This is a genomic window from Macrococcoides caseolyticum, assembly GCF_002902665.1.
In the GTDB taxonomy this organism is placed as follows: Bacteria; Bacillota; Bacilli; order Staphylococcales; family Staphylococcaceae; genus Macrococcoides; species Macrococcoides caseolyticum.
In genome coordinates this window covers 1-55892 of the sequence record NZ_PPRM01000054.1, presented here as the reverse complement: position 1 = coordinate 55892, position 55892 = coordinate 1, and the positions used below count along the sequence as shown (strand labels likewise).

Here is a 55892-nt window from a genome sequence, read left to right as displayed (position 1 = left end):
GCGAAAGGCTATAAAATTGAATCAGCAGGTAACATCCATATCGAACCGATGGCTATCTACTCAAAGAAATATAAATCATTAAAAGATTTACCAGAAAACGCTGAAGTATTTGTATCAAATAACCCAGCTGAAGAAGGGCGTTTCTTATCATTCTTTACTGAAGCTGGATTAATCACATTGAACGATGGCGTAGATCCAGTAAAAGCTACGTTTAAAGATATTAAAGAAAATAAGAAGAACATTAAATTCAACAACAAGCAAAGTGCTGAATTCTTACCAAAATCTTACAACAACGGTGAAGGTGATGCGGTGATCATTAACTCTAACTTTGCACTTGAAAATAAACTGAATCCATTAAAAGATTCAATTGCGATTGAAAAGAGTGATTCACCTTACGCAAACTTGATCGCGGTACAAGAAGGACACAAAGGTGATGCTAAGATTAAAGCTTTAGTGAAAGCATTACAATCTAAAGAAACACAAGATTTTATCAATAAAAAATATAATGGTGCTGTAATCCCGGCGCAGTAATCTTAGAAAAGGTGGATGAATGTTCTATAGGAGCATTCATCTTTTTTTACTATTTAATCTCATTTAATTCATATTCGTTCTCAATTACGTTATAATTAAAACTGTGATTTATGTCATAGGCCTTTGACCTTAGATTAAAATTATTATAAACTAGATAAGATGAAAATTTTATATAAATGGAGGACATCAAAATGGTATCAGTATTAGAAATTAAAGATTTACACGTTGAGATAGAAGGTAAGGAAATTTTAAAAGGTGTGAACCTGACAATTAAGCAAAATGAAGTACATGCAATCATGGGTCCTAACGGTACAGGTAAATCAACTTTATCTGCTGCAATCATGGGTCATCCGAAATATACAGTGACTCAAGGTGAAGTATTACTTGATGGTGAGAATGTATTAGAGATGGAAGTTGACGAACGTGCACAAGCAGGTCTTTTCTTAGCGATGCAGTATCCATCAGAAATTTCAGGTGTGACAAACGCAGACTTCTTACGTTCAGCAATTAATGCGAAACGTGAGGAAGGCAAGGAAATCAACTTAATGCAATTTATCAAGAAATTAGATAAAAACATGGAGTTCTTAGAAATGGATCTTGATATGGCACAACGTTATTTAAACGAAGGATTCTCTGGTGGAGAAAAGAAACGTAACGAAATTCTTCAGTTAATGATGTTAGAACCTAAATTCGCAATTTTAGATGAAATTGACTCAGGTCTAGATATCGATGCACTTAAAGTTGTATCAAAAGGTATCAACGAGATGCGCGGAGAAAACTTCGGCTGCTTAATTATTACGCATTACCAACGTCTATTAAACTATATTACTCCAGACCACGTTCACGTAATGATGCAAGGTCGCGTTGTAAAATCAGGTGGAGAAGAACTTGCACAACGTCTTGAAAAAGAAGGATACGACTGGATTAAACAAGAGTTAAATATTCAAGATGAAACTGTAGACGCATAAACCTGATTAATCATAATAGGAGGATATATTCATGAGCAATACGATAGATTTTACACAAGAAATATTAACGGATCTTTCAGCAGCACGTAAAGAACCATCATGGATGGTGTCATTGCGTCAAGATGCACTGAATAAATTAAATACAATCGAAATGCCAAAGCCAGATAAAACGAAGCTGGATAAATGGAATTTTGATGTTCATCATAAAGTAGTAGAAAGTGAAACTTTTACGTCTAAAGAAGCGTTACCTGAATCTGTTAAAGCATTAATCGATTTAGAGAACACGCATAACTTAATTGTTCAACACAACAATACACCTGCGTTCATTGAAATTGAGGAGAAACTTCAATCTCAAGGTGTTATCATTACCGATATTCAAACAGCGCTTACAGAACACAGTGAACTTGTAGAGCAATATTATATGACAGATGCTGTTAAAGTTGATGAGCATCGCTTAACGGCTCTTCATGCTGCTATGATGAATGGTGGATTATTTATCTATGTGCCACGTAACGTCGTTATTGAACATCCTGTTCAATACATCGTGTTACACGATAATGAAGATGCGAATCTTTTTAATCACGTTATAATCGTAGCTGAAGAAAGTTCAGAAGTAACTTACGTTGAAAACTACTTATCTGGCGTTACTGCAGCTAAAGGTCAACTTAATATCATTTCAGAAGTTATCGCTAAAGATAACGCGAAAGTAAACTACGGTGCAGTAGACTTCTTAAATAAAGATTTAGTTGGACATGTCATTCGTCGCGGTATCGCAAATCGTGACGCAGTTATTGACTGGGCATTAGGTTTAATGAACGACGGCGATACAATTCATGACAATACAACATATTTAATGGGCGATGACTCTAAGAGTAACCTTAAGATTGTAGTTGTTGGTCGTGGTTCACAAAAACTAAACTTTACATCACAAATTATTCAGTACGGCAAACGTTCTGAGGGTCATATTTTAAAGCATGGTGTAATGAAAGACAGTGCGTCATCTATCTTTAATGGTATCGGATACATCAAGCATGGGGGGACAAAAGCAGATGCACAGCAAGAATCACGTGTATTAATGCTCTCTGAGAAAGCCCGTGGAGATGCAAACCCAATTCTATTAATTGATGAAGATGACGTAACAGCAGGACATGCTGCATCTGTAGGTCGTGTAGATCCGATGCAACTCTTCTACTTGATGAGTCGTGGTATTTCTAAACAAGAAGCAGAGCGTCTCGTAATTCATGGATTCTTAGCGCCTGTTGTTAATGCATTGCCGATTGAAGCAGTTAAGAAACAATTAACAGAAGTAATTGAGTCTAAAGTTACTGGTAAATAAATACGTTTGAAAGGTCTTGATAGTGTGACCAATTTAAATATACAAGCAATACGTAAAGATTTCCCGATTCTTTCAGAAGTAGTCAATGATAGACCACTCGTTTATCTTGATTCTTCTGCAACGAGTCAGAAACCAAAGAGCGTCATCGATAAAACAGTAGAATATTATACGCATATGAACGCAAACGTTCACCGTGGTGTACATACACTTGGTACACGTGCAACAGATGGTTACGAAGGGGCACGTGAGACTGTTCGTAACTTCATCAATGCAAAGTACTTCGAAGAAATTATTTTTACACGTGGGACAACAACGGCACTCAATCTTGTTGCTCATAGCTTTGGGGACTTAGTTGTCGAGAGCGCAGACGAAATTCTTATTACTGAGATGGAGCATCATGCAAACTTAGTACCGTGGCAACAACTTGCAAAGCGTAAAGGTGCAGTACTGAAATATATTCCACTAGACGAAGACGGTACGATTTCTCTAGATTCCGTTAAAGACGCATTGACAGATAAAACGAAGATTGTATCGATAGCTCATGTTTCTAATGTATTAGGAACAATTAATGATATACAGGCCATTACAAAACTTGTACATGCACAGGGTGCCTATATGGTCGTTGATGGTGCACAGTCTGTTCCCCATATGAAAGTTGATGTCCAGGCGCTTGGATGTGATTTCTTCGCTTTTAGTGGACACAAGATGTGCGGCCCGACCGGAATCGGTGTGTTATATGGTAAGAAAGCATTACTTGATAAGATGGAACCGATTGAATTTGGTGGAGACATGATTGATTTTGTAGGATTACAAGACTCAACATGGACAGAACTGCCGACGAAGTTCGAAGCAGGGACACCCCTTATTGCAGAAGCAGTTGGTTTAGCAGAAGCCATTAAATATTTAGAATCTATCGGATTAGATAACATTCTACAATATGAACATGAGTTAACAGCTTATGCTTACGAACAGATGTCAGCAATTGAAGGCCTTGAAATCTATGGTCCGACCGCTGATAAACGTGCTGGTCTTATTACTTTTAATCTTGAAGGCGTGCATCCACATGACTTAGCAACCGCTTTAGATAGTCATGGTATCGCAATTCGTGCGGGACATCATTGTGCTCAACCCCTTATGAAATGGTTAGGCCAGTCATCCACTGCACGTGCAAGCTTCTACATCTATAACACAAAAGAAGAAATCGATCAGCTAGTAACAAGCTTAAAAGAAACGAAGGAGTTTTTCAGTTATGAGTTTTAATAATTTGGATCAGCTATATCGTTCAGTCATCATGGATCATTATAAGAACCCTCGTAATAAAGGGATTATTGAAGATGGTACATTAACGATTGATATGAACAACCCGACTTGTGGCGATAGAATTCGTTTAACTTTGGATGTAGTTGATGATAATGTTAAAGATGTAAAGTTTGAAGGTGAAGGATGTTCTATCTCGATGTCAAGTGCATCGATGATGACAGAAGCGATTAAAGGGAAATCAGTAAGTGAAGCACTTGAAATGGGAGAAGAATTCTCTAAGATGATGCTTGGAGAAGACTATACATTTGATGAAAGTGCTGGAGATATCGAAGCGCTTTCTGGTGTGGCGAAGTTCCCTGCACGTATTAAATGTGCGACACTTGCCTGGAAAGCTTTGGAACGTGGCACGAAAGAAAACAATGATACACATGTCAGTGAAGAAATAGATGAATAAAATAAAAGGAGTGACGTCAATTGGCTAAAAAAGCACCTGAAGTTGGAGATTACAAATATGGTTTCCACGATAAAGACGTATCGATTTTCCGTTCAGAAAGAGGATTAACAGAGGATATTGTACGTGAAATTTCAAAGATGAAAGAAGAACCACAGTGGATGTTAGACTTCCGCTTAAAATCATTAAAACAGTTCTATAAGATGCCGATGCCAACATGGGGTGGAGATCTATCTGAACTTAATTTTGATGAAATTACGTATTACGTAAAACCATCTGAGCATACAGAGCGTTCATGGGATGAAGTACCGGAAGAAATTAAACAGACGTTTGATAAATTAGGTATTCCAGAAGCTGAACAGAAATATCTTGCAGGGGTATCAGCACAATATGAATCAGAAGTTGTATACCACAACATGCAGGAAGATTTAGAAGAACAAGGTATTATCTTTAAAGATACGGATTCAGCATTACGTGAAAACGAAGATATCTTCAAAGAACACTTTGCATCAGTAATTCCACCTGCAGATAATAAGTTCGCAGCGTTAAACTCAGCAGTATGGTCTGGTGGATCATTCATTTACGTTCCTAAGAACGTTAAACTTGAAACACCACTTCAAGCATACTTCCGTATTAACTCTGAAAATATGGGACAATTTGAACGTACATTAATCATCGTTGACGAAGGTGCAAGTGTACATTACGTTGAAGGTTGTACAGCACCTGTCTATACGACGAATTCATTGCACTCAGCAGTCGTTGAAATTATCGTTAAAAAAGATGCTTACTGCCGTTATACAACAATTCAGAACTGGGCGAACAACGTATTCAACTTAGTTACGAAACGTACTTTCGTCTATGAGAATGGAACGATGGAATGGATTGATGGGAACATCGGTTCTAAACTTACGATGAAATACCCAGCATGTTACCTACTAGGTGAAGGTGCACGTGGTATGACATTATCTATTGCTTTAGCAGGTAAAGGACAAGTTCAGGATGCTGGTGCGAAGATGATGCATATGGCACCGAATACTTCTTCTACAATTGTTTCGAAATCAATTTCAAAACAAGGTGGTAAAGTAGTATACCGTGGTATCGTTCACTTCGGACGTAAAGCGACTGGTGCACGTTCAAATATCGAATGTGATACATTAATTATGGATAATGAATCAACATCAGATACAATTCCATACAATGAAATGTTAAATGATAACATTTCATTAGAACATGAAGCGAAAGTTTCAAAAGTATCTGAAGAACAACTATTCTATTTAATGAGTCGTGGTATATCTGAAGAAGAAGCGACTGAAATGATCGTAATGGGCTTTATTGAGCCATTTACGAAAGAATTACCGATGGAATACGCAGTTGAGATGAACCGTTTAATTAAATTCGAAATGGAAGGCTCGATTGGATAGGCTTATCCGTTGATATAACTGAATAAATAAAAGAAAGCACAGGGCTTTGATACCGATTTGATACCATTTATTTATCGAATACGGAAATTGCCTTGTGCTTTTTATCTGTATATTGATGTGAGTAAGTATCTAATGTTTCTGTGATGCGTGCATGTCGCATTAGCTGTTGTAGATCAAAAATATCTACACCGTTATTCGCTAGGTATGATGCGTAGCTATGTCTCAATGAATGTATATGGTAGCCTGGAAACACTTCTTTAAATTTCTTATGATAGTGTGCATAATGTTTTGGTGCGATACCACCAAAGACGAAATAATCATCATTAAAGTACTGCCATTTCTTACTTTCTCGCTCGTATCTACCATGTAGAATATCAGATATAAATTGTGGAAACACAACGATTGTTTCAGATGATTCTGTTTTCGCTCTGTCATATATTTGTCGATTAGTAATATCCATTGTCTTTGATACCATCAACTCGTTCTTGCTTAAATTTATATCTTTCCATGTTAATGCAAAACATTCTCCTACACGTAATCCTGAATAGAACATCAACTGACTAGCTTCTACATAAGCATCATCTATAAAATTATCCACCTTATTATCAAATTCATCACGCATGATAAATGTCGGTTTAGGTTTTTTTCTTGGAATAGGTTTAATCGATACTGTTGGATCAATACGCAATCCGAAATGCTTAATCGCATGATTGATTACTACTTTAAAGCCGCTCCACACCGTTCGTGCAGAATTGACTGATGGAAGATTATCAATAAGATACTTTCTGAACTCTTGACACTGATTCTGCTTAATCTCACTTATTTTAATATGTCCAAAGCGTTCCTGGATATGTTTCTTATATTCATTTTCTTTACGTTTTCGTGTCTTTGGTCGCAAGTCTGAATTATCTAAGTAGTGATAAAAAACATATTCAAATGTCTGTTCCGATGAATAGCTATCAACTGATTCAGTTAAGAATTTAGCTTCTGCTGCTTTAGCTTCTCTTTGCTTATCAAATCCACGCTTTAGTTTTCTTTTATTATTACCGTAAATATCTTTATAACGTACAGAAAAGTACCATTTACCGGTAGTTTTATCTTTGTATACAGCCATTAATATGCTCCTTTCTTAAAAATGGGTATAAAAAATAAGGGCATAGTGAATACACCCTTATTATTCAGTTTTATTTTTGTGCTATCTCTCTTAACAGATGAATGATTTCATCGTTCTGTTTAATAACTTCATCGTTTTGTGCGATTAATGCATAATTCTGCGCTTGTAAAATTAAATTACTATTCATTTCAGCTTGCTTGTGAATATCGAATGTGAGTGAACCGACTGTATTCGTAAATTTACTCATTTTAGAATCCAAAGCAATTGGGGCAACTGCATCAACAGTTACTTGTGTAGCGTTATGAATACCTTTGTTAGATAACCATTTTTCAACTTTATTTTGACCTGTTGAAACTATATTTGTATCTCCACCGTTTATATACTGCCAAATCAAATCGTCTTTTTCACTTCTTGAAAGTGATTTAAAGTTTTGTAATTCGTCATTACTTAATTTTTTCTTGAAGTCTTTTTCGGTTGCGGAAATCTTTAATTGTTCTTTGAAACTATATTTTGCCATACTAAAAATCCCCCTTTTTTTATATTTGTTTGCATCTATAATAAAGATTGTGAGGGAATATCCCTCGACAATCAAGTATTTTAATAAAATTTCTGTACCGAAATAACTCTACCGATACATTTAACTGTATCATCGTTTGTGTAAATCTGTGGTAAGTGTTCATCATTGTGTGATTCAGGTAACAGGATAATTTTATCATCTTTATATTTGATGCGTTTCACTGTAGCGTTATAACCGTTTACCATGACTACACCGATCTGACCATTCTCGATAGGGCAATCTTTTTCGACAAGCACTAGGTCGCCTTCTTTAAACTCCTTATCCATCGAATCTCCTGAAACACGTAAGTAGAACACTTCTTTGTTGCGTTCTGAAAGGTAAGCTGGTATGTATGCGTATTCTAATATGTTCTGTTCTGAGTAGATAGGGACGCCTGCACTGATTTGAGATACCACAGGTACTTTTTTAGCTTCGATTGTTTCGATAGGTTTAATTCCCTTACTCAAATCTTTTTCCATCAAATCATCAATGCTGACGTTAAAAATTTTTGATAATTGATTTAATATTTTTAACTTAGGTGTATACTTCCCTTTTTCCCACTCACTTATTGTAGAAGCACTTTTTCTACCAATCATTTCAGCAAGTTCTAATTGTTCGATCCCATTCTTTTCTCTCAGATATTTTAAATTTTTAGCAAACATATTAACCATCCCCTTCAATGAGTTATTTATTTCTTTCCTATATAGTATCACATATTCCGAAACATAGAAATAGTTTTCTAGAAAATATTTTCGGAAAAAATGATATAAATGTATTGACTTCGGAATATCCGACATGTTAAGATGAAATCAACTTAAATAACGACAATTACATAGAACATTCAAGAGCGAAAATGTGCGATGATATGAGCCATTCCATAATACATGCAAGGACATTGCCATGACTGAATGTTGTATGTAGTTGTTGTAACTACAGAAAGGTAGGTGTAAAAATGGATGAAAACATCATTCTCACATTAGAGCAATGGCGCAAACTCAAAGGATACACACAAGAGGGATTAGCTAAAGCATGTGGAGTGACTGCTAGAACTATTGGCAACTATGAAAAAGATGTAGCGTATTTAGAAAATGCACAGTATTCTACTTTAAAGAAAATCGCTGACGTCTTAGAAATTAAAGTTGCTAATATTTTTTTAGACAGCACTTCGGAAAAACCGAAAATTACAATAGGATAGGAGGATAACATGAACGAATTAATCAAACAGTTCCTAGAATTTAGAAAACAGTTTACAAAAAAGCAATGGCATGGAATCAATCAATTAGTTGATTCACGATTCAATAAAAAAGCCGCCGAGCTGCAACTCGACGACGAAGATATTCAAATCATATCCAATATGATTGAACATTCAAAAATTATGAAGTAACGATCTGAATGAACATTGGGTGAATACGATAATCTCTTCCTTTGTAATTTACATAAACATAATCTTGTTGATACATTGTGTGACTTTCTTCTTTTGTTATCGGAGACCACAATTCAGCATTTTCTTCCCACCAAATAGAAGGATGTGCAAGATTAGGACCTATTTTACTATTAGGATCATCATGGAGATTTACCCATTCACCTAATAAACAAACGTGGACTTGTTCCATATTACCACCACCTTTCATTATAAGATGAATTAATTATATCAGTAAAAGGAGAATGACATGAATAAACTTAAAACAAACAATCAGTTAGTCCCAGTTCAAGAAAATGAAAATGGAGAAGTAGTAGTAAGTGGAAGGATGTTGCATAAAGCATTAGAAGTTAAGACACAATATAAAGATTGGTTCCCTAGAATGACTGAATATGGATTTGTCGAAGGCGAAGATTTTAACCCGCTCAAAATTGAGCAAGTTCGATTGGAAGGTAGTCGTCGTGTATCAAGACAAGTTACTGACCACATAATCAAACTCGACATGGCCAAAGAAATTTCAATGATTCAAAGAAGTGAACCAGGTAAAAAAGCGAGACAGTATTTTATCCAAGTAGAAAAAGCCTGGAACAGTCCAGAGATGATTATGAAGAGAGCATTACAGATTGCAGACAAGAAGATAATTTCGCTTGAAGAGCAGATTAAGCTCGACAAACCAAAGACCATCTTCGCAGATGCAGTTGCAGCAAGTAAGACATCTATTTTAGTTGGTGAGTTAGCCAAGCTTTTGAAGCAGAACGGTGTCGAGATAGGACAGAAACGATTATTCGCGTACTTAAGAGAAAACGGCTTTTTAATCAAGCGTAAAGGCACTGATTATAATATGCCTACGCAGTACTCAATGGAACGTGGACTATTCGAAATTAAAGAAACATCAATAACTCATTCTGATGGCCACGTATCAATCAACAAGACACCTAAAGTCACAGGTAAAGGACAACAGTATTTTATTAATAAGTTTTTAAATAGCGAGGTGAGATAAATGAACAAACTAATTAAAATAACCTCCCTCATCACAATGGCAGTTGTGACATGGAAGGTCGTAAGAATTCAGCAACATTTAAAACCACAAAATAATTTGAAAATTAAAAGTGGTCTTGTTGCTCAAGCCATTCATGATAGCGTCTCAGCAATTGAAGGCTGATTGAGAAAGAAAGTCCCCCAATTTGATTGCCGAGATGAGTACTCTGATCACTGTTATCTGAACGGAGTGATTCAATATTTCTATCTGCTTCATTCATAATATCCTCAACTTCTTTAGTAGTAATAGTTGAGAGAAAATTGTTGAAATCTTTCATTATTTTCACCACCTCTCTTAATCCGAATAAGAAAATTATAACAGTAAGGAGGACCAAATATGAAACACTTTTACAATGCTAAAGACGTTATGAAACTTTTAGATTGTTCGAAGTCTTATGCTCATTCTCAAATCAGACGAATGAATGAAGAAATGGAAAAAGACGGTTTCTATTCAGTCAGAGGTAAAGTCCCGGTTAAGAAATTTGAAGAAAAGTTCCCTTATTTGAAAGGAGCGATGTCATGAAACTATTCATAGCAACATCAACTGTATTACTCGCTATAAGCTACATCATCACATTAGTAAGCGACCACCTCGCACCTTTAGAAACAGCAGGACTATTCATCGTATTATCGTGCTTATCGCTACTACTCGTTATCAACAGTGAATTAGTTGAAAGCGATAAATAAGATTAGTCATATTATCGTTCTGACGTACCGTAGAAACGAAGTAAAGAAGTTCAAGAGGGATTTATCCTTTTATACGAAAGATGACGATATACGAGTGCTACACAGTAAATTCGATGATACAGGTGGTGTGATTAAGTTCTGCTACAAAAAATAAATACAAAAGGAGAATATATATGAATTTTCACAGTACTTCAAGGAGTGTTGAAACCAAAAACATGAGAGAAAGAGAAGCGAGAGAGAAAGTAGATGCTTTATATAAAGATACTAATCCAATTTTTGATGAGGTTAACGAGCAACTAGAAATGTTTTCTAAAGATTTATTAAGACGATTATATAAACGTGATTATACAGCAGGAGAAGTTTCAAACGTATTATCGCTACAAAAGAGATTAGCTTATAGCGAAGGTAATAAAGCAAAACATAAAGTCATTTCAATAGCAGAAGAAATACATGATGCTCATTTAATGTTATTGAAAACTGGAAGTTTATTAGATGAGATTAAATAAAAAAGCACATATCAAAAGATATGCACTCACGTAAACTCGACACTTACAGTGTAGCATATCTCAAGATATAAAAGGAGATAGTTATGGAAAATTTACCGAGAACATTTTTAGTTAAAAGTCCTATTGCGATTGTGAAAGATAAATTCGATTTCAGATGCATGAGTTTTACAGCAATCAAAGAAAAGTATGAAGAGAAAGTAAGTTTTTACATTTTGCATGATGATACATCCGAACTTGTATTCAGAAAAGACATATTTGAAGAGTCATGTTTTTGGGGCATGGATGATGAAGTAGTTACAGCACTTTATGAGTACGTTGAAGAAAACATTACTGAAATGGATAAGTTGTTTACACAGCTTAAACGATTTGGAATTTAGGAGGACGTGCAATGAATTTAAAATTAAAGCAATTGATCATAAAAGACTTTCAGGGTATCAAGGAACATTCATTCAACTTCGATGGCCAGAACGCAACGATATATGGCCAGAATGGTTCAGGTAAGACAACAACAGCAACTGCGTTACAGTGGCTACTATTCGATAAGAACCTGCAAGGAAAACAGATAGACGTTGTTCCACTTGATAAAGAAAACAATGAATTATACGAATTAATTCCACACGTAACTGCAGTATTTGATAAAGATGGCCAGGAATTGAAACTTACGAAAGAATCATTTCCAAAGTACATGAAAAACAAAATGACTGGAGCGAAAGAGTATACAAAGTCACGTACAGGAAAGCAGTACATTGATGATGTACCTTTCACGATTACGAACTTCAAGAAAGAGATTAGCGAAATAATCGATGAAGATATATTCAAGCTAGTGACTAACATTCATACGTTCAACGATCTTCACTGGACAGACAGAAGAAAAATCTTATTTGAAGTATGTGGCCAACTTAAAGATGAAGAAATTATAGAGAGTAACAAAGAACTTGAACCACTTGTCGAAATTTTGAAAAATAAATCAGTAGAAGACCAGAAGAAAGTAATCAAGGACAAGCTTAAAAAGACTAACGATGACATTGAAGATATTCCTGTCCGCATCAATGAAGCGACATTATCGAAGGTAGAAGTCACAAATACAGATATCAATGTCGACGAAGTTAAGCAGCAGATTGCTGACTTCGAGAGTCAGATCCATTCAATAAATAACGGTTCAGAAGAAATTGAATTACGCAATCAGATTTCACAAAAGAAGAATGAATTAAAGTTACTTGAACAGAATCATTCAAGCGATAATCAATCGAATATCAATAACTTAAAGTCAAAGCTATCTCTTGAAGAAAGCAATAAACTCAACTTTGAGTCAAAGGTTCGCATGATTAACCAATCGATTAATGATAATAAAACAAATCGTGAATTGAAGTTAAAAGAATATAAAGAAGTCGATGCAGAAATTAAAGAAGTTGAAGCATCAGAACATGTCGCAACTGTAGATGATACATGTTCGTGTTGTGGCCAGGCACTGCCACTTGAAAAAATCGAGAGTGCAAAGCAAAAAGCGTTAGAGCAGTTCAACAAGAAAAAGTCATCGAAGTTAGAACAACTTAATCAACGTAAGCAGACGTTGTTAGAGCAGGGTAAGCAGTTCAAGCCGACAATTGAAAAATTAGAAAGTGATCTGCAAACTGAGCAAAAGAAAGTAGATGACGTTCAAAAGGTTATCGATTCGCTTAAATCACGAATCGAAAGCTTATCAAATGAGCTAATACCTGTTAATGAAACTACTGAATACAAATCAATACTCGAAGAAATCAATCAGTTAAATCATCAAAGAAGTAACATCGCAGAAATGAATAAAGAGAAGGTCAATGCTATTCGAGAAGAAATCTATAAGTTAGATCAGAAAGTTCTTGAATTCAATAAACATCAAGCGAGTATCGATAACAATAAACGCATTGATGAGCGTATCAAAGAGTTACGCATCCAGGAAGAAGAACTTATCTCGATTAAAGAAGAATTGAATTATCAACTGTACTTAATCGATGAATTTAATCGCACGAAAGTTAAGACGATTGAAGAATCTATAAACAATAAATTCAAGATGGCCAGATTTAAATTATTCGATGAGAAGAAGAACGGAAACATTGAAGAAACATGTATCACTACATTCGAAGGTATCGAATTTGGCAGAGGTTTAAATACTGCAGCGATGATCAACGTAGGTTTAGATATTATCAATACTTTAACTGCACATTATAACGTTTATGCTCCAATATTTATCGATAACGCAGAATCTGTTACGAATGTCTATCAGACTAATTCGCAACAGATTGAGCTAAAGGTTAGTGAAGGTGATAAAGAATTGAGATTGAGCAATGAGTCTTAATCAAGTAATCGCAATGAATATTCGAGCATATCGAAAATATCATAAGTTAACACAAAAAGAACTAGCTGAAAGATCTGGCATTACAAGATGTCATTTGAATGATATAGAACGCTCAAGAAAAAATATATCAATTCAGACATTAGAGAATATTGCAAGAAAGTTAGAAGTAGAACCATACAAATTATTAAAAAATACGGAGGAATAAACAATGACAAACAATCAATTACAAAAAGTAGAAGCTCAATTAATCGCAGAAAAGAACGTGTCAGACAGCGTACTGAATAAAGTACGAGTACTAGAATCTCAAGGAAACTTATCGTTACCACGTGACTATGAACCATCAAATGCATTAAAACAGGCATGGTTGCAAATTTCAGAGAACTCAAAGCTGATGGCATGTACTGATGCATCGAAAGCAACTGCATTCTTGGACATGGTAACTCAAGGATTAAATCCCGCAAAGAATCAATGCTACTTTATTCCTTACGGTAACAAGATGCAGTTACAACGCTCATATCATGGAAATATCATGATGCTTAAACGTGATGCTGGAGCGAAAGACGTAGTGGCACAAGTGATTTATGAAGGTGACACATTCAAACATAAATTAGATGAAACTGGACGTGTTAAATCAATCAGTCATGAACAGGACTTCTTTAATATGAAGAAAGAAAACATCGTTGGAGCTTACTGCACTATCGTCTTTGATGATGATCGTGAGAATTATATTGAAGTAATGACAATGGAACAGATTAAGCAGGCATGGATGCAGTCATCGATGATTAAAGATGAAAAAGCATTAGAGAATTCTAAAACGCATAACAACTTCAAAGAAGAAATGGCCAAGAAAACAGTAATCAATCGAGCAGCTAAACGATACATCAACACATCAACAGATGCTAACTTACAGCACGTTAAAGATATTGAAGAGCGACAACGCAAAGAAGTATTCGATGCAGAGATCGAAGAAAATCAAGCGGTTGAAGTATTAGATATTGATGACATTGAACCTGTAGAAGAAGTTCAAGACGTAACTGAATTTGAAGAAGTTGAAGATGAAAAGCCTGCATCGACTTCAACAGTACCGGAAAACGAAGAAGACCCATTTTAATACAAACTATAGGCAGTGGATCATCAGGTAACTGTTACAGGATATCTGATGGCCATACTGACCTTTTGCTTGAAGCAGGCATATCATTCAAAGAAATGCAAAAGGCAGTGAAGTTTCAAACTTCTAAAATCAAAGGTTGTTTAATCACTCATGAACATAACGATCATGCAGCATATACAGAACAGTATTTAAAACATGGAATAGAATGTTATGCGACAAAAGGAACGTTAGAAGGAATTAATTTAGAGCATCACAGATTGTATGAAGTTGAGTATAAGAAAACTTTTAAAATTGGTACGTGGTCGATAATGGCTTTCAGAGTAAATCATGATGCGAAAGAGCCCTGCGGTTATCTGCTAAAGAGTATACATGGATATAAGCTGCTATTCGTTACTGATACTTACTACTGTCAGTATAAGTTTCCAGGTATCACGCACATGATGCTTGAAGTTAATTATATCTATGAAGAGATGCAGAATAACGTTCAGAACGGTTCACTGCATCCCGGACTTGCTAGACGAATTATGAAATCGCATTTCAGTTTAGAACATGCTGTAGGATTCTTAAGAGCGACAGATACTACTCAATTAAAAGAAGTACATCTGATTCACCTATCGAACTCAAATTCTAATGCAGCAGTTATTAAAGAAAAAATACAGGAAGTAGCAGGTGTACCTGTCTACGTAGGAGGCAACTATAAATGAATGATTGTAAATTCATAGGACGAATAACAAAGGATCCTGAATACAGAGTGACTTCATCAGGAACAGAGCTCATTAATTTCGAGTTAGCAGTACGACGTAGCTATAAAAATCAAAACGATGAATACGAATCAGATTTTATCAGATGCGTTGCATTTAAGAAGACTGCTGAATTTATTAATAACTACGCTAAAAAAGGATATGTCATGTCTGTTAGTGGTGAGATGAGAAATAACAATTATGAGGACCAAAATGGGGTTAAGCATTATGGTATGCAGCTAATCGTAAATAATATTGATTCGACAGTACTTTTCTTGAATAAGAAAAAGGATGAAGCACAAAGTACACAAACAAACACAAATAATTATGGTAGCTATGGAACATCTTCAACAACTACAGGACAGAACGCTAATCCATTTAATAATAGTGGGCCAATCGATATCAGTGATGATGATCTGCCGTTCTAATTCATTCAGCTAAGAAAGAGGTGAGTAAATGGCTGGGTGGATAAGTTTGCATCGCTCAATTGAAAAGCATTGGTTATACGAAGAAGAGAGAAAGTTTTCGAGATTTGAAGCATGGGTTGATTTATTGTTAATGGTAAATCATTCAGACAACAAAACAATGATTGATGGAAAGCTAGTCACAGTTAAACGTGGTCAGAGAATAACCTCTCTTAGAAAACTAGGCGACAGGTGGAACTGGTCATTAACAAAAGTAGATGCATTTTTAAAGTTGTTAGAAGAAGACAAAATGATTGTCTTAAAAAAAGACACTAAAAAAACGCTTGTAACCATTGTCAATTATGACATCTATCAAAATAATGATTTAGAAAAAAGACACAGAAAAGACAGTGAAAAGACAGTCAAAGAACACAGAAAAGACAGTGAAAAGACACAGAAAAAAACAAACAATAATGTTAATAAAGAAAATAATGATAATAAAGTAATAAGTAGTAGTAACAACGACAACTTCAAAACAGTTGTGAATGCATATCAAGATAATATCGAACAAAATCCTGCTCCAGTGACATTCCAAAAAATACAACAAGATTTTACCGATTACGGTAAAGACATCATGATGTACGCGATTGAAAAGTCAGCATTAAGAAATAATCACAACTATTCATTCATTAATTTCTTATTAAATGACTGGAAGAAGAAGCAGCTAACAACTGTTGATGAAATTAAACAGAGTGAACATAACTTCGAGTTTAAAAAACAATCGAATTATTCTAAGCAGAATCAACAAAAAGAAATGACACCGTCCTGGATCAATCAGGAGAATACTCAAAAACAAGACATCGATGAAGAAGAGCTTGAAAGGGAACGTCAGAAGTTACTCGAAGAATTGAATAGCAATTGGGAGAATTCTTAAATGATTAAATTCTTAGAATATCGAAAGTGGATTCAATTATTTAATAAATACAGATTCAGTAATTGGGAGACGAGTGACAATAACAGCATCATGTTCACAATAGAAGATGATGCTTATGTCGTACTCGATGTTAATCATGGTGAAGTATACGTTGAGCAGTTTGAGACAGTCTACGATCTGGAGAAGTTCTATGAAACGAAGGTAAATTATCTGCCTGGATTGCAAGCGACGTTATTTGATTATTAGGAGGAGAAAGAATGATACCGAAGTTTAGAATTTTTGATAAAAAGAAAAAGCGTTTTTTAGGAGATTTCACAATGGAAATTGATAAATTTGGTATTCATGTACTAGATGAATTTAACTATGTGGTTGATGAAGACGATAGAGTACTCATGCAATCAACAGGCTTACATGACGTGAATGGTAAGGAGATTTTTGAGGGGGATATTGTGAAGTATTGGGAAAATATTGGATACATTGAATTTTATCAAGGAAGTTGGGTCATAAATTGGAACGATGGTAGCTTGTTTGATTTATATGACAATGACAACAATTTAGAAGTACTAGGCAACATTCACGAGCATCCAGAGTTGTTGATCCAACCTAAGTAATAACCTAGAGTAATCTAAGTTTAAAATCACAAGGAGGGAATGAGAGATGAGTAAAGACAAAAAAGAATATTACGTACTTTCTATACCTTATGATTCTGCTTATGGAATTTATAACACGTTCCAGCAAGCATTAGAAGAAGGGAACAGACCTGAAAATGAATGGCTTAAATTAATACTTTATAAAACTAAAATGAACAGAGCATTGAAAAGTGAGGACTTAATAGGACGATTCAGAGATGGAAAGTATATAAGTTCAGAAGAATAAATCACAAGGAGGAAATAAAATGGATAACATTTATATTCACGAAAAAATAGCAAAGGTAAAAATACCTTACGAAAACGGTATAAAAGAAGTTTACGGGCATATTATTGAATACAACGAAAGAACGTTTATACAGCATGGCAACGGAGATGATACAACACCATTCAGCGTTATAACTTACACTTATAGCGATTTTGAAACAGGAAGAAAAATAAGAAGTATTGATTTTATGGCTTTAGAATTATCTGATTTACATTCAAAAGCTAAAGCAACTAAACATATTGTAGAAGTTTTTATAGATTACGTTAAGCCTATAATTGACAAACATTCAGATAAATTTGATGAAGTTAAAAAGTCTTATGAAAAGTTGAACGATAAAATAATATATGAAAATGGCGAATTACAGCAATTGTTAGATCAATGTGAAAAATAAAGGAGGGAATTAATATGAAAGGTTTAGAGGTAATCGCAATCACAGAAAATGGTATGAAGAAAGTAGTAATTCCAAAAGATTTAATTTTAAAAATTAACACAGAAATTAATAAACACCCTAAAGGGTTACCAATGACAATGGAAAGCGGGTTGATTGAAAATGTATTAGCTTTCTTCATACCAACGGAAGAAATATTAAATCGTGGTTTACTGATACCACCTACAGAAAAGGAGAATGACGAATGATAAAACGTAAAACAGCTCATGTCAATATTCCACCATTTTTAATTGACGGTTCTAACCGTTTAGAGAATTTCGTTTTGAATAACATAAACATATATAAAAAACTAGGTTATCGAGATATATGGTTTAACGTAATGATTATTTATAACCAGGATTTAGAGGAAGTACTGCGAATCAATGGTTGAAAGATATAAAAAGGACGATTTATCAATAAACGAAAGAAGTTACTTGTGGGCAAAAATAACGTTGCCGATTTCATTATTAGCTGTGATGTGGATATATAATCATACAGAATTTAACGGAGATTTATATGAGTTTTCAGAAACAGAACACTTTGAACCAATGAGAGAAGTATTGAGCTAATCGAAAGGAGAGAGGGATAAGTAATGATTAAAATATCTAAAGAACAAATAGTAGGGTTACTTCAAATACAACGTAATTTTGATGACCGAATTGAAACAAAAAACATTAACGACTCAATGGCTGCGTTCTTTATCGAATTTGTTGAATGGATCAACACAGTAGAATTCTTTAAGAACTGGAAACAGAACAAAGGTAAGGCAAGAGAACTACAGTTAGAAGAACTCGCTGATATGTTAGCGTTCGGCTTATCTTTAATGAATCAGGTTGGAGATAAAACGGGATATACAGAAAAACAATTATCAACACTTTTCGTAGGGCTTGCTAAAGAACAGTCAGATGCAACTTTTGAATTAAATTCAGCAAATTTTGTAATGATATTAAGTAAATTGACCAATGAAGTAATAAACGGAATCGATATTAGTGTGATTGTCAGCCTAGCGTATGCTCCATTTATGTTCGCGAACACTTACTATACTGTCGATGAACTAGTTGAAGCGTACAAGAAAAAGATGAAGGTTAATCATCAACGTCAGGAGAGTGGATACTGATGAAGATTACAATCAAATCAAGTAAGTACATGGATCAATTCAGCAGGGTAGTTAAGAAATCACTTGAAATGATTAAAGCGAAAGTTAAATGCGATGAGTGAGAAAAGGTCAAAGTATAATGCCAAGAAGTCCACCTTCGACGGTATCACATTCGATTCAGTTGTTGAGTGCGATTATTATAAATTTCTTCTTGAACAGAAGAAGAAAGAGAAAGTGATCGATATTAAATTGCAGCCGAAATACGAGATTATCGAGAAGGTGGCCAACTTCCGAGCTACGTACTACGTTGCAGATTTTGAAGTCAAGTTAACAGGTGGCCACATAACAGTGATTGATATTAAAGGTATGGCTACAGACACTGCAAAGATTAAACGTAAGCTATTCATGGTTAAATATCCGAACGTGGAGCTGCTTTGGATATGTAAGGCTCCAAAATATCACGCTGATGATACAGGAGAAGAATGGATAGAGTATGACCAACTCAATAAGTTGAGAAGTAAAAGAAAAAAGTTAAAACAGATGGAGGATAAGGAAAAATGAAAAATATCGATTTAAATTTAAATACGATTTTAGATGGAGCAGTACAAGAACAGTTCGACTTGGCGATGGAAGATGTACTTAAGAATATTCATGATCCAAATACAGAGCCAGGCAAATCAAGGAAGGTTACAGTTACATTTAAAATTTCATCAAATCCTGCACGCGAGACGTTAAACGTTGAAGTAGATACAAAGACTTCGCTTGTAGGAAAACAGCCTGTAATGGCTACTCTTTTAACAGGAGAAGATGCAACTGGAGTACATGCTCGAGAGTTGAAGTCAGGAGCGAAAGACCAAACATATTTTGATGATAACGGAACAGTTAGAAATGATGATGGCAAACCTGTAGAGAAAGAAAGTAACGTTACACCAATAAAAAATAAGAAAGCATTATTTAAATAAAAAGGAGACTGATAAATATGTTAAAAGAAGCTATGGAATGGATTAGAGCGAATACCGCAAGCGTTGAGATGCTAAAAATTAATGGTCAAGAATACTCGAACAGAGAGTTGTATAAATTACAACAGCCAGTTCGTAGAGAGTTAAATGTCACAACATTGACTGGATTAGTTGATTATATTAAGTCTGCATTTGATGGTAATGAAAAATATATCATAACAGTATTAAGCGAAAGCCATGTAATCATTGAGTCAAAGCTCAATTTAAATAAAAGACGTGAGTGCATTATCACATCGAACGCTCAAATTCCAAACGTAACATTAAATGAGTTTATCGACCTGGAAAAGTTCAATATTCAATTACAGTCAGTATTTGTTCCAAATGAAGAAAGAGCAACAGTATTGAGTCTGATCGGAAACATCAAGACTGAAAATGTATCAAATACAGGGGACGACGGTATCAGTCAGATGGTAGAAGTGAAACGTGGTGTTACTACTGTTAAGAAAGAAGAAGTACCGAATCCAGTTTATTTAAAGCCTTTCAGAACGTTCACTGAAATCTCTCAACCTGAATCAGCATTTGTACTACGTATAAAAGAAAGCCCGTCATATGGATTACAAGCAGCACTTTTTGAAGCTGATGGCGGAGCTTGGAAGAATGAAGCAATTTTAAATATTAAGGAATACCTGGAAGAAGAACTCAAAGTTCATAAAGAAAGAATCACGATTTTAGCATAATCAATGGGGCGGTTACCCGTCCCTCAATAATAAAAAAGGAGCGAATGGCATGAGAACGACATTAAAAGGATTAACTGTAGAAGAAGTAGATAAGGTTATTTTCAATACTAAAAATATGAAGGAAGCAGCAAATGAAATTGGCGTTGCTTATCAGTCATTACTTCAATTTAGAAGTGAGAACATGAAGGAGTTCAAAAAACTGAAAGCTCAGCGAGAGCAAGGACTTATCTTTGATGAAGCACCTGTAATTAAGACGAAACCTGTAAAAGGTGCAAGTCAAATACCAATTGTTGAAACGATTGAGAAGTCTGAATATGACAAGTTACTTGATCAAGTTAAAGAGTTAGAAGATAAATACAGAATATTATTTGAGAACAAAGAATCAGATAAAAAAACGTATGAAGAGAAACTTGTCGAAAAAAATTTAGAAATCAAGCAGCTTGAAAAAGATAAAAAGAAAGCGATTCGTGATAGAGAGATGTTCGAGAAAGATGCGACAGCTAAACTCAAAAAATTAGAAAAGGTTGTTGAAGATAGAGTTGATAATAAAGTTAAAAACCTTAATTCTCAACTTGAAAATCATAAAAATACAATCGATAAAATCAGTGAAGTAAATAGGAACTTGCAAGAGACTGTTAAGCAGGCGAATGCGACGATTAAAGAGTATCAAGACAAAGAGACTGAGATGGTACTGAATTATGAAGAGCAGCTGAAAGAAAAAAATGCATTCATCGAGAAGTTAGAGAATGAATTAAATACGTCTCAGCAATCAGAAAAAGTAATCGACGTTATTAATAAAGCAGGACATTATAATTATGGTGAAATTGAAGTGATTGATTTCATCGAGCAAGTTATCGAGCATTATCCATCTGTAGTTGCAAACAGTATCGCTAATGTTATTAAATACGTTGCCAGAGCGCCGCATAAAAACAATATTCAGGATCTGGAGAAAGCAGAGTACTACATCAAGCGAGCGATTGATAAGACGAATGAAAAAAACTCATAAAAAAGAGCCTTACTCGGCTCGTGATTTATATATTCGACAACTATATTATATCACGCTAGGAGGCTCATATGAGAGATTTATTGATAGAGTATATAAAGTCATCTAAAGAACTAAAAGAGCGCATAGAATCATTTAAATTAGAGCATGAAGACGTACTTGATGCATATAAGGAAAGCAAAGGGAAGAATAAAGGCAAAAATCAGACTGTAGCATGTCCTATCATGAATGAATTGAATATATTGAACAGCATGTATAACGAACAATTATTCATTATTGAGTGGCTACGTTCAGGGCATAATCCAAACGAGCATAGAGCCATCGACAAACGAACAGTATATTTAGTTGATCATAAAGTCCTGGAATCAGTAATCGATGATAATCACTACAAGAAAGTATCATTCGATGAGTATGATGATTATATTAAAGATGCGAATAATAGTATAAGTCATGCTTTAGGGAGATTGAGTAAGAGAGAGCTTGAAGTATTCTTGATGATAGACTGCGAGAAGATGAGTTTTCAAGATGTAGCAGAAATATTGGACCTGGCAAAAGGATCAATACAGAAATTTTACGAGAGAGCTAAAGATAAAATAGCAAAAGAAGTCGATTATAACTTGTTTCTTCTGTAAAGTAAAAATACTTGTCAGTGTCTTACGAAATATACATTTATGTAAAGTAAAAATGCTTTACACCTCCTAAAGTGATTAATTGTTTACAATCCACCTAGTAATTTCTAGGTGGTTTTTGTATATTTGTATTAGAGGGGGGTGGATTAAATGGACACAAAAATGATAATAAAACTAAATGGAAATATCGAAATTGAAACAATGTGTAATAATGCCCAAGGTGTTGTGTTAGATTCAATTATAAAAAACAAAGAAAATTCAAAAAAATTCAGTGTAGAAGTAGGAAACACCATGAAGGATTTCAATTGTGCAGAAATCGAATCAGTAACTTTTAAATTTTAATAATCAAGCACTCACTCTCTCCGGTGGGTGTTTTTTAATACAAAAAATTATCAAGCAATTAGCGTGAAAGTTGGTGGTAAGTGAAGTGAAACTTACAGGGAAACAAGAACTATTTGTCAATGGATTGATAGAAGGCAAATCACAAGTTCAAGCTTATATTGATGCTGGATATAGTGTGAATGCAAAAACTGAATCATCTATTTATGAAATGGCGAGTAAGCTATTAAAGAATAACAAGATTATGACAAGATACAACGAATTAAAGTCAGAACTCAAAGATAAAGCGTTATGGACAAGAGAGGAATCAATTAATGACCTCAAATGGATTAAGGAACAATCACGTAAGACAATCGAGGAATATGGCGAAGTTAAACATGCTCCTGCTACTGCTTATTTAGGTGCTATAACCGAACTGAATAAATTAGGTGTCCTTTATGATTTAGAAGTTGAGAAACTGAAGCTCAATATCGAGAAACAGAAAAAAGAACTTGCTAACGATCAATCACAAGAAGATAAGATTAAGCAATTGCAAGATGCGATTACAGAAGTGATTAATCATGAGTAAATTGTCAAGACTTTATACAGATAAGCAGATACAGATACTCAAGGACACGCAAAAACGTGATTGGTTCATGTTAATAAATCATGGTGCAAAACGTACAGGTAAAACGATACTGAATAATGATTTATTCTTACGTGAGTTGATACGTGTCAGAGAGATAGCAGATAAAGAAGGATTAGAAACACCTCAGTACATTCTTGCAGGTGCAACGCTAGGAACGATACAGAAGAACGTACTAATAGAACTTACGAATAAATATGGATTAGAATTCAAGTTTGATAAATACAATTCATTCATGTTATTCGGTGTGCAGGTCGTACAGACAGGTCATTCTAAAGTGAGTGGTATTGGTGCAATACGTGGTATGACTGCTTATGGTGCTTATATAAACGAAGCATCACTTGCACATGAAGAAGTATTCGATGAGATTAAATCACGTTGCAGTGGTTATGGTGCACGTATATTAGTTGATACGAACCCTGACCACCCGGAACATTGGCTACTCAAAGATTATATTGAGAATACAGATGCTAAAGCAGGCATAATCAGCTATCAATTTAAGCTTGATGACAACACTTTTTTGAACGAACGATATAAACAGTCAATCAAAGCGAGTACGCCATCAGGCATGTTCTATGAGCGAAATATCAATGGTATGTGGGTAAGTGGTGACGGTGTTGTGTATTCTGACTTTGATTTGGATCAGAACACAATTACTGCCGATGAACTAAACGAGATACCGATGAAGGAATACTTTGCAGGTGTCGATTGGGGATATGAACATTATGGCTCGATTGTAGTTATTGCAAGAGATTTACACGATAACTTTTATTTGATTGAAGAACACGCTTATCAACACAAGTTTATAGAAGAGTGGATAAAAATAGCGAAAGATATTATCGATAGATACGGTAATATCTATTTTTATTGCGATACAGCGAGACCTGAACACACAAAAGATTTCAAACGTAACAATATATTAGCCAAGAACGCTGATAAAAGTGTCTTGTCTGGTATTGAGAAAGTAGCGAAATTATTTAAGACGAACAAGTTATTTGTAGTTTATGAAAATATGGAAAGATTTAAAGAAGAGATTTTTAAGTATGTCTGGCATAAAACGAGTGGAGAGCCGATAAAAGAAAATGACGACGTACTCGATTCGGTTAGATATGCGATTTACACGCATACCAAGAAATCAGGCACAGGCTTTGGAAGGAGTGATTAGGTGTATCCATACGAACCGACGGAAATGGAAAAGATGCTTGACTTCATCAAGCGAGAAGATGAAACGGAAAGAGAAATGCTTCAACGTAAAGTAAGAGAACACGAGATGTACTTGCATAAGTATTCGATTGGTCAAGAATACTACGAGAACAGGTCGGACATATTACGTTTAGAGCGTTCAGTTGGTGCTGATGGTGTGGTTGATGAAAAGAAACCTCATAATCAATTGAGTGTGAACTATCAGAAGTTACTTGTAGATCAAAAAGTATCGTATGTTGCAAGTAACCCGATATCAATCAAACATGAAGATAAGGAAATCGTTGATTTAATACATGATACGTTAACGGATAGATTTGACGATAGATTAATCGACATTCTAACTGCTGCATCGAATAAAGGTGTGGAATACCTGCATGTGTACATTGATGAAGATGGCGAAATTAATACAATGCGTATACCTGCTGAGCAGTTTATCCCTATTTACAAAAATAGTGAGCGTGAAGAAATGTTAGAGGGTATCTGGGTACGCATGCTTGATGGCGTAAAACGTGTATCACATTACACGAAGAATGACGTAACACATTATATGTATCATGGTGGTCAACTTGTATATGATTATTACTTTGGAGAGACTAACCCGAGTAGTCATTTTGATGGTGGTAGCTGGGGGAAGGTACCATTCGTAGCATTTAAGAATAACTCTCTTGAATCACCCGACATCGAAGATTACAAGACGTTAGTTGATGCATTTGAAAGGCGTTTATCAGGATTAGCGAATACGTTCGACGAATCAACTGAAACGATATTCGTACTAAAGAACTATGAAGCACAAGACCTATCAGACTTCAAGCGACTGCTTAGACATTACGGTGCTTTAAAAGTCGATGAAGATGGTGGTGTAGATACGATTAAGATTGATATTCCAGTACAAGCGACTAAAGACTACCTACAGGACCTGCACGAGAAAATCATTCTTACAGCACAGGGTATCGACTTCAACAGTGATAAATTCGGCAACAGTCCATCAGGTATCGCATTGCAATTCTTATTCAGCAACTTAGACTTAAAAGCGAAAAAGTTATCACGTAAGGCGCATATAGCAATACAAGAAATCATTTGGTTCATCTTTGAATATCATAATATTAAAGCAGGTTATAAAGAAGTGGAGATTACATTCAACTTTAATACAATGGTCAATGAATTAGAGAAGGCTCAAATCGTGAATATTTCGCAGAACATCATCTCGCAAGAAACGTTAGTCGAGAATCATCCATTCGTTAAAGATTTAGCTGGAGAACTCGAACGGATAGAGACGCATGGAGTTGAGATAAATGCAAGAGAAGATACTCGAATTACTTAATGAAATGATTGAAAGTGTGTCGGATGAAACTGCACGTATTCTAATTAGAAAGTTAAAAGAGATACTTAGCATACTCGAAGAACTATTCGAGAAATATCAATCAGACGACCCTCACATTACATGGACAGAGTTTAATAAATATAATCGACTACAAAAGACACTCTACACGATAGATGAATTGCTCGATGGTGCATATAGTGATGTCATTGATCTAATACGTGAATCAGAAATGAACACAGAGATAGAAAGTTATTACAGGCACATGCACATGTTTGATATGTCTAGTGATATCAACTTCTTAAGTGATGGTTTACTGTATAGCAACGCTAAAGTAACGATGGAACAGCCTATTGAGAAGATAAAACTTGATAAGACTTTTGAAAATCACAGAGAAGCAACAATCAAGCGTATACGTGGTCATTTAACAACAGGTGTACTTGATGGCAAGAGTTATGACAGTATCGCTAAAGATATTGAAAATGACATTGGTATGAGTGCCAGGCAAACGAAACGTGTCGCACGTACAGAAGTAGGCAGAGCACAAAGTGAATCGCAACTTGTAGCAGAAGAACAAGCTAAAGAATTAGGTGCTAACATCGAGGGGTATTGGGACGCAACACTTGATACTCGAACACGCTCATCTCATCAAATGATGGACGGTAAGAAAGTAGATGGCGATGGTAATTTTAATGTTGGGCTTTCAACAGGTCCTGCACCACGTTTACTTATTGGAGAGGATAGTGCATCGCAGAACATCAACTGTAGATGTAAGAAGTTGTATACGGTCAATGGCTTAAAGCCTACAGTACGAAAAGCACGTGATAAGAATGGTAAATCAATCAACGTACCTTATCAGACGTATGAAGAATGGTTGAGTAATGTAGAAGGAACTAAAGGCTCTGTACAGAACGATAAAGAGAAATTCAAAGAAATGCTAGAGAATGGCTATCATAAAAAATCTGATGGCAGTTGGGGGTATTGATTTGGCAAAGATATTAAAATTCGTATCAGAAAGTAAGACGAGTAAACAAGAACTTATCGAACATATCGAAAATTTACTCGAATGGGCTAAGAATGATGAGTTTGATAACGTTATGATTGCAACAAAATTGAAATCAGGCGAAGTCATGACAGGCTACTGTAACTTAGATATGGTTGATAAACAGTTTTTAAACTCACATATCCAAGTTGATATTAATTACGAGGCAGTAAGAGCAAATGTAGAAGACTTAATTGAATGGGTGGAGGAGTAAATATGAGCGAAAATCAAGCAACACAAAAAATATTAAAAGCGTTTAAGGAAGACGAAAGTATTATAAGTGTAGAACGTAAAAACAACAGTGTTGTTGTCACTTACCAATTGAAAGAAGAATTACAACAACCAAAAGACGATACACCAACGTATACTGTTAAACTTGATGGCTCAGAAGTGTACGAAGCAGTGAAAAAGGCAGCAGATGAGGTTAAGAGAGATTTAGAGAAGAAAGAAAGAAAGTTAATCAGAAAAATACAGTATGATGCATTAGAAAAATGGCTAGACGAGCGTAGAGGCATTATTGCTTATGATAAGAACAATCCCAAAAAAGGAATTCTTATCAATGATAATGGCATCTTCTTTTGTAAAGAAAGCGGAGACAGAGAGCGTATCTGTTAATTTACAGTCCTAGACACGACTATAAAAGGTCTATTTATTATGACAATAAACAAAAGAAAGGCGGTCATCCTTATCTCATTGTGGTGGTATTCCACACGTCCTAAGTATGACGTTAAAAGGCTTATTTTTAATACAAAAATCTTCGTGGCGTTGCACGTTAAAAACGTAAAGAGGAGCGAATACAAATGGAATTAAAAACTTTATTAGAACAATTTAAGAATGGCGAATTTGAAATGGACAAAGTAATAGATGCTGTAGACGAATCGAAAACAGGGATGGTACCACGTTCGCGTTTAAATGACAAGAACGCTGAAATCGATGAGTTAAAAGCTGAAATTGCTAAACGCGATGATCAGATTGTTCAATTGCAGAAATCTGTTACAGACGAGAGCGAGATTCAAACAGAACTCGACAAAGTAAAAAGTGAAAATGAACAGTGGCAAGAAAAATTCCGACAATCACAACTGAATAACGCAATCAAGTTAGCAGTCGCTAAAGAGGCGAATGATGCTAACGACGTTCTAACCCTTTTAAATAAAGACCAGTTAGAACTGAGTGAAGATGGCACAGTCAAAGGTTTAGAGGACGCTATCAACACTTTAAAAGAATCTAAACCATATTTATTTACACCAGTTAAGCCTAAAGGCTACACACCTCCAGAAGGTGGAAACCCAACGTTATCAAAACAAGATTTTGACGCTATGAGTTACGCAGATAAAGAAAAGTTATATCAAGAAAATCCGGAAGTATTTAAACAACTATCAAAATAAAAAAGTGAGGTAATTAATTATGGCAACAACAAAACAAACAAATTTAGTAATCCCTGAGGTAATGGCAACAATCATCCAAGCAGAATTAGACAAGAAAATTCGTTTCGCACCTATCGCAGATGTAGACACTACATTAGTAGGTCAACCGGGCAATAAAGTTTCAGTGCCAGCATACAAATATATTGGTGATGCTACTGTAATTCCTGAAGGTCAACCAATTCCATTAGACCTTTTAGAAGCTGTAAAAAAAGAAATGGAAATCAAAAAAGTTGGTAAAGGTGTAGAGTTGACTGACGAAGCAATTCTTGCAGCTATCGGAGACCCTAAAGGAGAAGCAGCACGTCAAATTGCTTTAGCTATCGCAAACGCAATCGACAACTTCTTATTAGAGGCAGCAAAAACTACTACTGTTGCGCATGTTGGAGACGTGAAGTTAATTGACACAATCGACAATGCTATCGCTAAGTTTGGAGACGAAGAATTAGAACCGATGGTATTATTCGTTAATCCATCTGATGCAGGTGCATTACGTAAAGCAGCAGCAGATAACTGGACACGTCCATCAGATTTAGGAGATACAATCGTAACAACTGGAGTGTTCGGAGAATTATTAGGTGCTGAAGTAGTACGTACTAAGAAATTAGCAGTAGGTGAAGCGTTATTAGTTAAAAAAGGTGCGCTTAAATTATTCTTAAAGCGTGACACATTAGTAGAAACTGATCGTGACATCATCCGTAAAACGACAGTAATCACTGGTGACAAACACTTTGGTGCTTACTTATACAATGACGCTAAAGCAGTTAAGATTACATCAGCATAGGAGTGATTTAAATGGGTATCGGAACACTAAGACGTTCGCAACATGATAATGTAACAACTCAAGAAAAATTAGAGCCTAAACAAGATTTATCAAAGTTAAATAAAGATGAACTTGTAAAATTAGCTAAAGAAAAAGAACTCGAATTTGATTCGAAAGCAACTAAAGCAGAATTAATCGAGTTATTGAAGTAGTAAAGGAGTGATTATATGGCTGATTTTTTAGTCAAAAAACCGGTCAACTTGAATAAGGAAGGTGTGAAATTAACTGTAGGCGATATCGTGGAGCTTACAGTTAAACGTGCTGAAGAAATTCAAGAAGAAATACTCAAACAAAAAGGATACGAAAAGTATACTGATGTATTCGAACGTATCGATAAGAAGTAGGTGGTTACATGTTACCTGAAGATGTAAGACGCATAAACGAATGGCAACCAACACAGTACGACGATGCTAAGTTGTTGCATTTGGTTGATATCTATCATGGACTAGCAGAAGAACATTGTAACGCTGAATTTGTCGCACCCTTTCCGGAGGGTGTGCAAATTTTTATCGCAAAAAGTATTAAGTACGCTGATTTAGACTTTCTCTCAAGCAAGAGTATGGGTACTGTGAGTTATTCGATAAATAGCAATCTACCATCAACACTTTACAGGACTTTGAAAAAGCATAGAAAGATGGTGTGGTAGATATGTTTAATATGTTCTATACGCACAATATCACAGTCACGCGATCATCAACGACAATCGACAAGTCAGTCTATCCACCTAAAGAAACAACTGTCTCAACTACACGTGATTTAACAGGTTTCATGGACACACCTTCAACAAGCGAGGAATTGAAATATAAAAATATGGGGAAAGATTTACCACGACAGTTATACCTCCCTTATGGTTCTGACATCAAATCAACAGATACAGTAACATTTGAAAATGTTAAGTATCGTATTATTGGCGATTTAGAGGACCAGGGGGGACAACACGAAGTGATAAAGATTCCATTAAGTCGCATATGAATAATATCGTTAAAGGCCTGAAACAGTTTCAGAAGCGTGTTGAGGCAGATGTAAAAAAAGGTATAGCAGAAACGACGATGACACAGTTTAATGAATCATCTACACGTGCGCCAGTCGATACATCAGCACTTAAGAATAGTATCGGCTATGACTTTGAAAATGGTGGGTACACAGGCATTGTTTCAGTCGGTGCAGAACATGCAAAGTTTATCGAATGGGGAACAGGTATCTATGCAGAAGGGTCAGGTGGCTCACGTGCTAAAACGATACCATGGTCCTACCAAAAAGACGGTAAATGGTATACGACTTACGGTATGCCTGCACAGCCTTTTTGGTATCCTAGCTTACACATTAGTAGAGACTACTTTAACAGTTACTTTAATAGGAAGTGATTAAATGAGATTTCCATCAGCAGAACAAGAGTTATTACGTGGCATCATGAGTAACTTACTGCAATCAAAATTAAATACGTTGTTAAACGGAGAGATACATGACCGAGTAACTGAAAATATAGGTGTCGATGCTAATGGTAATAAGATGCCGAAATTCAGTTATATCGTTGTGGGCGAGAGTGATGTTACTGAAACTCGTGGCACGAACGCTTACACTGAATCAATTTCAGTTACGGTACATGCATATCACAGAAATAACGAAAAGCCATATCTTGCGACTGATAGTACACGACAGTTATTGCGAGATGTGGTTTATTTTTTAGAAGAAAAACCACTACTACCAAACGCGAAAGTAATTCATATCAAGAAAGAGATGCAGCAAGTATTCACTGATATTGATAGAGAGACGATGCATGGTGTAGTGCGAATGAATTATACAGTCGTACATAATGTGCGATACAAAAATAAGGAGATGATCTAATGGCAGCAAATAATTGGACAGTAGTAACGATTCCAACAAAAATATCAAAAGCATTAGCTAAAGCAGCAGATTACGCTATTTCTGCATCAACTGAAATTGGACACGAGATTGAGAATAACCTTAAAGAACGTTTGGTTGGTAATAAAAAAGATTGGTTTCAAGAATCATTCGAAGAAACAATCGAGATTACATTCCCTTACGATTCAAATGAGAAACGCGACCAAGATTTAGTTGATGCAATTCAACGTGGTGAACAGATGCGTACATGGTTAATCAATAACAAAGTGGTAAAGTATACAGACAAATCAACAGGTTCACCAGTTGAAAAAGATGGTCACAATTCTGTATTCGCTTATATCGTACCTGAATCACGTTCACTTAAGATTGATGATGAATCAGAAGAATTAGAAGCATCATTCAAAGTGAAGTTAAATTCAGCGCGTGGCAACGAGCCTAAATTACCTGATGTTATCTTAGATGCGTCTATTGCTAAGCAAGTACTGTACGAGACAATCGGACAGGAAACAGGCGACTACGAAGATGTAGCGTATCAGAACGCACCAACAGTTTAATTTTAGGGAGCATTAGCTCCCTTTTTTTATTTGTCAAAAATATATTTATAAAGGAGTAATAACATGTCAAATCAAATCACAATCAATAACCATATTTATCAAGCAAAAGGTAGCGTAGCTTTCTCGCGTACAGCAAAACAATACGCAGGTAAAACTGAACACAAAGGTAAAGAAGTTGAATCAGATGGTGTTGTAAGTATCTTCATGGGGCTCATGCAACAAGACGTAGAGAAATTAATTCAATTCTGGCATTGCGCAACCTCTCATGAGAAAAATAATAAACTCACATTCGATGAAATCGAAGAGTTTTTCATGGACGAAATCGATAAAGGTACAGACATGCTCGAATACTTCAAATCAGCATTAGAAGTATTAAATGAAGGTGGATATTTTAAGGGAAAGATGAAGACGTACTGGTTCATGATGAACACTTCAGCGAGAGCGAAATCGAAAGAAGAAAAAGAAGAATCACTGGCTCAAGTGGAAATGTTCAAGAATCTGTATCAAGAAATCACAGGCAAAACACCTTACGAAATCGCCAAGTAGTTGATTTTGATTACATTGTAGAAACAACTTCTCGCATGATTGGTTACATACCTTTAGACGATTTACTCTGCATGACATTAAAAGAATGGGAGCTAATGGTTAAAGGCGCAAGACATAGACGCTTAGACGCTTTAGAAGATTTGAGGTTACAAGCTGTAATGTACGCGCGTATGACGAACGGTAAGGATATTAAAGATATTAACCGTAAGTTAGAAAAAGAACGTGCGTTAATCAATCAGACTGAGGGCTCTTATGAATTAGATCAGAAGAAGAAAAAATGGGAGCGTAAACAGATTCGTAAAATTCAAGATGCTGCAATGCAGAAGTGGATTGACGAACGAAACAAAGCAAACAGAAAGGAGTGATAGCGTATGGATATGGCCGAATTCGTTGCTAAAATCATGGCAGATATTGACGACTTTGAACGTGATATCAAGAAGGCAATGGCGATGGCAAAGAGTTTAGATGATGATGTCGTAGTAGACATTGAAGCAAATATCAATAGCTTTAGACGTGACTTGTTAAAAGCTGAAGCACTAGCGAAACGGTTTGAAGCCGACGACATCGAAAAAGAAGTTGAACTGAAAACAAATAAATTCATGGCAGCATGGCGACAGATTCAAAGTGCTAATGATAAATTCGGAAGTGATATGGATGAACTCGCGAACAGTATACGTTCATTTGGTACTGTAGGAGCTAACGTAATCAAAGGTGGGCTACTCAGTTCGTTCACTGCAATAATACCTATTGTCGCAGCATTAGTACCTGCAATCATGGCAGTGGGTAACGCATTAGCCGTTGTTGGTGGAGGTGCTATAGGTTTATACGGTGCGTTTGCTATCTTACAAGCAGGTGCTTACGCTTTCGGTTTTATGGCATCAACAGCTATCAAAATGTTAGAAGATGGGCTTATACAGGCAAGTAGCGCAACTCAAGCGTATCAATCTACTTTAGATGGTTTAAAGAGTAAGTGGCAAGAGATAGTAACGCTTAATGCTGACGGAATCTTTACCACAATGGCTAACGGTATGAATACTGCAAAAGTAGCGTTAGAAGGGCTTACGCCATTTTTAAGTGGTGTAGTTACTGCTATGCAGAACGCTTCATCCGAGATGCTGAAATGGGCACAAACGAGCTCAACTGCACAGAAATTTTTCGAGATGATGGGTGGCGTAGGCGTACAAATATTTAATGATTTATTGCATGGCATAGGGCGATTTGGAGATGGCTTTATTAATATTTTCACACAGTTTGCTCCTTTGTTTAAATTTATGTCGCAAGGCTTTCAAAATATGGCCACAAGTTTTCAGGAGTGGTCACAAAAAGTAAGTACTGCCGAAGGTATACAGAATTTTATCGCTTACGTCCAAGAAAATCTCCCTAAAATCGGAGAAATCTTCGGTAATACTTTCGAGGGTATCTTCAACCTGTTTAAAGCATTCGCACCAAATTCACAAACAATATTCGATTCGTTAGTTATTATGAGTGCGAAGTTTGCCGAATGGAGTGCAACGATAGCTGCAAGTGACGGATTTCAGAAGTTTATTGAATACGTGCAGACAAATGGTCCGACGATCATGGGATTAATCGGTAGTATCGTGATGGCGATTGTTAATTTTGGTATTGCAGTAGCGCCACTTGGACAAGCAGTGTTAGAAATGGTGAGTGGATTTGCTGATTGGGTATCAAAAATGCTTGAAGCACACCCTATGATAGGACAAATTGTAGCAATTGGCCTAACTTTGTTAGGTATGTTCATGCAACTTGCACCTGTACTTGATTTTGTACGCATCGGCTTTGGTTTGTTAAGTGGTGCATTAGGTATGATTTCAGCACCAGTGTGGGCAATTATCGGCGTTATTGCAGTATTGGTTGGTATGTTTGTATATCTGTGGCAAACAAACGAGGATTTCCGCATCAAAGTTACTGAAATATGGAATCAGATTAAAGAGTACATCTCTATGGCTATACAAGCAGTTGTTACTTTCGTAATGCAGATATGGGGGACTTTAGTTTCCTGGTGGAATGAAAATAACGATTTAATCATGCAAACTGCGACACGTATTTGGAATACAATTCTTACTGTAATACAAGTTGCTATGGCTATCATTGTTCCGATTGTACAAGTAGCGTGGGAAATGATAAAAAACGTAATACGAATTGCAGTCGATTTAATTCTCGGGATTGTTAAAGTAGGTATGCAAATACTTAATGGCGATTGGTCGGGTGCATGGGAAACCATAAAGTCTACACTCTCTAACATTTGGAATTCTATGATGACAATGATATCTAATGTCGTTGGCATAATTCTACCTATCATTAGCGATTTTGTTCAAAATGCATATCAATGGATTAGTGAGAAGTTTAATGCTGCGAAAGATGCAGTTGTAGAAGCACTCGGTAATATGTTGAATGCAATCATAGATTGGGCATCTCAAACGATTTCTAACGTTATCGATGCTATGTCTAACTTCGTATCTGAAATTGTATCAGGTGGCTCTGAAGCATTATCTTCATTAACAGGTGCATTAGGCGACATGGTAAGTGCTGTTGGTGATTTTGTTGGCGACATGGTTAGTGCAGGCGCTGATTTAATCATGGGTATGATTAACGGTATCAAAGAAAAAGCAGGCGATTTAGTTAAGGCAGCAGTCGATGCAGTTGGTGGCGCAATTGAAGCTGCTAAATCAAAACTCGGTATCGCATCGCCTTCTAAAGTATTTAGAGAAATCGGTGCATTTACAAGTGAAGGTATGGCTATCGGTATTACTGATAATGCACGAATGGCAGTCGCTAGTGTGACTGAAATGGCAAAAGAAATGATAGATGCTTACAATCCTGACTTCGCATCAGTCAACGCAAGTATGAATAAGGATTTAGGCTCTCTCAATAAAGATTTACGTAATACAGTCGATGCAGACATTTCAAGTGGTGTAGACGTAGCAAGACCAGTTGTTAACGTAGCTGTCCACAACGAAGGTGATGCAGAGATAATTAGAAGTTACGTAAATACAGAAGATGCAATCGATGAAAGTTTAGCGTTCTAAAGGAGTGAATGTATGAATTATATAGATGCAGAAATTATTAAAGGTACAAAGAAATATAAAATATCTGATAATGAATTGACAGGCACTTCTTTAGAGGTGCTTTCTTTTATTATTGGTGGGATTAGTAAGAATTCCTACAGAACTGAAATAGAGGGACGTGGTGTAGTTAATTATGGCTACGACTACATGACGAGAAAGATAACATTAATCGTCCAGGCTAAAGCAGATTACGGTCATGACGTAGCACATCTACGTGACTGTATCAACGAGTTGTTTGACGGACAGTATTATATACGTGAAATGCGAAATAACTATAATACAGTACATTATGAAACGATTGGTAGTAAGGCAGGAGATATGACACTCATATCAAGTGAATATGTAGATGGCAAACAGTACTACGTTGAAAGTTTGAGTGAAATTACGATTGATGATCAAAAACATATCAATGAATTTTCTATTGAGTTGACTACTGTAGATTTACCGTATGCACAGACACGCTACACAACAATGCAACTGAACGCACAAGCGTATGATGAGAATACTGATTTACATGGTACTGCTGATAATATCGACTTCGATAACACTCGGTACACATTTACCACAAATGAATTTAAAGTATTCAACGCAGGTAACGTGACAGTACAGCCTGAAAGTATGTACTTGAAAATTACTGTTAAAGGTGTGAGTGCATCGAGTGGTTTCAGCATCAAGAATTTAACGACAGGTAAAACGTTTAAAGTTAATAAAGCAGTGAGTGGCACGTTAATATTAGACGGACTAAACATCAAACTAAACAACATCAGCATACTACGTGATACGAATTTAACATTTATAGATATTGCACCGGGGTTGAACAATTTCTCAATAACAGGTGGCAAATTAAGTAGTATCGAGTTTGATTTTAAATACTACTATAAATAAGGAGAGGGATTAAATGGTGATAAGAAATATTTATACAGGCAGAGGAAATAGAGAAAACGTGAATGGTGTGAATAGTAATTTTGCTTATTTATTCGGCGAAATGTCGAACTTGTGGGGTTTCGTAAACGGAAAAGGTGATGAGATATTATCTTCAGAAGCTATCCAAGAGATGATTTCTCGATGGATTGATAAAAACGATTTCAAACCAAAAGAAGCAGTTGCTACGTTTAATGATTTACCAAAAGAAGCAGAATTAAAAGAAATCAGAGGAGTAACAGATGAGAACGCAGTATATGTTTACGATGGGGAAAAATGGATTAAACAATCGCGATTAAATTTCGATGGATTAGATGATGTGAAAAAGAATATTTTTTACAACGAGATAGTCACAAGATCATATAGAGACGAAGTTTCAAGTACGGATTATTGGGTTACTGTTATACCTTATGAAGATGAGGACGGAGAAAAGATAGAAATAAAGAAAGGTACTACAGATAAGATTGAAGGAGAAACACCTAGGGAGTTTTTCGAAAGAACTGGATCTAGTTTTGTAGTAAATGCTAGTATTTTTAATAGCGGTGGATTATATGGAATACATATAAAAGACGGAGAAATCTATAAAGATACTCCCTCAAAGTATGAGATACTAGGTATAACTAAGGATAGGGAGTTTAAGTACTATCCATCAGATACGACTTCAGACACTATGCTGAAGGATAATGTATATAATAGCTTTACAGGCTTTGCTTCTATACTTAAGAATGGTCAGGAACTACCTCTAGAGAGTTTTGCTAAGGTAGGGTCTTACTCTGAAACTCATCCTAGGGTAGTAGTGGGTACAAATACTAATAAAGATTTATACGTGATTGTTACTGATGGTAGAAAGTCTAATAATATAGGGATGACTTATGAAGATATCACTAGGATATCTAAAAGCTTAAACTTGATGGATGCATATTCTCTTGATGGTGGTGGCTCTGCACAAGCGATTCATAATGGCAATTTCATTGGTGGACTTATCGATAACGATTTGACAACCGAAAGAAAAGTTTACGACTTTTTATATGTACCTAAAAAAACGAGTAGAGAAATAGATTCTCAAGTGAATACTACTGCAGAAAATTCGGTGAGATTGAAAAAAATTGAAAACAACTACATTGATAGAAGAATGCCTGTTTTCAATAAAGAAAGTACTTTCAAAGCTAAAAGTTATTTCGAAGAGTATGCTTATATACTAGAAGGCAAAGCTTTATATAATAAATCTGATACCGACTCCAGCAGGCTAATCGGAGCAATACGTGGTTACAATTATGTAGGTAGTCATAAGAAAGACCTACATTTAGAAGCTAAGTCTAAACTAACAGCTTCAGTTGAAGGATTACCTCATACTGTAAGTTTGATACCTAATAATCCTGTATGGAAAACTCCAGGATTTTTGAATGGTTGGAAATCCGAAGATTCTAGAAAAGTTAAGTATATAAAAGTTGGGGATACTGTCACGATCACAGGACATTTTTTAGGGAAGGAAGGTAACTTTACTAAACCGATTTTTAACATTGACGAGGGTTACAGACCTAAACAAGTGGTAGTATTTACAGTGCCAGTAACCGGTGGTAATAAAGAATACAACACTTTAACTATAAGTCCTAGTGGTTCTGTTTCTCTAGCACATGACATATCGACTGCGAATGACAAATCAGGTGTGCAAGTGCATGTTAGTTATACAATTCTTTGATTATTTAGAAAGTAAGGAAGTGATACAAATTGCTCATAATCACAGATTTAAAAAATAACACTCACGCATTACTTGCGAATAAGACGATAAAAAAAGAATTGAATGGTGACCACACGATTGAGTTAGAGGTACATCAGCAGAAGAATAACGCACTCAATCTAAACTCAATATCCGAAATGTGGACGGTCACATATAAGAACATCGACTATAAAATCGTATATATCGATAAAATCCCAAAAGGCAACTCCTTCTACTTAAAGTTGAGGGGGAAGCCTCTTTTTTATGATGAATTTAGTACGTCGGTTATACACCCTCGTAGAAATGGCAGTATCACATTCTCAGAAGCGTTTAAACTGATATTCGCTAATACATCGTTTACACCTATCCTAGAAGCTCAAAGAACTGCTACAACTTGGGATGGTTTCGGTAACGGGTTATCACGATTAGATTTATTCAAGAAGGCAATCGATAAATTTAACGTTGAGTTTGAAGTTGTAGGTAGTAGAGTTTATTTAAGAGATATGATAGGGAACGACACGAACTTTCTATATAAATATAAGTTGAACGCATCGAACATTAGTAAGTCGATTGATGCCACATCGTATTATACGCATAGAAAAGGTTTCGGGAACTTTAAAGAGGGCGAAGAAGATTATTATAATAAATCACTTTTAAAGCGTGCATATACCTCGAAGCTTGCTTCTATTATAGGAGTAAGGGAAATGTCTCCACCTATAATAGATGGACGTATTAAAGATGCTGCGTACATGGATAAGCTATTAAAAGAATCTGTGGATGAAAGTTTGAACGTCACAGTATCTGCTACATTACATGATTTACGTAAGCAGGGATATGCGCATGGTATACCTACAGTTGGAGACAGAACTTTCTTACTTGATGAACGTATTGATCTAAAGCAAGAGATACGTGTTACAGGTATAGAAGAACGTTATGACGAGAAAGATGTATTAAAAGACTGCAATGTTGACTTTGGTAGTCAGTCTATCAGAAAGCGTTATGCTTCTAAAATGAGTTCAGCAATGAAAACTGTAACTGATATGATGAAGGGATTCGTTAAGTTGCCATTCGCAACACTTGATGTGATGGCACAAGAGATGATTAAGAAGATACAGTCAGTCAGTACGGAATTAGTGTTAGATAACGGTATATTTGCCATTGATAAGAATAACCCTAATAATATTGTAGGTTTAAATAGTGCCGGATGGTACATCTCCACAGATGGAGGTAGAACACCACGCATGGTCGCTACTGCTGAGGGGTTAGTGGCTGAGAGTATTGTAGGTAAATCGTTAATCGGACTTAATATTACAAGTCCGGGAGCAAAGAGTTATTTTCATGTAAATGGTGGAGATGCTGAGTTCGTTGATGTAAGTAGTGGCAGGAAAGTTTCCATCTCACCTTATGGGGTATTCGGATATAACGATGGAGGAAAGGTTTTATTCAGAGCAGACAATACACTCGTAACATCTTCTGCTTTAGGAACTTCTGTAAGTAACGTTTATTTAGGATGTGCTCCAGGAGCAGAAGGACGCGTGGTCAATATATACGGTATCCCTGGAGACGGAGAAATAGATAGTTACGCATACAGACCACTTCGAGCGTTAGCTTTTAAATTTCCTTTGAAATCGAACGGGTATATAGGGATAGATTTAGATGAATTAAGAATCATGTCAGATGGTTTAAATGATGGTGGATATAAGGCTGTTCGTGCATCAGGATATATCGGGAACCATTTAGACGTGAATACTCAGGATAACGGAACTCACTTATACTTAAGACCTGCATCTGGCGGAAGAGTGAAAGTAACACAATTAGGCACTACAGATAAGTTCGCAGACTTTCAAGCAAGGAAGATATACGGAGAAGTTGTAAGTAATTCATCTGAAAAGTTGAAGACGAACATACGCGAATGGGATATCAACGGTATAGAAACTGTAAAAGCTATGAAGTTGTATGAATATAATTATAAAGAGAAATTGAAGAACGGAGACGACACGCTGAATCATGGGTTGATCGTTGAACGTGAGACACCTGAACATGTTAAAGATGACAAAGGTATCAACATCTATGAATATGTGTCTACTTTGACGAAAGCAGTTCAAGAATTGATAAGTGAGAACGAATCTATAAAAAAAGAGTTAAACGATAATCATGAGAAAGAACTACTTTTCTATCAACAAGAATTAGCTAAAGCGATGAGTGAGAAAATTGTTATTCAGGCAATGTTAGACGATGCTTTAGAAGAATTAGATCAAATTAAAAACGGTAATCAAGAAGTTGCAGAATAATCTGTAGCTTCTTTTTTATAAATAAAAAACAGGAGGTCATTCAAAATGACAGAAAAAATTCAAGAGTTTTACTTAGTAGAAAGAAATTCAAGTGGGTCAGAAAGCTGTTTAACACGCAATTATTCAAATGGATTTGTATCAGGCGCTACACCAAACACTGCTTTTAAGTTTAAAGAAGAGGAACAGGCGAAACAGTTCTGTAAGATGCAAAATATGTTAGCAGGTATCTTCGATAATGGAACTAAGACATTCTATGTGAAACAGGATATTACACGTACAAAGTACACAGAAGATGGTCAAGTGGTAGAGGAAACGACAGAAGAAACGTTGTAATACTGTAAATGAAATAAGGGAGAGTGAAAAATGCAATTAGATCAGGGAGATTTAATGTTATGGTTTATTACTGTAGTTATACCTTTAGCTTTAACAGTATTAGGCGTATATCAAAAGACGAGTAGTGATAAACAGAAACATGAAGGTCGAATGGTATTGATTGAAGCAGAAGTGAAAAGTAATAAAGAAGATATTACAGAATTAAAAACAGAGTTCATTTCTTATAAAGCTGAAATATCAGAAGATATTAAAAAAATCGGAGAAGATTTAAAGTTGTTGCATACGTTAACGACTGAAAACAAACACATTTCAAAGACTTTAGAAAAAATCGAAAAGAAATTAGAAAACTAAGAACATCTCGTTGAGGTGTTCTTTTTATATGGAGGAATTTATATATGAATAAAGAATTACAGTTAGCTTTGACACGTTTAGTCGTGCTATTAATCGCATTAATCAATTCAGCTCTAGCGCACTATGGAAAGCCATTAATTAAAAGTGATGAAACATTTATCTACCAAACATTAAGTGACTTATTTTTAATTGGATCTATTGCCTGGAGTTATTGGAGAAATAACAATATTACTCGCAATGCGCAACAAGCACAGAAATTTAAAAAAGTATTAGATATAGAAAAAAACAACGAAAATATGGAGGGAAAATAATTATGGCTAAAAATAAAATCGGTACTTGGAATGGTGTACCTGTATACACAGATTTTTTACCAATAGGGACAAGAAGAACAGGACAAAGATTGAACAGTGGTAATCCTAAATTCGCAGTATTCCACGACACAGGAAACCCTAACACAACAGCACAACAGAACGTGAACTACTATAAGAATACTTATATGCAACCATGGGATAGTGTTGCATCAGCACATATCTTTGTGGATGATACTGAATGTATTATCTGTATTCCTGTAACTGAAAAAGCATGGCATGTGATTTACAATACACCAACAGATAACGCTTGGTATGGTGCAGATGCAAACGATGTAGCGTTTGGTGTTGAAGCATCATACTACAGTGATAGAAATAAATCTCTTAAATCTTTAGATAATGCTTGTCGAATTATGGCTGCGTTATGTAATTCGTGGGATATTAATCCACACACGAATATGCCAGGGCATCAAGATATTCAGGCCGACAAACAAGACCCAGGTAATCTACTTGCTGCATGTGGATATGCTAGACGTAACATGAGCGTTATCGATAACTTGGTTGTTAAATATATGAAAGGCGATGCACCTGTTAAGAAAGTTGCACCTGCACCTACAAAAGTAGTGAAACAATCACCACCTGTTAAAAAACCTGCATCAAAAGGTTCTAAACGTATCAAAGCATGGTCAAAGAAACCACATTATAAAGGAACGATTCAATATACTGCATCGCTAAGACAGCGTGCAGGTAGTGATTTCAGTAACTACACATTCAACAAAGAAATTGGAACGCTTAAAAAAGGCGAGACTGTCTATGTATTTGAAGAGATTCAAGATGCAGAGGGTAATATTTGGTGCAGAACATACTCACCTAGCAATAATGGTTGGGTACACAAGCACACAATTAAATAACCTTAAATTAAAAAAAGTGGTGTTTTTTAAATTAAGCCCTGCATTCTATTACGAGTGCAGGGCTTTTTTTTCGGTCATATACCCGAATATTTTAAAATTCGGTTAAATAGCCGGAAAGTACCTTATCTAAAATGATAGGATACTTTTAATATGATTTTCTTCTGTTATAATGAATATACGATTACCTTCTGATACCGTTGATACCATTTTTGATACCAATAAATGTAGTAAACAGAAAAAATATAAATTCAGACAGATAAGAAACATTGGTTTTACAATGTTTACAATATTATAAAAATATGAAATACTATAAATTAATCGAAATGGAAGGCTCGATTGGATAATATTCACAAATAAAAAGATTGGGGGTAACCCAATCTTTTTATTTTTTCTAATTACCTATAGATTTTACATGGAAGTTATTATAAGATTTTAATGTTGATATCACGGAGGTGGGCAAATGATTACTACATATATTAATTCAGAAGAAGGCACGATTATTAAAGCAGAGAAGTATCAGACGAATAACTGGGTTAACCTTGTCATGCCTTCCCGTGAAGAAATGGAAGAAGTTGCAGAAGCATTTGATTTTCCAATCGAATTTCTTGAGGATCCACTAGATCCAGAGGAAGGTGCACGTATTGAATATGACGAAGATTCTAATAGTACATTAGTGACAACGGATTTTCCGGTGCTGGATAAGAATATAAGGCAGACAGAATCGTATATCACAGTGCCTATCGGTATCATATTAAGCAAAGGTTATATTATAACGATTTGTTCAAGAGAAAACGATCTATTCAATAAGATTGTGAATCTGACCTTTGATCTTCGAATGAAATCTCGATTCCTGCTGGAAGTGATGCTTACAGTTGCAACGAAATACAACAACACATTAAAGAAGATAAATCGTGAGCGTATTAAGATTGAAGCAAATTTAAGACACTCCTTAACGAATAAGCAGCTGTATGAATTGATGGAGATTGAGAAGAGTTTAGTCTATTTCTTAACATCACTCACTGCAAATGGTGATACAATAAAAAAAATATTCAGATCACGTTCACTTAAACTTTACGAAGAAGATAAAGAATTGCTGGAAGATTTAATGATTGAAAATACGCAGGCCTTGAATACGACGGAACTTTACACACGCATCCTAGAAAGTATTACCGGCTCTTATTCATCATTAATTGCAAATGAAATGAATAATATTATGCGTATATTAACACTGTTTACAGTATTTTTAACGCTTCCGACATTGGTGTTCAGTTTCTTTGGTATGAACGTTGATTTACCGAAACTAACATGGTACGGAACAGTTGGTGTGGCATTAATGTTAATGTTTGTAACGTTTATCACACTCTATAAAAGAAAAATGTTCAAATAAAAGGTCGAGACATAGAGTCTCGACCTTTTATAAATTCTGCATAAGCGATATAGATTATGATTTTGAATATTTGCCTATGTATTGCTCACGGTCATTAAATAAGGTTGGATAGCTTAAGAATCCGACAAGGACACTTGATAATGTTGCTGCAGTCATTAACAGGAAGATTATTAAAAGCTGTAGCTGTGCTGCAACTAGAGGATCGGCACCACCGATAATCTGACCGCTCATCATCCCTGGTAACTGTACAAGGCCCATGGTCTTTGTACTTTCGATTGTTGGTATCATTGAATTTTTAATGCTTGTCATCAATACTCTGTGAATTGCTTGTTTCGGAGTACCCCCAAGTGACAGGATTAATTCAATCTGTTCGTCATTCTGGTCCAATTCACTCAAGAAACGATTCAAGAACAAAAGTGAAAGCACCATCGCATTACCAATCATCATCCCGCTGATCGGTATAACATATCTTGGTTCAAATGGAATAATACGAAATCCCGTCAGAATACCGATTGTCAATACTTCCACAACGATAAGCGTAAGAACGATCTTCCAGGTGATTCCTTTGATTCCTTGTCCTTTTTTAATAATGTTCTGAGTTGCTGCTACAATCATAAGTAAGATCATTAAAAACATATAGATAGGGTGATTACCGTCAAAGACAAAGGTCAATATATATCCTACGATCATCAGCTGGATTGTACTTCGTACTGCAGCAATGATAACATCTTTCTCAAGACCAAGCTTGAGCACAACGCTCATCACTAACGGTATAATTACAAATATAAATGCGAGTGAAATTTGAAAAAGTGTCATTCGATTTCTCCTTTTAAGAATGCTTTTAGTACAGGATGTTCTGTCGTTCCTAGTTCTGAGGAATGTCCTGATACGACAAATTGTCCATCCTTTAACATGCAGTAATCATCTGTGATGCGTTTTGCCTGTTCTACATCATGTGTAATCCAGATAATAGTCACACCGAACTGATCACAGATTTTGCGTATGAGGGCTTCTACTTCCTTGACGCTTCTTGGATCCAGACTAGACGTAATTTCATCCAGCAATAAAACTTCCGGTTGATTAACAAGCGTTCTGGCAATCGATAGACGTTGCCTTTGTCCGCCAGATAAGGATTTAACATCGGTCGTTAGCGCTATCGTCTCCAGATTTACCTGATCTAACAGTTCCATCGCTTTCTGTTTATCAAGAGTATCTCCCCAAAGAGAGCGTGGCAGATTAAGGTTGTCATATACCGTCCCTTGAATCATCGGTGCGCTTTGAAGTGCCATTCCAATCTGCTGCTTCAGCTTGATAAGATCGAATGACTGAATCTCTTTTTCACCGATATAGATATTACCGGAATCTGGACTCCTTAGGCCATTGATTAGTTTCAGCAACGTCGTTTTACCGGCGCCAGAAGGACCGATAAGTGCTGTGATCTTACCAGAATGAAAGGTTGTCGTAATGTCCTTTAAGATTTGTTTATTATCAACAGAGAAATTGATATGTTCTAATTTTATATCCGTCATAAGTGCTCCTTCTTAGTTCAGTTTTCACATCGTTTACCTTACTTTATGATAAAATTGTAAATGGGTGATGATATGATATATATTGGATTAACAGGATGGGGCGACCACGATTTATTATATGAAGATTTAACAAATAAATCAGAGAAACTTTTTAACTATGCTGCACATTTTCCCATCGTTGAATTAGATGCGACGTACTATTCACTGCAACCAGAACGAAATATTCGCAAGTGGATCAGTGAGACGCCTGAGAACTTTAAGTTTATCGTGAAGATTCATCAGGCTTTAACAGGACATAATGATATGAGTAAGTTTGCTGCCAATAAAGAAGAACTGATCAACAAGTACAAACAGATGGTTCAGCCCCTCTTTGAAGCGGGAAAGCTAGGTTGTATATTAATTCAGTTTCCACCTTGGTATGAATGTTCTACTATTAATATTAACTATATCATCTATTTAAAACAACACCTTAAACCATTTCCACTCTGTATCGAGTTTAGAAATGATAGCTGGTTTACAGATGATATGAAAGAACATACGCTACAGTTTCTTTATGAACATGAGCTGATTCATTCTGTATGTGATGAACCTCAGGCAGGCCACGGATCTATTCCCTTCGTCAATAGAGTTACTTCAAATACAGCATTGATGCGACTTCACGGGAGAAATATTGCTGGATGGACAAAGAAGGACTTAACAGATGATGAATGGCGAGATGTCAGATATTTATATGATTATAATGAGACGGAGCTCAAGCACATGGCACAATCGTTAAAGATATTAGATCATAAAGCAAAAGACGTCTACTGTCTATTCAACAATAATTCCGGGGGTCATGCAGCTAAAAATGCTAAGCGAATATGTGAGTTACTAGATATTGAATATACAGGGCTGAATCATAAACAGCTGAAATTATTTTAGGAAGTGACATGATGACAATTCAAGCGATTATTATATTAATTATTCTCGGTTTTTTATCAAGTATTATCGGCGCTGTCGTTGGAATAGGTGGCGGTATAATTATTGTTCCTACACTGATATATCTTGGTATGGATGTAGCGATTATTGACGGTATTACACCACAAAAGGCGATTGGGACTTCTACAGTGATTCTAATTTCTACTGGACTGACCGCAGCCATTGGTTATATGAAGAATAAACAGGCAGATCTGAAGAATGCAGTCATCTTTATGATTGGCATCATTCCTGGTGCATTGATCGGTGCGCATCTAAGTAAGTATTTAACATTACACAGCTTTAATCTGTACTTCGGGATATTCCTCATTATTATGAGTATCGTCCTTTTAGTCCGTGATAAGATTAAGCCGATAAAACTTTTTCAGAATAAAGCACATGAGAAGACATTTACAGACAAGGAAGGTGTGACATATTATTATAGCATTGCACCTATTCCAGCTGTGATTGCGACATTCTTTGTAGGCTGTTTGACAGGATTATTTGGCATTGGCGGGGGCGCTCTGATGACCCCTTTAATGATTATTATCTTTAGGTTTCCACCTCACATTGCAGTGGGCACGAGTATGATTATGATATTTGTATCTAGTATTACAGGTGCAGTGAGTCATATCGCTCAAGATAATATAATATGGTCCTATGCATTCATCTTGATTGCTGCCAGCTATGTCGGTGCACGTATCGGTGTACGTATCAATAAAACGATGAAATCCTCAACGGTCGTTATGATGCTCAGAGTAATCTTGATGCTTTTAGGAATATATTTAATAATAAAGAGTACGATGAGCTAAGAGGGGTGAAGCGACATGGAAGTGAAATTATTTCATACGAACGATATACATAGCTATTTATCCAACTATCATAAGATTAGTCGTTATATTAATGATAGGCGACAAGAACACGCAGATATGATTTATTTCGACCTAGGAGATCATGTGGATAGAAGTCATCCGCTGACTGAGGCAACATTAGGACAGGCGAATATAGAATTACTGAATGATGCACAAGTAGATGTAGTGACGATTGGAAATAATGAAGGGATTACGCTCGATCATGATGCATTCAATCAACTTTATCAAGATGCGGAGTTCGAAATTACATGCTGTAATCTATTTGATGAACAAGGCAATCTTCCGGAAAACATTCGCACATCGGTTATTATGGAAAGACAAGGCATCACCTATGGTATCATCGGTGCTACAGCTGAATTTACACCTTTTTATAAAGCGCTGGGGTGGGATGTTACGGATCCGATGTCTGCCATTATCCGTGAAGTACATCGCATTCACGAACATGTGGATGTCGTGATTATTCTGAGCCATCTTGGAAAGTTCTTTGATCGACAGCTTGCTGAAGCATGTCCGCAAATCGATATTATATTAGGTGCACATACACATCATTTCTTCCAGCAAGGAGAAGTTGTAAATGATGTACTTATTGGTGCTGCTGGTAGATATGGTGAGTATATCGGAGAAATCACCTTAACATTTGAAGAACGAAAGCTTATCCGTAAAAGCGCAAAGTTGATTGATACGAACGACCTTAGGTCAACAGGAGAAGACTTCTTTGAAGTAGGTGCAGCGCTGCTCAGCCAAAAAGTTTCAAGCAAGCAGCTGAATTTGCCGAGACGCCTTTATAGTGCATCCTATACAACTGATCTGCTGGCACAGGCTTTAATGGATTTTACAGGGGGGGACTGTGCTCTGATCAATTCTGGTCTTATTGTAAAAGGATTTGAAGGTAGAGACTTTTCATATTTCGATTTACATACGATGCTGCCACACCCGATTAACCCAGTTAAGATTACGCTTTCAGGACGTGAACTAAAAGAAATTATCAATATGAGTATGCTGCATGATTACCGTGATGAGATTATCAAAGGTTTTGGATTCAGAGGGGATATCTTTGGAATGTATGTATGGAAGAATATTGGTTATATACAATCACAGCAACGCTATTTCATTGGTACAGAGGAAATAGATAACCATAAGAAATATTATTTAGCGACACTTGATATGTATACTTTCGGAAGGTTCTTTCCACAGTTTACACAAAATGAAAAGCGTTACTATATGCCAGAATTTTTACGAGATATTATGGAAACAGCAGTAAAAAATTTATAATACACGTGCTGAGTTTATAGATTTGACAATAATGGCGTCTTACATATATGTTATAATGAAATCATCAGAATTTTGGAGGGATTAGTTTGGCTACAAAAAATGAAGAAATACTAAGAAAACCCGAATGGCTAAAGATAAAACTAAATACTAATAAAAGTTACACTGGTCTAAAAAAGATGATGCGCGAGCACAATTTAAATACAGTATGTGAAGAAGCGAAGTGTCCGAATATCCATGAATGCTGGGGTGAAAGAAAGACTGCGACAATTATGATATTAGGTGCAATCTGTACACGTGCTTGTCGTTTTTGTGCAGTTAAGACAGGGTTACCGAATGAACTTGACTTAAACGAACCAGAGCGTGTTGCAGAATCTGTTCGTCTAATGAATCTAAAGCACGTCGTTATCACAGCAGTTGCTCGTGATGACCTAAAAGATGGCGGTGCACATGTTTATGCGGAAACAATTCGTAAAGTACGTGAAGTCAATCCATATACAACAATTGAAGTATTACCGTCTGATATGGGAGGCAGTATTGAGAACTGGGAAACGTTGATGGCAGCAAAACCAGATATCTTAAACCATAATATTGAAACGGTAAGACGCCTTACGCCAAGAGTTCGTGCACGTGCCACATATGATCGTTCACTTGAAGTATTACGACGTTCTAAAGAACTATATCCAGATATCCCGACGAAATCAAGTTTAATGGTTGGACTTGGAGAAACAACAGAAGAAATCTACGAAGTGATGGATGATTTGCGTGCGAATGATGTAGATATTATGACAATCGGTCAGTATCTTCAACCAAGTCGTAAACACCTTAAAGTCCAAAAATATTATACACCACTTGAATTCGGTAAGTTACGTAAAGTAGCGATGGAAAAAGGATTCAAACATTGTCAGGCAGGACCTATGGTGCGAAGTTCATATCATGCAGATGAACAAGTAAATGAAGCCGCGAAAGAAAAACATCGTTTAGGAGAGCTTTCTAGTAAGTAGGTGCGCTATGATCATACAGACTGGACAACATTATTTTGAAGTCATTGAGAATTATCGAGAAGCATTCAATCAGGAAATGTTTGACCATCGATATTCAGAAATATTAGATCGCTATCCTTATATTGTTGGCGATATAGGATTCGAACAGCTCAGATTACGTGGTTTCTTCGAAGATAATAAAAAGGGCTCGGAAGTTAATAAAAGGTTCTCTACAATCCAGGATTATTTACTGGAGTACTGCAACTTTGGATGTGCATATTTTGTTCTGAGAAGACTGAATGAGCAAGAAGTTGTAAAGCATTTCGGTGCTGAGGTTGTGATTGCAGCGAATACATTACAACAAGACAGCACAAAGCGTGCGGAGTCAGAGGCGCCTGTTCAACTAGAGAAGCTGACACAAGTTGATAAACAAGACAAACAACAGCAGAATGAGCAAGAAGAACCAACTAAGAATAAAGATAAGACCTTCAAATATTTCCAAAGATAATTTGAATTTATTATACTAGACCGAAAAGCATATGCTTTTCGGTTTTTTTAGGAGAGCATAATGAAAATAGCCTTTGAATTTTTATTTAATCGTAACCGTAATATATCTTACACTGCAATAGATAAATATTTAGATGATATAAACTTTAATGGACAAATTCGAATAAGTCATGAAGGGCAGGGTATCTTTCATCAAAGCTATGGATATAAAAACTTAAATCAGGATCCGATAACATACGATACACAATTTTTAACAGCATCTATACAAAAATTTATTACGGGTATTATCATTGAACAACTGATAGATGAAGGTAAAATCAGTAGAATGGATAAGATTGTTAAATATATTAACGGTTTACCTGATTTCATTACGATTGAAGATTTACTGCTTCATATTAGTGGACTTAGTCCGTATAAGGTACATCACAATTTTTATGGACTTGATCAATCCGTAGATATGATCCGAGCATCTGGTGCTAAACTACCATTTCATAAATTTGATTATAACGATGCAAACTATATACTACTCGCGAAACTAATCGAGATTGTCGAAAACCAGACGTATAGAGCGGTAGTTTACGACAGAATTATCGACAAATATCAGCTTGCACATAGTTGCTTTTATGATGAAGTTAACGATGCAACGACGGGCCTTCATCAATTTGGTAGTGTACTTATTGAAGATTGGCATAATGATCTTGATAAGTACTATGGAGCAGGAAATATGTATATGTCACTGAAGGATATTGATATACTTAGTCATCTATTCGCTAATCATCTTATCTTCAATAAATCAAAAACAGAGTTCATACTAGCACCTGATCGCTATAATAATCAAAAATACAGAAGTGGTATTTCTTTAAGAGATAATTATTTAAGATTAAGAGGCTCTTTATATGCGCACGATGTTGTAGTTTATTTTAATGGAACTTCATTTATCTGTGTGGCATCCAATAGGGAGAGTAAACTATATCAAGCAGAAAAAATATTGTTAAATATACTCAATTCAAATAAATATTGCTAATAATTGACATTTATAAATAAACGTTATAAATTCTATATATCGAATTGTCAAAGAGGTATTTATGAGAAAACTAATCGTTTTGTTGCTAACCATTGGATTATGGGGAGCATTAATTTATGAATTAACAGGTAAAAATAATGAAGCGTACGAAGTAAATGGTAAACAAAATACAGGTGTTCAGACAAACGTATCTAAAACGAGTCAGAATGAAGCATTAAAGATACAGGTAGATCAATTGATAAAGAAAAATCATTTTAATGGAAGTGTATTTGTTGCTTACAATAATGATACATTATTAGATCAGTCTTATGGATTTAAAGATGCTGATCAGACTAAAAAATTTGATGAGAATAGTATGTATCTAATTGGTTCTTGTCAAAAATTAATAACTGGGATTATTACAAAGCAACTCGTTGATGATAGGAGAATTAATGTTGATGTACCTGTTAAACAATACATTCCAAATTTTAAATATCCAAATATTAAAATAAAAGATTTAATATTACATCGCTCGGGGTTAGTGAAGTATGCATTTCATGGAGATTATCATGGATTAGATGCATCAGTTGATAATATAAATGCGACAGGTCTTGGCCAAGTTCCTCATGGATCATATTTATATAATGATGCAAATTATATTTTACTTGCAAAGGTGATAGAAAATGTCACAGGAAAATCTTATCAGCAAAATGTTGAACAGCGTATATTTAAGAAATATCATTTAAAAGAATCAAGTTTTTTTGATGACGAAAAATTAAGCCCTTATTTTGTTAAAGGATTAAAGTATGCGAATCATAATTGGAAAGCGATAGAGCCAACGGGCTTGGATAAATTTTATGGTGCAGGGAATATTTATATGTCTCCGAAAGATATGGGAATTTTATTGAATGATGTGATGCAATATAGAGTGTTAAGTAAGTCACAATTAGATTCAATATCGAAGCCCATGATTTTTAATATACATTCTAAATATAGATATGGCATGTCCTTAAAAAAAGAATATTATCGTTCGCGTGGATACTTCTTTGGGATAGATTTTGTTAGCCTGTTTAATCATAACAAGGTCGTCGTCGTTGCTACTAACAAACTAATACAAAATGAAATTCCTAATAATGAGAAATTGGCACAACAGATTTATAGTCTACTAAAATAAAAAAGCGATAATGATTATTATAATAATCATTATCGCTTTTTATAGAATGACCTCATATAAAAAGCTCTTTATTTCTTCTGCATCACTTTCATTGACACCGAGTGCGTGTTCAATATAGCCAGGTTCATTCAGGTCATCTCGACCAATAATACCGAATTTATTTGACTGTGTATTTAATACAATGGTCTTACCATAATGTCGGTCAGTTTGAATTAAAGTCAAATCATGACGGCTATCGCCAACAAAGCTGACAAATCTTACTTTGGCTTGTTCTTCATCATCATATAAGAACATATCTATCATTTTCTTCACCTCATTTAATAATAGTATACATTGAAGTGCAGCTGAATACAAAATTTGATAAACTGAGAAGTGGAGGCGATGGTATGTATTTCGTAGATAGGGAAGAACTCACGTTCAAGTTAGCGTATATCAATCAATTATCACAAGTATTGGAAGAGAGTGAAGGATATGCACTCGAGCGTATTGCGCATATGTTGATTGAGAGTGTTGTAGATGTAGGAAACATGATTATCGATGGATTTATTATGCGAGATCCAGGAAGTTATAAAGATGTACTGGATATTCTTGAGATGGAACAAGTAATTCCTGTACAAGATGCGCAGATGATGCGCAATACATTGTATTTAAGACAATGGTTTGTACGTGATTATATTAATATTGATCACAATGAAGTAAAGCGAGTATTTATGGAGAATATCGCAAGCTATAAACAGTTTAAAGCAAATGTGGATGCATTTATTGAAAATGAATTAGGACCAGTATCAGCATTTGGAAAGGGTGGAAAAGTTGAAGAAGTATAAAGGTTATCTGTTAGATTTAGATGGAACGATGTACGCTGGCACACGCGTGATAGAAGGTGCAAAGGAATTTATCGAATATTTGTCGAATAATAATTTGCCCTACCTCTTTGTTACAAATAACGCATCGAAACGTCCAGATGAAGTTGCTGAGAAATTAACGAATATGGGATTTATTGCAACGGCTGATAATGTTGTCACAAGTGCAATGGCAACAGCAAGTTATATCGCAGAAGAACATCCAGGTGCAAGTGTCTATGTCATTGGTGGTACTGGAATCAGACAAGCCTTACAAGATGAACAGCTTGTTATAACTGATGATATTCATGTGGATTATGTCGTTATTGGACTAGATGTAGACATCAACTATGAAAAATTATCTAAAGCATGTCTTGCTGTGCGTAATGGGGCTCGATTTATTTCGACAAATCCAGATACGTCTATTCCGACAGAACGTGGATTTTTACCTGGGAATGGAGCTTTGACGAGTGTGGTCTCTGTATCAACGGGTATAGCACCTAAGTTTATCGGTAAACCAATGGAAACGATTATGAATAAAGCAGTTGATATGATGCAATTACCGAAAGAAGAACTTATAATGATCGGTGATTTGTATATGACAGATATTATGAGCGGTATCAATGCAGGGATAGATACATTACATGTTCAAACAGGGGTCAGTACTTATGAACAGGTGATGGCAGAGCAAGTTCCGCCGACGCATAGTGTTAAAAACTTATTAGATGTTATTCGCATATACGAAAATGGTGAATAATATGCGTGAGTCGATCATCAAAAAATTGAAAGCAGCAGCATAAAAAATACTATGAGAAATCATAGTATTTTTTTGTGTCCAAATTATGAACAGGAAATTTATTGATTTTAAAGTAAAAAAATAGTAATATCAGTTATTATAAATAAATTATTAATATAATTTTAATGTTTGAAATATAGTTGTAATATAATTGGGTGAGAATAAAGAGGTGAAGCCATGAAAGGTACAATAAACGAGAATACTAGATTAGTACTTCTAACTTTACTTTATATTTCAATACTGTTCATGTTGTTCTGGATATACGCTGGTGGAAGCGTTGAGAATAACTTTATATACAATGAATTTTAAAGTAAGAGGTGGAAAAATGGATTTTTTAAAAAGGTTTGAACAAGTTGTAAATCAGCAGCCAGAAAAAATTGCTTTTATTCATAGAGAGGAAACGATGACGTATCGTGCACTTGATTTATTAAGTGATAATCTCGGACAGAAGTTATTAAATTCGAAAAAGCCACTTATCGTATACGGACATATGTCAAAATGGATGCTAGTAGGTATGCTCGCATCACTTAAGGCTGGAATTGGTTATGTACCGATAGATGTGTCGATACCAAGGGAACGTATAGATAAAATAATCGACACAATTCAGCCGGAATTTATCTTTGCGACAGAAGTATTAGCAACATCCATACAAACGATAACCCCCAGTGACGTTAAAGAAGAACCTTATAATTTACCAGGTCTTCAAGCGGATGATGTAGCCTATACAATATTCACAAGTGGATCAACAGGGATGCCAAAAGGGGTAACGATACTAAGTGAATCGTTAAATGAATTTACAGAGTGGATGACATCTTTATATGAGTTACAAGAAGAAAATTACTGGTTAAATCAAGCGCCTTTATCTTTTGATCTTTCGGTAATGGCTGTATATCCATCATTAGCGACGGGAAGTACATTAGTGATGATTGACAAAGATATGATCAAAAAACCGATCGATATTTATGAAACTTTAAAACAGTATCCGATATCGGCATGGGTATCTACGCCTTCATTCATGGAAATGTGTTTAATGCTACCGGAATTTGACGCAGTGCATCATAGTAATTTAAAGTATTTCTACTTCTGTGGTGAGGCACTAAAGCATAAGACAGCTGAAAGCTTAAAGTCTAAGTTTAACGATAGTCATATTTATAATACTTACGGTCCTACTGAAGCAACTGTTGCAGTGACAGGATTAGAAATAACTGAAGAAGTACTGCGCAAATATAACCCTTTACCAGTCGGGTATGCGCGACCAGGTGTTACATTATCTATTAACGATGATGAGCTGCACATTCATGGTAATGCAGTAAGTACAGGTTATGTCAATGCACCGGATAAGACTGCAGCGCAATTCTATCAAGATAAAGAACGTAGTTACCGTACGGGAGATAAAGCTAGACTTGAAGAAGAACTATTGTTTATTGATGGGCGTATTGACTTTCAGATTAAACTGAATGGTTATCGTATGGAGCTTGAAGAGATAGAACATGTGATTGCTGAGCAGGAAGGGATTAAGGCATGTATTGTCACACCTGTTGAGAAACAAGGCAAAGTACAATACTTAATTGCACATATTGTTGAAATTAATTTTCAAGAAGCTCTTGTTAGAGAAAAACTAAAGAATGAACTACCTGAGTATATGATTCCAAGAAAGTTTAATGTGATTGATCAAATTCCTATGACTGCAAATGGGAAAGTAGATCGTAAAGCACTATTGGGTGAACGATAATGATACCTTATGGAGATTTTCAGTTTTTCTTTATAGCATTAGCACTATTGATTCCTGTCATAGTACTCGGTTTCTGTGGAAGAAGGAATCATTATTATAATTGGTTTGTTACAGTTATCATGCTGGTTTTAATATTTAAAGATCCTAACAAGAACCTTTTTGGTATATCGATACTGTCGTTTGAGATGATCAGCTTTATTATATATATCATCTATCAACTTATTATAATCAGTAGTTATTTGAAATTAGTAAAGCGCAAAAATACCTTATCATTGTTCATTATATTTTTAGTGCTTTCTATCGCCCCGCTGGCAGCTGTAAAAGTAATTCAAAGTTCATTGTTTGGTTTTACAGGTCATCTAGGTGAATTTTCTATCAAATCATTGATTGGGTTCTTAGGAATATCTTATATCATGTTTAAATGTATTCAAATAATCATGGAAATAAGAGATAAGCGCATCAAAACACTTAACCTATTTGAAGTACTGAAGTTCTTAACCTTTTTTCCGACGATTTCTTCTGGTCCTATTGACCGTTATAAACGATTTAATAAAGATATTGCGAAAGAGCTGACTCAGGAAAGATATTCTGATCTTTTACAAAAAGCAATTCATTATATT

The 55892-nt window shown here is 35.5% G+C and carries 78 protein-coding genes and 1 pseudogene (1 of these 79 running past the window's edge); 71 read left to right on the top strand and 8 right to left on the bottom strand.

From position 1 onward, the window contains the following. From CD152_RS08410 to sufB, 6 genes are all read left to right on the top strand, one after another. Nucleotides 1–531: the 3' portion of a MetQ/NlpA family ABC transporter substrate-binding protein gene (locus tag CD152_RS08410; protein WP_086038302.1), read on the top strand. 294 nt of this gene lie to the left of the window's left edge; only the last 531 of its 825 coding nucleotides appear in the window; the start codon falls outside the window, past its left edge; it ends in the stop codon at nt 529–531. Nucleotides 532–722: 191 nt separating this feature from the next. After that, complete coding sequence (sufC, locus tag CD152_RS08405; protein WP_012656450.1) at nt 723–1499, top strand: Fe-S cluster assembly ATPase SufC; 777 nt, start codon at nt 723–725, stop codon at nt 1497–1499. Between the two features lie 31 nt (nt 1500–1530). Then, entirely contained in the window at nt 1531–2835 is a 1305-nt protein-coding gene (gene sufD / locus CD152_RS08400) for a Fe-S cluster assembly protein SufD (RefSeq protein WP_012656451.1), read from the top strand. A gap of 24 nt (nt 2836–2859) precedes the next feature. Continuing rightward, nucleotides 2860–4095: a cysteine desulfurase gene (locus tag CD152_RS08395; RefSeq protein WP_103214646.1), complete on the top strand. Its 1236-nt coding sequence runs from the start codon at nt 2860–2862 to the stop codon at nt 4093–4095. Continuing rightward, complete coding sequence (gene sufU, locus CD152_RS08390; protein WP_012656453.1) at nt 4085–4549, top strand: Fe-S cluster assembly sulfur transfer protein SufU; 465 nt, start codon at nt 4085–4087, stop codon at nt 4547–4549. The genes CD152_RS08395 and sufU overlap by 11 nt, the downstream gene beginning before the upstream one ends. A 20-nt stretch (nt 4550–4569) precedes the next feature. After that, nucleotides 4570–5967, top strand: a complete 1398-nt coding sequence (gene sufB, locus CD152_RS08385; protein WP_012656454.1) for a Fe-S cluster assembly protein SufB — start codon at nt 4570–4572, stop codon at nt 5965–5967. A gap of 67 nt (nt 5968–6034) precedes the next feature. Here sufB and CD152_RS08380 read toward each other — a convergent pair whose 3' ends face one another. From CD152_RS08380 to CD152_RS08370, 3 genes are all read right to left on the bottom strand, one after another. Then, a complete protein-coding gene (locus tag CD152_RS08380; RefSeq protein WP_103214639.1) occupies nt 6035–7081 on the bottom strand; it encodes a site-specific integrase in 1047 nt (348 codons plus the stop codon). 70 nt (nt 7082–7151) lie between these two features. Next, nucleotides 7152–7598, bottom strand: a complete 447-nt coding sequence (locus CD152_RS08375; protein ID WP_101033585.1) for a hypothetical protein — start codon at nt 7596–7598, stop codon at nt 7152–7154. Nucleotides 7599–7678: 80 nt separating this feature from the next. Further along, the gene (locus tag CD152_RS08370; RefSeq protein WP_101033583.1) at nt 7679–8299 is read right to left on the bottom strand and encodes a LexA family protein; all 621 of its coding nucleotides are present in this window, start codon (nt 8297–8299) and stop codon (nt 7679–7681) included. A 290-nt stretch (nt 8300–8589) separates the two neighbouring features. Here CD152_RS08370 and CD152_RS08365 point away from each other — a divergent pair, with 290 nt between their 5' ends. Both CD152_RS08365 and CD152_RS08360 read left to right on the top strand, forming a co-directional pair. Next, complete coding sequence (locus CD152_RS08365; protein WP_101033581.1) at nt 8590–8832, top strand: helix-turn-helix domain-containing protein; 243 nt, start codon at nt 8590–8592, stop codon at nt 8830–8832. Nucleotides 8833–8841: 9 nt separating this feature from the next. After that, on the top strand, nt 8842–9021 hold the full coding sequence (locus CD152_RS08360) for a hypothetical protein (protein WP_101033579.1): 180 nt from the start codon (nt 8842–8844) through the stop codon (nt 9019–9021). Here the strand turns inward: CD152_RS08360 and CD152_RS08355 are convergent. After that, nucleotides 9011–9250: a hypothetical protein gene (locus CD152_RS08355; protein WP_101033578.1), complete on the bottom strand. Its 240-nt coding sequence runs from the start codon at nt 9248–9250 to the stop codon at nt 9011–9013. The genes CD152_RS08360 and CD152_RS08355 overlap by 11 nt on opposite strands. A 57-nt stretch (nt 9251–9307) precedes the next feature. Between CD152_RS08355 and CD152_RS08350 the strand changes: the two genes are divergently transcribed. Then, nucleotides 9308–10057 (top strand): phage antirepressor KilAC domain-containing protein, encoded by a 750-nt coding sequence (locus CD152_RS08350; RefSeq protein ID WP_103214638.1) that lies wholly within the window; start codon nt 9308–9310, stop codon nt 10055–10057. A gap of 103 nt (nt 10058–10160) precedes the next feature. Here CD152_RS08350 and CD152_RS11895 read toward each other — a convergent pair whose 3' ends face one another. Further along, entirely contained in the window at nt 10161–10373 is a 213-nt protein-coding gene (locus CD152_RS11895; RefSeq protein WP_169926181.1) for a hypothetical protein, read from the bottom strand. 59 nt (nt 10374–10432) lie between these two features. On the opposite strand from CD152_RS11895, the gene CD152_RS08345 reads away from it, so the two are divergent. From CD152_RS08345 to CD152_RS08110, 50 genes are all read left to right on the top strand, one after another. After that, nucleotides 10433–10618 (top strand): hypothetical protein, encoded by a 186-nt coding sequence (locus CD152_RS08345; RefSeq protein ID WP_101171234.1) that lies wholly within the window; start codon nt 10433–10435, stop codon nt 10616–10618. Then, nucleotides 10615–10782, top strand: a complete 168-nt coding sequence (locus CD152_RS11890; protein ID WP_169926180.1) for a hypothetical protein — start codon at nt 10615–10617, stop codon at nt 10780–10782. Before CD152_RS08345 ends, CD152_RS11890 begins: the two co-directional genes overlap by 4 nt. A gap of 173 nt (nt 10783–10955) precedes the next feature. Continuing rightward, complete coding sequence (locus tag CD152_RS08340; RefSeq protein ID WP_101031077.1) at nt 10956–11288, top strand: hypothetical protein; 333 nt, start codon at nt 10956–10958, stop codon at nt 11286–11288. An 83-nt stretch (nt 11289–11371) separates the two neighbouring features. Next, on the top strand, nt 11372–11665 hold the full coding sequence (locus CD152_RS08335; RefSeq protein WP_101031075.1) for a hypothetical protein: 294 nt from the start codon (nt 11372–11374) through the stop codon (nt 11663–11665). Nucleotides 11666–11676: 11 nt separating this feature from the next. After that, a complete protein-coding gene (locus tag CD152_RS08330) occupies nt 11677–13620 on the top strand; it encodes a coiled-coil domain-containing protein (RefSeq protein ID WP_103214637.1) in 1944 nt (647 codons plus the stop codon). Further along, nucleotides 13610–13825: a helix-turn-helix domain-containing protein gene (locus CD152_RS08325; RefSeq protein ID WP_101033568.1), complete on the top strand. Its 216-nt coding sequence runs from the start codon at nt 13610–13612 to the stop codon at nt 13823–13825. Before CD152_RS08330 ends, CD152_RS08325 begins: the two co-directional genes overlap by 11 nt. 3 nt (nt 13826–13828) lie before the next feature. Further along, the gene (locus tag CD152_RS08320) at nt 13829–14731 is read left to right on the top strand and encodes a RecT family recombinase (RefSeq protein WP_086038324.1); all 903 of its coding nucleotides are present in this window, start codon (nt 13829–13831) and stop codon (nt 14729–14731) included. Nucleotides 14732–14796: 65 nt separating this feature from the next. Next, the gene (locus tag CD152_RS08315; RefSeq protein ID WP_101140359.1) at nt 14797–15435 is read left to right on the top strand and encodes an MBL fold metallo-hydrolase; all 639 of its coding nucleotides are present in this window, start codon (nt 14797–14799) and stop codon (nt 15433–15435) included. After that, nucleotides 15432–15899 carry a single-stranded DNA-binding protein gene (locus CD152_RS08310; RefSeq protein WP_103214636.1) on the top strand — a complete coding sequence of 156 codons (468 nt, stop codon included), beginning with the start codon at nt 15432–15434 and terminating at the stop codon, nt 15897–15899. Before CD152_RS08315 ends, CD152_RS08310 begins: the two co-directional genes overlap by 4 nt. Before the next feature lie 28 nt (nt 15900–15927). Continuing rightward, complete coding sequence (locus CD152_RS08305) at nt 15928–16809, top strand: DnaD domain-containing protein (protein WP_103214635.1); 882 nt, start codon at nt 15928–15930, stop codon at nt 16807–16809. Then, nucleotides 16810–17055, top strand: coding sequence for a hypothetical protein (locus CD152_RS08300; protein WP_101171226.1), 246 nt, complete (start codon nt 16810–16812; stop codon nt 17053–17055). 11 nt (nt 17056–17066) lie between these two features. Continuing rightward, complete coding sequence (locus tag CD152_RS08295) at nt 17067–17420, top strand: YopX family protein (RefSeq protein ID WP_101041896.1); 354 nt, start codon at nt 17067–17069, stop codon at nt 17418–17420. 46 nt (nt 17421–17466) lie between these two features. Continuing rightward, a complete protein-coding gene (locus CD152_RS08290; RefSeq protein WP_103214634.1) occupies nt 17467–17685 on the top strand; it encodes a hypothetical protein in 219 nt (72 codons plus the stop codon). A gap of 19 nt (nt 17686–17704) precedes the next feature. Beyond that, nucleotides 17705–18115 (top strand): hypothetical protein, encoded by a 411-nt coding sequence (locus CD152_RS08285; protein ID WP_103214633.1) that lies wholly within the window; start codon nt 17705–17707, stop codon nt 18113–18115. 14 nt (nt 18116–18129) lie between these two features. Next, entirely contained in the window at nt 18130–18360 is a 231-nt protein-coding gene (locus CD152_RS08280; protein WP_103214632.1) for a hypothetical protein, read from the top strand. Beyond that, nucleotides 18357–18542: a hypothetical protein gene (locus CD152_RS08275; RefSeq protein WP_103214631.1), complete on the top strand. Its 186-nt coding sequence runs from the start codon at nt 18357–18359 to the stop codon at nt 18540–18542. Before CD152_RS08280 ends, CD152_RS08275 begins: the two co-directional genes overlap by 4 nt. Then, nucleotides 18535–18720 (top strand): hypothetical protein, encoded by a 186-nt coding sequence (locus CD152_RS08270; RefSeq protein ID WP_103214630.1) that lies wholly within the window; start codon nt 18535–18537, stop codon nt 18718–18720. Before CD152_RS08275 ends, CD152_RS08270 begins: the two co-directional genes overlap by 8 nt. A 23-nt stretch (nt 18721–18743) precedes the next feature. Beyond that, a complete protein-coding gene (locus CD152_RS08265) occupies nt 18744–19268 on the top strand; it encodes a dUTP diphosphatase (protein ID WP_103214629.1) in 525 nt (174 codons plus the stop codon). Nucleotides 19269–19361: 93 nt separating this feature from the next. Then, nucleotides 19362–19808 (top strand): DUF1064 domain-containing protein, encoded by a 447-nt coding sequence (locus CD152_RS08260; protein WP_103214628.1) that lies wholly within the window; start codon nt 19362–19364, stop codon nt 19806–19808. After that, the gene (locus CD152_RS08255; protein WP_101140350.1) at nt 19805–20209 is read left to right on the top strand and encodes a hypothetical protein; all 405 of its coding nucleotides are present in this window, start codon (nt 19805–19807) and stop codon (nt 20207–20209) included. Before CD152_RS08260 ends, CD152_RS08255 begins: the two co-directional genes overlap by 4 nt. Nucleotides 20210–20226: 17 nt before the next feature. Beyond that, nucleotides 20227–20943 carry a hypothetical protein gene (locus CD152_RS08250; protein WP_101041889.1) on the top strand — a complete coding sequence of 239 codons (717 nt, stop codon included), beginning with the start codon at nt 20227–20229 and terminating at the stop codon, nt 20941–20943. 49 nt (nt 20944–20992) lie between these two features. Next, the gene (locus CD152_RS12140; RefSeq protein WP_232237495.1) at nt 20993–21949 is read left to right on the top strand and encodes a DUF3310 domain-containing protein; all 957 of its coding nucleotides are present in this window, start codon (nt 20993–20995) and stop codon (nt 21947–21949) included. Nucleotides 21950–22017: 68 nt separating this feature from the next. Then, nucleotides 22018–22578: a sigma factor-like helix-turn-helix DNA-binding protein gene (locus CD152_RS08240; protein WP_103214627.1), complete on the top strand. Its 561-nt coding sequence runs from the start codon at nt 22018–22020 to the stop codon at nt 22576–22578. Nucleotides 22579–22725: 147 nt separating this feature from the next. Further along, nucleotides 22726–22917 carry a hypothetical protein gene (locus CD152_RS08235; RefSeq protein WP_086038333.1) on the top strand — a complete coding sequence of 64 codons (192 nt, stop codon included), beginning with the start codon at nt 22726–22728 and terminating at the stop codon, nt 22915–22917. Nucleotides 22918–23002: 85 nt separating this feature from the next. Further along, nucleotides 23003–23482, top strand: coding sequence for a terminase small subunit (locus tag CD152_RS08230; RefSeq protein ID WP_157820155.1), 480 nt, complete (start codon nt 23003–23005; stop codon nt 23480–23482). Next, on the top strand, nt 23475–24704 hold the full coding sequence (locus CD152_RS08225) for a PBSX family phage terminase large subunit (protein WP_103214626.1): 1230 nt from the start codon (nt 23475–23477) through the stop codon (nt 24702–24704). The genes CD152_RS08230 and CD152_RS08225 overlap by 8 nt, the downstream gene beginning before the upstream one ends. Then, nucleotides 24705–26063, top strand: a complete 1359-nt coding sequence (locus CD152_RS08220) for a phage portal protein (RefSeq protein ID WP_103214625.1) — start codon at nt 24705–24707, stop codon at nt 26061–26063. After that, complete coding sequence (locus tag CD152_RS08215) at nt 26035–27045, top strand: phage minor head protein (RefSeq protein ID WP_101143377.1); 1011 nt, start codon at nt 26035–26037, stop codon at nt 27043–27045. The genes CD152_RS08220 and CD152_RS08215 overlap by 29 nt, the downstream gene beginning before the upstream one ends. Nucleotide 27046: 1 nt before the next feature. Then, on the top strand, nt 27047–27316 hold the full coding sequence (locus CD152_RS08210) for a hypothetical protein (protein ID WP_101140343.1): 270 nt from the start codon (nt 27047–27049) through the stop codon (nt 27314–27316). A 2-nt stretch (nt 27317–27318) separates the two neighbouring features. Then, nucleotides 27319–27717, top strand: a complete 399-nt coding sequence (locus tag CD152_RS08205) for a hypothetical protein (protein WP_103214624.1) — start codon at nt 27319–27321, stop codon at nt 27715–27717. Nucleotides 27718–27902: 185 nt separating this feature from the next. After that, on the top strand, nt 27903–28487 hold the full coding sequence (locus tag CD152_RS08200; protein WP_103214623.1) for a phage scaffolding protein: 585 nt from the start codon (nt 27903–27905) through the stop codon (nt 28485–28487). Between the two features lie 19 nt (nt 28488–28506). After that, nucleotides 28507–29307, top strand: coding sequence for a phage major capsid protein (locus CD152_RS08195; protein WP_103214622.1), 801 nt, complete (start codon nt 28507–28509; stop codon nt 29305–29307). 11 nt (nt 29308–29318) lie between these two features. Beyond that, on the top strand, nt 29319–29498 hold the full coding sequence (locus CD152_RS08190; protein ID WP_101033522.1) for a hypothetical protein: 180 nt from the start codon (nt 29319–29321) through the stop codon (nt 29496–29498). Nucleotides 29499–29513: 15 nt separating this feature from the next. After that, on the top strand, nt 29514–29690 hold the full coding sequence (locus CD152_RS11885; RefSeq protein ID WP_157820994.1) for a hypothetical protein: 177 nt from the start codon (nt 29514–29516) through the stop codon (nt 29688–29690). A gap of 8 nt (nt 29691–29698) precedes the next feature. Further along, nucleotides 29699–29992 carry a head-tail connector protein gene (locus CD152_RS08185; protein WP_103214621.1) on the top strand — a complete coding sequence of 98 codons (294 nt, stop codon included), beginning with the start codon at nt 29699–29701 and terminating at the stop codon, nt 29990–29992. A gap of 2 nt (nt 29993–29994) precedes the next feature. After that, a complete protein-coding gene (locus CD152_RS08180) occupies nt 29995–30318 on the top strand; it encodes a phage head closure protein (protein WP_103214620.1) in 324 nt (107 codons plus the stop codon). Then, the gene (locus tag CD152_RS08175) at nt 30315–30710 is read left to right on the top strand and encodes an HK97 gp10 family phage protein (protein ID WP_101153785.1); all 396 of its coding nucleotides are present in this window, start codon (nt 30315–30317) and stop codon (nt 30708–30710) included. The genes CD152_RS08180 and CD152_RS08175 overlap by 4 nt, the downstream gene beginning before the upstream one ends. Nucleotides 30711–30714: 4 nt before the next feature. Then, the gene (locus CD152_RS08170; RefSeq protein WP_101041876.1) at nt 30715–31191 is read left to right on the top strand and encodes a hypothetical protein; all 477 of its coding nucleotides are present in this window, start codon (nt 30715–30717) and stop codon (nt 31189–31191) included. Beyond that, nucleotides 31191–31763: a hypothetical protein gene (locus tag CD152_RS08165; protein WP_101033512.1), complete on the top strand. Its 573-nt coding sequence runs from the start codon at nt 31191–31193 to the stop codon at nt 31761–31763. Before CD152_RS08170 ends, CD152_RS08165 begins: the two co-directional genes overlap by 1 nt. A gap of 63 nt (nt 31764–31826) precedes the next feature. Further along, the gene (locus CD152_RS08160) at nt 31827–32309 is read left to right on the top strand and encodes a tail assembly chaperone (protein WP_101041875.1); all 483 of its coding nucleotides are present in this window, start codon (nt 31827–31829) and stop codon (nt 32307–32309) included. A 71-nt stretch (nt 32310–32380) separates the two neighbouring features. Then, nucleotides 32381–32674 (top strand): hypothetical protein, encoded by a 294-nt coding sequence (locus tag CD152_RS08155; protein WP_101174903.1) that lies wholly within the window; start codon nt 32381–32383, stop codon nt 32672–32674. Nucleotides 32675–32680: 6 nt separating this feature from the next. Next, on the top strand, nt 32681–35356 hold the full coding sequence (locus CD152_RS08150; protein ID WP_103214619.1) for a phage tail protein: 2676 nt from the start codon (nt 32681–32683) through the stop codon (nt 35354–35356). 12 nt (nt 35357–35368) lie between these two features. Beyond that, a complete protein-coding gene (locus tag CD152_RS08145; RefSeq protein ID WP_101033504.1) occupies nt 35369–36280 on the top strand; it encodes a phage tail family protein in 912 nt (303 codons plus the stop codon). 13 nt (nt 36281–36293) lie between these two features. Then, complete coding sequence (locus CD152_RS08140) at nt 36294–38015, top strand: phosphodiester glycosidase family protein (RefSeq protein ID WP_103214618.1); 1722 nt, start codon at nt 36294–36296, stop codon at nt 38013–38015. Nucleotides 38016–38044: 29 nt separating this feature from the next. Further along, a complete protein-coding gene (locus CD152_RS08135) occupies nt 38045–40324 on the top strand; it encodes a phage tail protein (protein ID WP_103214617.1) in 2280 nt (759 codons plus the stop codon). 45 nt (nt 40325–40369) lie between these two features. After that, complete coding sequence (locus CD152_RS08130; protein ID WP_101144038.1) at nt 40370–40657, top strand: hypothetical protein; 288 nt, start codon at nt 40370–40372, stop codon at nt 40655–40657. A gap of 30 nt (nt 40658–40687) precedes the next feature. Then, nucleotides 40688–41008 (top strand): DUF7365 family protein, encoded by a 321-nt coding sequence (locus tag CD152_RS08125; RefSeq protein WP_101037454.1) that lies wholly within the window; start codon nt 40688–40690, stop codon nt 41006–41008. Between the two features lie 44 nt (nt 41009–41052). Then, nucleotides 41053–41319 (top strand): phage holin, encoded by a 267-nt coding sequence (locus CD152_RS08120; protein ID WP_101041669.1) that lies wholly within the window; start codon nt 41053–41055, stop codon nt 41317–41319. A gap of 2 nt (nt 41320–41321) precedes the next feature. Further along, nucleotides 41322–42227 (top strand): N-acetylmuramoyl-L-alanine amidase, encoded by a 906-nt coding sequence (locus CD152_RS08115; protein ID WP_103214616.1) that lies wholly within the window; start codon nt 41322–41324, stop codon nt 42225–42227. A gap of 460 nt (nt 42228–42687) precedes the next feature. Next, nucleotides 42688–43614, top strand: a complete 927-nt coding sequence (locus CD152_RS08110) for a magnesium transporter CorA family protein (RefSeq protein ID WP_101140330.1) — start codon at nt 42688–42690, stop codon at nt 43612–43614. A gap of 54 nt (nt 43615–43668) precedes the next feature. Here the strand turns inward: CD152_RS08110 and CD152_RS08105 are convergent, their stop codons facing one another. Continuing rightward, nucleotides 43669–44430, bottom strand: a complete 762-nt coding sequence (locus CD152_RS08105) for an ABC transporter permease (protein WP_101140987.1) — start codon at nt 44428–44430, stop codon at nt 43669–43671. Continuing rightward, nucleotides 44427–45143 (bottom strand): ABC transporter ATP-binding protein, encoded by a 717-nt coding sequence (locus tag CD152_RS08100; protein ID WP_101140986.1) that lies wholly within the window; start codon nt 45141–45143, stop codon nt 44427–44429. The genes CD152_RS08105 and CD152_RS08100 overlap by 4 nt, the downstream gene beginning before the upstream one ends. Nucleotides 45144–45215: 72 nt before the next feature. On the opposite strand from CD152_RS08100, the gene CD152_RS08095 reads away from it, so the two are divergent. The 7 genes from CD152_RS08095 (at nt 45216) to CD152_RS08065 (ending at nt 51905) form a co-directional block, all read left to right on the top strand. After that, entirely contained in the window at nt 45216–46064 is an 849-nt protein-coding gene (locus CD152_RS08095) for a DUF72 domain-containing protein (RefSeq protein WP_103214644.1), read from the top strand. Nucleotides 46065–46072: 8 nt separating this feature from the next. Continuing rightward, on the top strand, nt 46073–46909 hold the full coding sequence (locus tag CD152_RS08090; protein ID WP_232237493.1) for a sulfite exporter TauE/SafE family protein: 837 nt from the start codon (nt 46073–46075) through the stop codon (nt 46907–46909). Between the two features lie 15 nt (nt 46910–46924). Further along, on the top strand, nt 46925–48241 hold the full coding sequence (locus CD152_RS08085) for a bifunctional metallophosphatase/5'-nucleotidase (protein ID WP_086038353.1): 1317 nt from the start codon (nt 46925–46927) through the stop codon (nt 48239–48241). An 86-nt stretch (nt 48242–48327) separates the two neighbouring features. Further along, nucleotides 48328–49242 (top strand): lipoyl synthase, encoded by a 915-nt coding sequence (gene lipA, locus CD152_RS08080; RefSeq protein WP_012656461.1) that lies wholly within the window; start codon nt 48328–48330, stop codon nt 49240–49242. 10 nt (nt 49243–49252) lie between these two features. Continuing rightward, on the top strand, nt 49253–49729 hold the full coding sequence (locus tag CD152_RS12250; RefSeq protein ID WP_101140988.1) for a YutD family protein: 477 nt from the start codon (nt 49253–49255) through the stop codon (nt 49727–49729). A 60-nt stretch (nt 49730–49789) separates the two neighbouring features. After that, entirely contained in the window at nt 49790–50752 is a 963-nt protein-coding gene (locus CD152_RS08070) for a serine hydrolase domain-containing protein (RefSeq protein WP_101040631.1), read from the top strand. Between the two features lie 61 nt (nt 50753–50813). Continuing rightward, on the top strand, nt 50814–51905 hold the full coding sequence (locus CD152_RS08065) for a serine hydrolase domain-containing protein (protein WP_101031022.1): 1092 nt from the start codon (nt 50814–50816) through the stop codon (nt 51903–51905). A gap of 39 nt (nt 51906–51944) precedes the next feature. Here CD152_RS08065 and CD152_RS08060 read toward each other — a convergent pair whose 3' ends face one another. Next, complete coding sequence (locus tag CD152_RS08060; protein WP_103214615.1) at nt 51945–52208, bottom strand: DUF3055 domain-containing protein; 264 nt, start codon at nt 52206–52208, stop codon at nt 51945–51947. Between the two features lie 83 nt (nt 52209–52291). Here CD152_RS08060 and CD152_RS08055 point away from each other — a divergent pair, with 83 nt between their 5' ends. The 5 genes and pseudogenes from CD152_RS08055 to CD152_RS08035 form a co-directional block, all read left to right on the top strand. Further along, on the top strand, nt 52292–52729 hold the full coding sequence (locus CD152_RS08055) for a DUF86 domain-containing protein (protein ID WP_086038356.1): 438 nt from the start codon (nt 52292–52294) through the stop codon (nt 52727–52729). Next, nucleotides 52716–53501, top strand: a complete 786-nt coding sequence (locus tag CD152_RS08050) for a TIGR01457 family HAD-type hydrolase (protein WP_086038357.1) — start codon at nt 52716–52718, stop codon at nt 53499–53501. Before CD152_RS08055 ends, CD152_RS08050 begins: the two co-directional genes overlap by 14 nt. A gap of 216 nt (nt 53502–53717) precedes the next feature. Continuing rightward, complete coding sequence (gene dltX / locus CD152_RS08045) at nt 53718–53849, top strand: teichoic acid D-Ala incorporation-associated protein DltX (RefSeq protein ID WP_083754255.1); 132 nt, start codon at nt 53718–53720, stop codon at nt 53847–53849. A gap of 16 nt (nt 53850–53865) precedes the next feature. Continuing rightward, complete coding sequence (dltA, locus tag CD152_RS08040) at nt 53866–55272, top strand: D-alanine--poly(phosphoribitol) ligase subunit DltA (RefSeq protein ID WP_101040629.1); 1407 nt, start codon at nt 53866–53868, stop codon at nt 55270–55272. After that, nucleotides 55272–55892: pseudogene (locus CD152_RS08035) on the top strand (D-alanyl-lipoteichoic acid biosynthesis protein DltB); the annotation flags it as partial. The gene dltA and the pseudogene CD152_RS08035, both read left to right, overlap by 1 nt.

Bases quoted from the DNA above. Each gene is read 5' to 3' on its own strand.
- sufC (WP_012656450.1), top strand. From the start codon at position 723: ATGGTATCAGTATTAGAAATTAAAGATTTACACGTTGAGATAGAAGGT.
- sufD (WP_012656451.1), top strand. From the start codon at position 1,531: ATGAGCAATACGATAGATTTTACACAAGAAATATTAACGGATCTTTCA.
- sufU (WP_012656453.1), top strand. From the start codon at position 4,085: ATGAGTTTTAATAATTTGGATCAGCTATATCGTTCAGTCATCATGGAT.
- CD152_RS08380 (WP_103214639.1), bottom strand. From the start codon at position 7,081: ATGGCTGTATACAAAGATAAAACTACCGGTAAATGGTACTTTTCTGTA.
- CD152_RS08375 (WP_101033585.1), bottom strand. From the start codon at position 7,598: ATGGCAAAATATAGTTTCAAAGAACAATTAAAGATTTCCGCAACCGAA.
- CD152_RS08370 (WP_101033583.1), bottom strand. From the start codon at position 8,299: ATGTTTGCTAAAAATTTAAAATATCTGAGAGAAAAGAATGGGATCGAA.
- CD152_RS08365 (WP_101033581.1), top strand. From the start codon at position 8,590: ATGGATGAAAACATCATTCTCACATTAGAGCAATGGCGCAAACTCAAA.
- CD152_RS08360 (WP_101033579.1), top strand. From the start codon at position 8,842: ATGAACGAATTAATCAAACAGTTCCTAGAATTTAGAAAACAGTTTACA.
- CD152_RS08355 (WP_101033578.1), bottom strand. From the start codon at position 9,250: ATGGAACAAGTCCACGTTTGTTTATTAGGTGAATGGGTAAATCTCCAT.
- CD152_RS08350 (WP_103214638.1), top strand. From the start codon at position 9,308: ATGAATAAACTTAAAACAAACAATCAGTTAGTCCCAGTTCAAGAAAAT.
- CD152_RS11895 (WP_169926181.1), bottom strand. From the start codon at position 10,373: ATGAAAGATTTCAACAATTTTCTCTCAACTATTACTACTAAAGAAGTT.
- CD152_RS08345 (WP_101171234.1), top strand. From the start codon at position 10,433: ATGAAACACTTTTACAATGCTAAAGACGTTATGAAACTTTTAGATTGT.
- CD152_RS11890 (WP_169926180.1), top strand. From the start codon at position 10,615: ATGAAACTATTCATAGCAACATCAACTGTATTACTCGCTATAAGCTAC.
- CD152_RS08340 (WP_101031077.1), top strand. From the start codon at position 10,956: ATGAATTTTCACAGTACTTCAAGGAGTGTTGAAACCAAAAACATGAGA.
- CD152_RS08335 (WP_101031075.1), top strand. From the start codon at position 11,372: ATGGAAAATTTACCGAGAACATTTTTAGTTAAAAGTCCTATTGCGATT.
- CD152_RS08330 (WP_103214637.1), top strand. From the start codon at position 11,677: ATGAATTTAAAATTAAAGCAATTGATCATAAAAGACTTTCAGGGTATC.
- CD152_RS08325 (WP_101033568.1), top strand. From the start codon at position 13,610: ATGAGTCTTAATCAAGTAATCGCAATGAATATTCGAGCATATCGAAAA.
- CD152_RS08320 (WP_086038324.1), top strand. From the start codon at position 13,829: ATGACAAACAATCAATTACAAAAAGTAGAAGCTCAATTAATCGCAGAA.
- CD152_RS08310 (WP_103214636.1), top strand. From the start codon at position 15,432: ATGAATGATTGTAAATTCATAGGACGAATAACAAAGGATCCTGAATAC.
- CD152_RS08305 (WP_103214635.1), top strand. From the start codon at position 15,928: ATGGCTGGGTGGATAAGTTTGCATCGCTCAATTGAAAAGCATTGGTTA.
- CD152_RS08300 (WP_101171226.1), top strand. From the start codon at position 16,810: ATGATTAAATTCTTAGAATATCGAAAGTGGATTCAATTATTTAATAAA.
- CD152_RS08295 (WP_101041896.1), top strand. From the start codon at position 17,067: ATGATACCGAAGTTTAGAATTTTTGATAAAAAGAAAAAGCGTTTTTTA.
- CD152_RS08290 (WP_103214634.1), top strand. From the start codon at position 17,467: ATGAGTAAAGACAAAAAAGAATATTACGTACTTTCTATACCTTATGAT.
- CD152_RS08285 (WP_103214633.1), top strand. From the start codon at position 17,705: ATGGATAACATTTATATTCACGAAAAAATAGCAAAGGTAAAAATACCT.
- CD152_RS08280 (WP_103214632.1), top strand. From the start codon at position 18,130: ATGAAAGGTTTAGAGGTAATCGCAATCACAGAAAATGGTATGAAGAAA.
- CD152_RS08275 (WP_103214631.1), top strand. From the start codon at position 18,357: ATGATAAAACGTAAAACAGCTCATGTCAATATTCCACCATTTTTAATT.
- CD152_RS08270 (WP_103214630.1), top strand. From the start codon at position 18,535: ATGGTTGAAAGATATAAAAAGGACGATTTATCAATAAACGAAAGAAGT.
- CD152_RS08265 (WP_103214629.1), top strand. From the start codon at position 18,744: ATGATTAAAATATCTAAAGAACAAATAGTAGGGTTACTTCAAATACAA.
- CD152_RS08260 (WP_103214628.1), top strand. From the start codon at position 19,362: ATGAGTGAGAAAAGGTCAAAGTATAATGCCAAGAAGTCCACCTTCGAC.
- CD152_RS08255 (WP_101140350.1), top strand. From the start codon at position 19,805: ATGAAAAATATCGATTTAAATTTAAATACGATTTTAGATGGAGCAGTA.
- CD152_RS08250 (WP_101041889.1), top strand. From the start codon at position 20,227: ATGTTAAAAGAAGCTATGGAATGGATTAGAGCGAATACCGCAAGCGTT.
- CD152_RS12140 (WP_232237495.1), top strand. From the start codon at position 20,993: ATGAGAACGACATTAAAAGGATTAACTGTAGAAGAAGTAGATAAGGTT.
- CD152_RS08240 (WP_103214627.1), top strand. From the start codon at position 22,018: ATGAGAGATTTATTGATAGAGTATATAAAGTCATCTAAAGAACTAAAA.
- CD152_RS08235 (WP_086038333.1), top strand. From the start codon at position 22,726: ATGGACACAAAAATGATAATAAAACTAAATGGAAATATCGAAATTGAA.
- CD152_RS08225 (WP_103214626.1), top strand. From the start codon at position 23,475: ATGAGTAAATTGTCAAGACTTTATACAGATAAGCAGATACAGATACTC.
- CD152_RS08215 (WP_101143377.1), top strand. From the start codon at position 26,035: ATGCAAGAGAAGATACTCGAATTACTTAATGAAATGATTGAAAGTGTG.
- CD152_RS08205 (WP_103214624.1), top strand. From the start codon at position 27,319: ATGAGCGAAAATCAAGCAACACAAAAAATATTAAAAGCGTTTAAGGAA.
- CD152_RS08200 (WP_103214623.1), top strand. From the start codon at position 27,903: ATGGAATTAAAAACTTTATTAGAACAATTTAAGAATGGCGAATTTGAA.
- CD152_RS08195 (WP_103214622.1), top strand. From the start codon at position 28,507: ATGGCAACAACAAAACAAACAAATTTAGTAATCCCTGAGGTAATGGCA.
- CD152_RS08190 (WP_101033522.1), top strand. From the start codon at position 29,319: ATGGGTATCGGAACACTAAGACGTTCGCAACATGATAATGTAACAACT.
- CD152_RS11885 (WP_157820994.1), top strand. From the start codon at position 29,514: ATGGCTGATTTTTTAGTCAAAAAACCGGTCAACTTGAATAAGGAAGGT.
- CD152_RS08185 (WP_103214621.1), top strand. From the start codon at position 29,699: ATGTTACCTGAAGATGTAAGACGCATAAACGAATGGCAACCAACACAG.
- CD152_RS08180 (WP_103214620.1), top strand. From the start codon at position 29,995: ATGTTTAATATGTTCTATACGCACAATATCACAGTCACGCGATCATCA.
- CD152_RS08175 (WP_101153785.1), top strand. From the start codon at position 30,315: ATGAATAATATCGTTAAAGGCCTGAAACAGTTTCAGAAGCGTGTTGAG.
- CD152_RS08170 (WP_101041876.1), top strand. From the start codon at position 30,715: ATGAGATTTCCATCAGCAGAACAAGAGTTATTACGTGGCATCATGAGT.
- CD152_RS08165 (WP_101033512.1), top strand. From the start codon at position 31,191: ATGGCAGCAAATAATTGGACAGTAGTAACGATTCCAACAAAAATATCA.
- CD152_RS08160 (WP_101041875.1), top strand. From the start codon at position 31,827: ATGTCAAATCAAATCACAATCAATAACCATATTTATCAAGCAAAAGGT.
- CD152_RS08155 (WP_101174903.1), top strand. From the start codon at position 32,381: ATGACATTAAAAGAATGGGAGCTAATGGTTAAAGGCGCAAGACATAGA.
- CD152_RS08150 (WP_103214619.1), top strand. From the start codon at position 32,681: ATGGATATGGCCGAATTCGTTGCTAAAATCATGGCAGATATTGACGAC.
- CD152_RS08145 (WP_101033504.1), top strand. From the start codon at position 35,369: ATGAATTATATAGATGCAGAAATTATTAAAGGTACAAAGAAATATAAA.
- CD152_RS08140 (WP_103214618.1), top strand. From the start codon at position 36,294: ATGGTGATAAGAAATATTTATACAGGCAGAGGAAATAGAGAAAACGTG.
- CD152_RS08130 (WP_101144038.1), top strand. From the start codon at position 40,370: ATGACAGAAAAAATTCAAGAGTTTTACTTAGTAGAAAGAAATTCAAGT.
- CD152_RS08125 (WP_101037454.1), top strand. From the start codon at position 40,688: ATGCAATTAGATCAGGGAGATTTAATGTTATGGTTTATTACTGTAGTT.
- CD152_RS08120 (WP_101041669.1), top strand. From the start codon at position 41,053: ATGAATAAAGAATTACAGTTAGCTTTGACACGTTTAGTCGTGCTATTA.
- CD152_RS08115 (WP_103214616.1), top strand. From the start codon at position 41,322: ATGGCTAAAAATAAAATCGGTACTTGGAATGGTGTACCTGTATACACA.
- CD152_RS08110 (WP_101140330.1), top strand. From the start codon at position 42,688: ATGATTACTACATATATTAATTCAGAAGAAGGCACGATTATTAAAGCA.
- CD152_RS08105 (WP_101140987.1), bottom strand. From the start codon at position 44,430: ATGACACTTTTTCAAATTTCACTCGCATTTATATTTGTAATTATACCG.
- CD152_RS08100 (WP_101140986.1), bottom strand. From the start codon at position 45,143: ATGACGGATATAAAATTAGAACATATCAATTTCTCTGTTGATAATAAA.
- CD152_RS08095 (WP_103214644.1), top strand. From the start codon at position 45,216: ATGATATATATTGGATTAACAGGATGGGGCGACCACGATTTATTATAT.
- CD152_RS08090 (WP_232237493.1), top strand. From the start codon at position 46,073: ATGATGACAATTCAAGCGATTATTATATTAATTATTCTCGGTTTTTTA.
- CD152_RS08085 (WP_086038353.1), top strand. From the start codon at position 46,925: ATGGAAGTGAAATTATTTCATACGAACGATATACATAGCTATTTATCC.
- CD152_RS08070 (WP_101040631.1), top strand. From the start codon at position 49,790: ATGAAAATAGCCTTTGAATTTTTATTTAATCGTAACCGTAATATATCT.
- CD152_RS08065 (WP_101031022.1), top strand. From the start codon at position 50,814: ATGAGAAAACTAATCGTTTTGTTGCTAACCATTGGATTATGGGGAGCA.
- CD152_RS08060 (WP_103214615.1), bottom strand. From the start codon at position 52,208: ATGATAGATATGTTCTTATATGATGATGAAGAACAAGCCAAAGTAAGA.
- CD152_RS08055 (WP_086038356.1), top strand. From the start codon at position 52,292: ATGTATTTCGTAGATAGGGAAGAACTCACGTTCAAGTTAGCGTATATC.
- dltX (WP_083754255.1), top strand. From the start codon at position 53,718: ATGAAAGGTACAATAAACGAGAATACTAGATTAGTACTTCTAACTTTA.
- dltA (WP_101040629.1), top strand. From the start codon at position 53,866: ATGGATTTTTTAAAAAGGTTTGAACAAGTTGTAAATCAGCAGCCAGAA.